The organism is Bacillus sp. N13C7, from assembly GCF_026790065.1.
Classification (GTDB): domain Bacteria; phylum Bacillota; class Bacilli; order Bacillales; family Bacillaceae; genus Bacillus.
This window is the reverse complement of the sequence record NZ_JALAMO010000013.1, coordinates 111,923-168,822: the sequence shown is the minus strand read 5'-3', so window position 1 is coordinate 168,822 and position 56,900 is coordinate 111,923. Positions and strand designations below refer to the sequence as shown.

Annotated in this window: 63 protein-coding genes (1 of these 63 cut by a window edge); 55 read left to right on the top strand and 8 right to left on the bottom strand. The window is 43.4% G+C overall.

Features of this window, described 5'->3' with window-relative positions; translation table 11 throughout:
• The first annotated feature begins 136 nt into the window (after positions 1–136).
• Genes MOB98_RS15385 through MOB98_RS15350 form a run of 8 tightly spaced genes read left to right on the top strand, consistent with a single transcriptional unit; the run spans position 137 to position 5,149 of the window.
• A complete protein-coding gene (locus tag MOB98_RS15385; RefSeq protein WP_003226126.1) occupies positions 137–655 on the top strand; it encodes a YqeG family HAD IIIA-type phosphatase in 519 nt (172 codons plus the stop codon).
• Between the two features lie 3 nt (positions 656–658).
• Complete coding sequence (gene yqeH, locus MOB98_RS15380) at positions 659–1,759, top strand: ribosome biogenesis GTPase YqeH (protein WP_268361227.1); 1,101 nt, start codon at positions 659–661, stop codon at positions 1,757–1,759.
• Between the two features lie 18 nt (positions 1,760–1,777).
• Positions 1,778–2,620, top strand: a complete 843-nt coding sequence (gene aroE, locus MOB98_RS15375; protein ID WP_268361225.1) for a shikimate dehydrogenase — start codon at positions 1,778–1,780, stop codon at positions 2,618–2,620.
• Complete coding sequence (gene yhbY / locus MOB98_RS15370; protein ID WP_268361223.1) at positions 2,614–2,904, top strand: ribosome assembly RNA-binding protein YhbY; 291 nt, start codon at positions 2,614–2,616, stop codon at positions 2,902–2,904. Before aroE ends, yhbY begins: the two co-directional genes overlap by 7 nt.
• Before the next feature lie 11 nt (positions 2,905–2,915).
• Positions 2,916–3,485 (top strand): nicotinate-nucleotide adenylyltransferase, encoded by a 570-nt coding sequence (locus tag MOB98_RS15365; protein WP_003226135.1) that lies wholly within the window; start codon positions 2,916–2,918, stop codon positions 3,483–3,485.
• Positions 3,475–4,035: a bis(5'-nucleosyl)-tetraphosphatase (symmetrical) YqeK gene (yqeK, locus tag MOB98_RS15360; protein WP_268361222.1), complete on the top strand. Its 561-nt coding sequence runs from the start codon at positions 3,475–3,477 to the stop codon at positions 4,033–4,035. The genes MOB98_RS15365 and yqeK overlap by 11 nt, the downstream gene beginning before the upstream one ends.
• A 17-nt stretch (positions 4,036–4,052) precedes the next feature.
• Positions 4,053–4,409: a ribosome silencing factor gene (rsfS, locus tag MOB98_RS15355; RefSeq protein WP_003237112.1), complete on the top strand. Its 357-nt coding sequence runs from the start codon at positions 4,053–4,055 to the stop codon at positions 4,407–4,409.
• Positions 4,406–5,149, top strand: coding sequence for a class I SAM-dependent methyltransferase (locus MOB98_RS15350; RefSeq protein WP_268361221.1), 744 nt, complete (start codon positions 4,406–4,408; stop codon positions 5,147–5,149). The genes rsfS and MOB98_RS15350 overlap by 4 nt, the downstream gene beginning before the upstream one ends.
• Before the next feature lie 65 nt (positions 5,150–5,214).
• Here the strand turns inward: MOB98_RS15350 and comER are convergent, their stop codons facing one another.
• Positions 5,215–6,036: a late competence protein ComER gene (comER, locus tag MOB98_RS15345; RefSeq protein ID WP_268361220.1), complete on the bottom strand. Its 822-nt coding sequence runs from the start codon at positions 6,034–6,036 to the stop codon at positions 5,215–5,217.
• Between the two features lie 82 nt (positions 6,037–6,118).
• Here comER and MOB98_RS15340 point away from each other — a divergent pair, with 82 nt between their 5' ends.
• From MOB98_RS15340 to MOB98_RS15330, 3 genes are all read left to right on the top strand, one after another.
• Positions 6,119–6,736 carry a helix-hairpin-helix domain-containing protein gene (locus MOB98_RS15340; protein WP_268361218.1) on the top strand — a complete coding sequence of 206 codons (618 nt, stop codon included), beginning with the start codon at positions 6,119–6,121 and terminating at the stop codon, positions 6,734–6,736.
• Between the two features lie 66 nt (positions 6,737–6,802).
• Entirely contained in the window at positions 6,803–7,372 is a 570-nt protein-coding gene (locus tag MOB98_RS15335; protein WP_268361217.1) for a ComE operon protein 2, read from the top strand.
• 3 nt (positions 7,373–7,375) lie between these two features.
• Positions 7,376–9,706 (top strand): DNA internalization-related competence protein ComEC/Rec2, encoded by a 2,331-nt coding sequence (locus tag MOB98_RS15330; RefSeq protein ID WP_268361215.1) that lies wholly within the window; start codon positions 7,376–7,378, stop codon positions 9,704–9,706.
• A gap of 39 nt (positions 9,707–9,745) precedes the next feature.
• On the opposite strand, the gene MOB98_RS15325 is transcribed toward MOB98_RS15330, so the two are convergent.
• On the bottom strand, positions 9,746–9,880 hold the full coding sequence (locus MOB98_RS15325) for a YqzM family protein (protein ID WP_003229983.1): 135 nt from the start codon (positions 9,878–9,880) through the stop codon (positions 9,746–9,748).
• A 40-nt stretch (positions 9,881–9,920) separates the two neighbouring features.
• Between MOB98_RS15325 and MOB98_RS15320 the strand changes: the two genes are divergently transcribed.
• On the top strand, positions 9,921–10,070 hold the full coding sequence (locus MOB98_RS15320) for a hypothetical protein (protein WP_003229985.1): 150 nt from the start codon (positions 9,921–9,923) through the stop codon (positions 10,068–10,070).
• A gap of 39 nt (positions 10,071–10,109) precedes the next feature.
• Positions 10,110–11,153, top strand: coding sequence for a DNA polymerase III subunit delta (gene holA / locus MOB98_RS15315; RefSeq protein WP_268361214.1), 1,044 nt, complete (start codon positions 10,110–10,112; stop codon positions 11,151–11,153).
• Between the two features lie 14 nt (positions 11,154–11,167).
• On the opposite strand, the gene rpsT is transcribed toward holA, so the two are convergent.
• Positions 11,168–11,434, bottom strand: a complete 267-nt coding sequence (rpsT, locus tag MOB98_RS15310) for a 30S ribosomal protein S20 (RefSeq protein ID WP_010330723.1) — start codon at positions 11,432–11,434, stop codon at positions 11,168–11,170.
• A gap of 203 nt (positions 11,435–11,637) precedes the next feature.
• Between rpsT and gpr the strand changes: the two genes are divergently transcribed.
• From gpr to mtaB, 12 genes are all read left to right on the top strand, one after another.
• Entirely contained in the window at positions 11,638–12,744 is a 1,107-nt protein-coding gene (gene gpr / locus MOB98_RS15305; RefSeq protein WP_268361213.1) for a GPR endopeptidase, read from the top strand.
• 62 nt (positions 12,745–12,806) lie between these two features.
• A complete protein-coding gene (gene spoIIP, locus MOB98_RS15300) occupies positions 12,807–14,012 on the top strand; it encodes a spore autolysin SpoIIP (protein WP_268361212.1) in 1,206 nt (401 codons plus the stop codon).
• Positions 14,013–14,028: 16 nt separating this feature from the next.
• Positions 14,029–14,367, top strand: coding sequence for a YqxA family protein (locus tag MOB98_RS15295; protein WP_268273889.1), 339 nt, complete (start codon positions 14,029–14,031; stop codon positions 14,365–14,367).
• 133 nt (positions 14,368–14,500) lie between these two features.
• The gene (lepA, locus tag MOB98_RS15290) at positions 14,501–16,339 is read left to right on the top strand and encodes a translation elongation factor 4 (RefSeq protein WP_003237100.1); all 1,839 of its coding nucleotides are present in this window, start codon (positions 14,501–14,503) and stop codon (positions 16,337–16,339) included.
• 52 nt (positions 16,340–16,391) lie between these two features.
• Positions 16,392–17,531, top strand: a complete 1,140-nt coding sequence (hemW, locus tag MOB98_RS15285) for a radical SAM family heme chaperone HemW (protein ID WP_268367179.1) — start codon at positions 16,392–16,394, stop codon at positions 17,529–17,531.
• Positions 17,532–17,611: 80 nt separating this feature from the next.
• Positions 17,612–18,643 (top strand): heat-inducible transcriptional repressor HrcA, encoded by a 1,032-nt coding sequence (hrcA, locus tag MOB98_RS15280; protein WP_268367180.1) that lies wholly within the window; start codon positions 17,612–17,614, stop codon positions 18,641–18,643.
• A 72-nt stretch (positions 18,644–18,715) separates the two neighbouring features.
• Positions 18,716–19,279: a nucleotide exchange factor GrpE gene (grpE, locus tag MOB98_RS15275; RefSeq protein ID WP_268359810.1), complete on the top strand. Its 564-nt coding sequence runs from the start codon at positions 18,716–18,718 to the stop codon at positions 19,277–19,279.
• Between the two features lie 23 nt (positions 19,280–19,302).
• Positions 19,303–21,138 (top strand): molecular chaperone DnaK, encoded by a 1,836-nt coding sequence (gene dnaK, locus MOB98_RS15270; protein WP_004398786.1) that lies wholly within the window; start codon positions 19,303–19,305, stop codon positions 21,136–21,138.
• Between the two features lie 199 nt (positions 21,139–21,337).
• The gene (gene dnaJ / locus MOB98_RS15265) at positions 21,338–22,465 is read left to right on the top strand and encodes a molecular chaperone DnaJ (protein WP_268359812.1); all 1,128 of its coding nucleotides are present in this window, start codon (positions 21,338–21,340) and stop codon (positions 22,463–22,465) included.
• 24 nt (positions 22,466–22,489) lie between these two features.
• Positions 22,490–23,425 carry a 50S ribosomal protein L11 methyltransferase gene (gene prmA / locus MOB98_RS15260; protein WP_268359814.1) on the top strand — a complete coding sequence of 312 codons (936 nt, stop codon included), beginning with the start codon at positions 22,490–22,492 and terminating at the stop codon, positions 23,423–23,425.
• Between the two features lie 22 nt (positions 23,426–23,447).
• The gene (locus tag MOB98_RS15255; protein ID WP_268359815.1) at positions 23,448–24,218 is read left to right on the top strand and encodes a 16S rRNA (uracil(1498)-N(3))-methyltransferase; all 771 of its coding nucleotides are present in this window, start codon (positions 23,448–23,450) and stop codon (positions 24,216–24,218) included.
• Positions 24,218–25,573 carry a tRNA (N(6)-L-threonylcarbamoyladenosine(37)-C(2))-methylthiotransferase MtaB gene (gene mtaB / locus MOB98_RS15250; RefSeq protein WP_268359816.1) on the top strand — a complete coding sequence of 452 codons (1,356 nt, stop codon included), beginning with the start codon at positions 24,218–24,220 and terminating at the stop codon, positions 25,571–25,573. The genes MOB98_RS15255 and mtaB overlap by 1 nt, the downstream gene beginning before the upstream one ends.
• A 35-nt stretch (positions 25,574–25,608) precedes the next feature.
• Here mtaB and MOB98_RS15245 read toward each other — a convergent pair whose 3' ends face one another.
• Entirely contained in the window at positions 25,609–26,532 is a 924-nt protein-coding gene (locus MOB98_RS15245; protein ID WP_268359817.1) for a Na/Pi symporter, read from the bottom strand.
• A gap of 172 nt (positions 26,533–26,704) precedes the next feature.
• Here MOB98_RS15245 and rpsU point away from each other — a divergent pair, with 172 nt between their 5' ends.
• The 25 genes from rpsU (at position 26,705) to MOB98_RS15120 (ending at position 49,742) form a co-directional block, all read left to right on the top strand.
• Positions 26,705–26,878 (top strand): 30S ribosomal protein S21, encoded by a 174-nt coding sequence (rpsU, locus tag MOB98_RS15240; protein ID WP_003152957.1) that lies wholly within the window; start codon positions 26,705–26,707, stop codon positions 26,876–26,878.
• A gap of 14 nt (positions 26,879–26,892) precedes the next feature.
• Entirely contained in the window at positions 26,893–27,339 is a 447-nt protein-coding gene (locus MOB98_RS15235) for a GatB/YqeY domain-containing protein (RefSeq protein WP_003226182.1), read from the top strand.
• Between the two features lie 131 nt (positions 27,340–27,470).
• Complete coding sequence (locus MOB98_RS15230; RefSeq protein WP_268359819.1) at positions 27,471–28,784, top strand: NfeD family protein; 1,314 nt, start codon at positions 27,471–27,473, stop codon at positions 28,782–28,784.
• A 21-nt stretch (positions 28,785–28,805) separates the two neighbouring features.
• Entirely contained in the window at positions 28,806–29,801 is a 996-nt protein-coding gene (gene floA, locus MOB98_RS15225; protein WP_003230026.1) for a flotillin-like protein FloA, read from the top strand.
• A 24-nt stretch (positions 29,802–29,825) separates the two neighbouring features.
• Positions 29,826–30,242: a hypothetical protein gene (locus MOB98_RS15220; RefSeq protein WP_268359821.1), complete on the top strand. Its 417-nt coding sequence runs from the start codon at positions 29,826–29,828 to the stop codon at positions 30,240–30,242.
• A gap of 56 nt (positions 30,243–30,298) precedes the next feature.
• On the top strand, positions 30,299–30,580 hold the full coding sequence (gene yqfC, locus MOB98_RS15215; protein WP_003237082.1) for a sporulation protein YqfC: 282 nt from the start codon (positions 30,299–30,301) through the stop codon (positions 30,578–30,580).
• An 18-nt stretch (positions 30,581–30,598) separates the two neighbouring features.
• The gene (gene yqfD / locus MOB98_RS15210; RefSeq protein ID WP_268359822.1) at positions 30,599–31,795 is read left to right on the top strand and encodes a sporulation protein YqfD; all 1,197 of its coding nucleotides are present in this window, start codon (positions 30,599–30,601) and stop codon (positions 31,793–31,795) included.
• The gene (locus tag MOB98_RS15205) at positions 31,792–32,751 is read left to right on the top strand and encodes a PhoH family protein (protein ID WP_268359823.1); all 960 of its coding nucleotides are present in this window, start codon (positions 31,792–31,794) and stop codon (positions 32,749–32,751) included. The genes yqfD and MOB98_RS15205 overlap by 4 nt, the downstream gene beginning before the upstream one ends.
• 78 nt (positions 32,752–32,829) lie before the next feature.
• The gene (gene pgpH / locus MOB98_RS15200) at positions 32,830–34,965 is read left to right on the top strand and encodes a cyclic-di-AMP phosphodiesterase PgpH (RefSeq protein WP_268359824.1); all 2,136 of its coding nucleotides are present in this window, start codon (positions 32,830–32,832) and stop codon (positions 34,963–34,965) included.
• On the top strand, positions 34,966–35,439 hold the full coding sequence (gene ybeY, locus MOB98_RS15195) for an rRNA maturation RNase YbeY (RefSeq protein WP_166850678.1): 474 nt from the start codon (positions 34,966–34,968) through the stop codon (positions 35,437–35,439).
• On the top strand, positions 35,420–35,791 hold the full coding sequence (locus MOB98_RS15190; protein ID WP_268359825.1) for a diacylglycerol kinase family protein: 372 nt from the start codon (positions 35,420–35,422) through the stop codon (positions 35,789–35,791). Before ybeY ends, MOB98_RS15190 begins: the two co-directional genes overlap by 20 nt.
• Before the next feature lie 118 nt (positions 35,792–35,909).
• The gene (locus MOB98_RS15185) at positions 35,910–36,320 is read left to right on the top strand and encodes a cytidine deaminase (RefSeq protein WP_003230049.1); all 411 of its coding nucleotides are present in this window, start codon (positions 35,910–35,912) and stop codon (positions 36,318–36,320) included.
• Entirely contained in the window at positions 36,301–37,206 is a 906-nt protein-coding gene (gene era, locus MOB98_RS15180; protein ID WP_268359826.1) for a GTPase Era, read from the top strand. The genes MOB98_RS15185 and era overlap by 20 nt, the downstream gene beginning before the upstream one ends.
• A 143-nt stretch (positions 37,207–37,349) precedes the next feature.
• Complete coding sequence (locus MOB98_RS15175) at positions 37,350–37,493, top strand: YqzL family protein (protein WP_003230053.1); 144 nt, start codon at positions 37,350–37,352, stop codon at positions 37,491–37,493.
• Between the two features lie 36 nt (positions 37,494–37,529).
• Entirely contained in the window at positions 37,530–38,297 is a 768-nt protein-coding gene (recO, locus tag MOB98_RS15170; RefSeq protein WP_268359827.1) for a DNA repair protein RecO, read from the top strand.
• A gap of 297 nt (positions 38,298–38,594) precedes the next feature.
• Positions 38,595–39,482, top strand: a complete 888-nt coding sequence (glyQ, locus tag MOB98_RS15165) for a glycine--tRNA ligase subunit alpha (protein ID WP_268359829.1) — start codon at positions 38,595–38,597, stop codon at positions 39,480–39,482.
• On the top strand, positions 39,475–41,514 hold the full coding sequence (gene glyS / locus MOB98_RS15160; protein WP_268359831.1) for a glycine--tRNA ligase subunit beta: 2,040 nt from the start codon (positions 39,475–39,477) through the stop codon (positions 41,512–41,514). Before glyQ ends, glyS begins: the two co-directional genes overlap by 8 nt.
• A gap of 132 nt (positions 41,515–41,646) precedes the next feature.
• Positions 41,647–42,285 carry a transcriptional regulator CcpN gene (gene ccpN, locus MOB98_RS15155; RefSeq protein ID WP_003237058.1) on the top strand — a complete coding sequence of 213 codons (639 nt, stop codon included), beginning with the start codon at positions 41,647–41,649 and terminating at the stop codon, positions 42,283–42,285.
• Between the two features lie 25 nt (positions 42,286–42,310).
• A complete protein-coding gene (locus MOB98_RS15150) occupies positions 42,311–43,123 on the top strand; it encodes a pyruvate, water dikinase regulatory protein (RefSeq protein ID WP_253136820.1) in 813 nt (270 codons plus the stop codon).
• A 253-nt stretch (positions 43,124–43,376) separates the two neighbouring features.
• Positions 43,377–43,871, top strand: coding sequence for a YaiI/YqxD family protein (locus MOB98_RS15145; RefSeq protein ID WP_253136821.1), 495 nt, complete (start codon positions 43,377–43,379; stop codon positions 43,869–43,871).
• Between the two features lie 33 nt (positions 43,872–43,904).
• Entirely contained in the window at positions 43,905–45,716 is a 1,812-nt protein-coding gene (gene dnaG, locus MOB98_RS15140; RefSeq protein ID WP_268367181.1) for a DNA primase, read from the top strand.
• A gap of 198 nt (positions 45,717–45,914) precedes the next feature.
• Complete coding sequence (rpoD, locus tag MOB98_RS15135; RefSeq protein WP_003226225.1) at positions 45,915–47,030, top strand: RNA polymerase sigma factor RpoD; 1,116 nt, start codon at positions 45,915–45,917, stop codon at positions 47,028–47,030.
• Positions 47,031–47,359: 329 nt separating this feature from the next.
• Positions 47,360–47,722, top strand: a complete 363-nt coding sequence (cccA, locus tag MOB98_RS15130) for a cytochrome c550 (protein WP_268360263.1) — start codon at positions 47,360–47,362, stop codon at positions 47,720–47,722.
• Between the two features lie 255 nt (positions 47,723–47,977).
• Positions 47,978–48,628 carry a tRNA (adenine(22)-N(1))-methyltransferase TrmK gene (gene trmK / locus MOB98_RS15125; protein WP_268360272.1) on the top strand — a complete coding sequence of 217 codons (651 nt, stop codon included), beginning with the start codon at positions 47,978–47,980 and terminating at the stop codon, positions 48,626–48,628.
• Positions 48,621–49,742, top strand: coding sequence for a Nif3-like dinuclear metal center hexameric protein (locus MOB98_RS15120; RefSeq protein WP_268360264.1), 1,122 nt, complete (start codon positions 48,621–48,623; stop codon positions 49,740–49,742). The genes trmK and MOB98_RS15120 overlap by 8 nt, the downstream gene beginning before the upstream one ends.
• 21 nt (positions 49,743–49,763) lie before the next feature.
• Here MOB98_RS15120 and MOB98_RS15115 read toward each other — a convergent pair whose 3' ends face one another.
• Positions 49,764–50,708, bottom strand: coding sequence for a 4-hydroxy-3-methylbut-2-enyl diphosphate reductase (locus MOB98_RS15115; protein WP_268360265.1), 945 nt, complete (start codon positions 50,706–50,708; stop codon positions 49,764–49,766).
• A 122-nt stretch (positions 50,709–50,830) separates the two neighbouring features.
• Complete coding sequence (vrrA, locus tag MOB98_RS15110) at positions 50,831–51,562, bottom strand: VrrA/YqfQ family protein (RefSeq protein ID WP_268360266.1); 732 nt, start codon at positions 51,560–51,562, stop codon at positions 50,831–50,833.
• 168 nt (positions 51,563–51,730) lie between these two features.
• Here vrrA and cshB point away from each other — a divergent pair, with 168 nt between their 5' ends.
• Positions 51,731–53,047: a DEAD-box ATP-dependent RNA helicase CshB gene (gene cshB / locus MOB98_RS15105; protein ID WP_268360267.1), complete on the top strand. Its 1,317-nt coding sequence runs from the start codon at positions 51,731–51,733 to the stop codon at positions 53,045–53,047.
• Between the two features lie 9 nt (positions 53,048–53,056).
• Positions 53,057–53,950, top strand: a complete 894-nt coding sequence (locus MOB98_RS15100) for a deoxyribonuclease IV (protein WP_268360268.1) — start codon at positions 53,057–53,059, stop codon at positions 53,948–53,950.
• A gap of 26 nt (positions 53,951–53,976) precedes the next feature.
• Here the strand turns inward: MOB98_RS15100 and MOB98_RS15095 are convergent, their stop codons facing one another.
• Complete coding sequence (locus MOB98_RS15095) at positions 53,977–54,231, bottom strand: DUF2624 domain-containing protein (RefSeq protein ID WP_268360269.1); 255 nt, start codon at positions 54,229–54,231, stop codon at positions 53,977–53,979.
• 115 nt (positions 54,232–54,346) lie between these two features.
• Here MOB98_RS15095 and MOB98_RS15090 point away from each other — a divergent pair, with 115 nt between their 5' ends.
• On the top strand, positions 54,347–55,228 hold the full coding sequence (locus tag MOB98_RS15090) for a YitT family protein (RefSeq protein WP_268360270.1): 882 nt from the start codon (positions 54,347–54,349) through the stop codon (positions 55,226–55,228).
• Between the two features lie 134 nt (positions 55,229–55,362).
• On the top strand, positions 55,363–55,800 hold the full coding sequence (gene zur / locus MOB98_RS15085; RefSeq protein ID WP_003237031.1) for a zinc uptake transcriptional repressor Zur: 438 nt from the start codon (positions 55,363–55,365) through the stop codon (positions 55,798–55,800).
• A 43-nt stretch (positions 55,801–55,843) separates the two neighbouring features.
• On the opposite strand, the gene MOB98_RS15080 is transcribed toward zur, so the two are convergent.
• On the bottom strand, positions 55,844–56,425 hold the full coding sequence (locus tag MOB98_RS15080; protein ID WP_268367269.1) for a hypothetical protein: 582 nt from the start codon (positions 56,423–56,425) through the stop codon (positions 55,844–55,846).
• A gap of 133 nt (positions 56,426–56,558) precedes the next feature.
• On the opposite strand from MOB98_RS15080, the gene MOB98_RS15075 reads away from it, so the two are divergent.
• On the top strand, positions 56,559–56,900 hold the 5' portion of the coding sequence (locus tag MOB98_RS15075) for a DUF308 domain-containing protein (RefSeq protein WP_268362470.1). Its footprint extends 48 nt past the window's final position; 342 of the gene's 390 nt are visible here — the first part of the coding sequence; the start codon lies at positions 56,559–56,561; the stop codon falls past the right edge of the window.

The window sequence follows — 56,900 nt, the reverse complement described above, 5'->3', positions numbered from 1 at the left end:
TGTGTGTAATTTTATCCACACCTGGTGAAGAAACCCAATTTTTGTCGAAATTTTTTTGCTCAGTTTTTCTTTAGGCGCAAGTTCGATTTTTTTCGACAATCATTTTAAAGAGAAAGAAAAGGGAAGGGTGCGGGTTTTGTTAAAAAAGTTTTTTTTACCTGACGAGTTTGTAAAAAATATTTTTCATATTACACCTGAGAAATTAAAGGAACGAAATGTAAAAGGGATTATTACTGACCTGGATAATACGCTTGTTGAGTGGGACAGACCGAACGCGACGCCGCGTTTGATCGAGTGGTTTGAAGAAATGAAGGAGCACGGCATTAAAGTGACGATTGTCTCTAATAATAATGAAAGAAGAGTAAAACTTTTCTCCGAACCGCTTGGAATCCCATTCATCTATAAAGCAAGAAAACCGATGGGCAAAGCTTTTAACAGGGCGGTGCGCAATATGGAGCTGAAAAAAGAGGACTGCGTTGTCATCGGAGACCAGCTGCTGACCGATGTGCTCGGGGGAAACCGAAACGGCTACCATACAATTTTGGTCGTGCCTGTTGCTTCCTCTGACGGATTCATTACGCGCTTTAACCGCCAGGTCGAACGCAGAATACTGAGTGCTCTCAAACGAAAAGGGCACATTCAGTGGGAGGAGTAAGAAATGGAAAAGGTTGTTTGTATCGGCTGCGGAGTTGCAATCCAAACCGAAGACAAAACAGGTCTGGGTTACGCGCCGCCAGCATCGCTTACGAAAGAAAATGTGATTTGCCAGCGCTGCTTCAGACTGAAAAACTATAATGAAATACAAGATGTTTCCTTAACGGATGATGATTTTTTAAACATTCTTCACGGAATTGGGGAAACGGATTCACTCGTTGTTAAAATTGTTGATATTTTTGATTTTAACGGCAGCTGGATCAATGGGCTGCAGCGCTTGGTGGGAGGAAACCCTATTTTATTGGTTGGCAATAAAGCAGATATTTTGCCTAAATCATTGAAAAGAGAGCGTCTGATCCAGTGGATGAAGCGTGAAGCGAAGGAGCTTGGCTTAAAGCCGGTTGACGTATTTTTGGTCAGTGCGGGACGCGGCCAGGGGATCAGAGAAGTGATTGATGCGATTGAGCATTATCGCAATGGCAAAGACGTCTATGTTGTCGGGTGTACCAATGTAGGGAAGTCAACTTTTATTAACCGGATTATTAAAGAAGTGTCAGGGGAAGAAGATATTATTACGACATCTCAATTTCCGGGCACAACCCTTGATGCAATTGAAATCCCGCTGGATGATGGCTCAGCGCTTTATGACACGCCGGGAATTATCAACCACCATCAAATGGCGCATTATGTCAATAAAAAGGATCTGAAAATACTATCTCCTAAAAAGGAGCTGAAGCCTCGCACATTTCAGCTTAATGATCAGCAAACATTGTATTTCGGCGGACTTGCAAGGTTCGATTATGTGTCCGGAGATAGATCTCCTTTTGTTTGCTATATGCCGAATGAGCTGATGATTCACAGAACAAAGCTGGAGAATGCAGACGCGCTTTATGAAAAGCATGCAGGGGAATTGCTCACACCTCCGGGAAAAGATGAAATAGATGAGTTTCCGGAATTGGTTGCCCATACGTTTACGATAAAAGACAAAAAGACAGATATCGTATTCTCCGGGTTAGGCTGGGTAACAGTGCATGACGCCGATAAAAAAATAACGGCTTACGCGCCAAAAGGCGTTCACGTATTTGTTCGGCGCTCATTAATTTAATGAAAAGGGGAGAGGAGTATGAAGAAGCTGTACGGAGTTATCGGTAATCCGATTGCCCATTCCATGTCACCTGATATTCATAACGCATCATTGATAGATCTCGGATTAGACGGACATTACCATGCCTTCAAAGTAGAAGAAGATGATCTGGAAGATGCGGTAAAAGGAATAAGAGCACTTGGCGTACAAGGAATTAATGTGACTGTCCCTCATAAGGTTTCCATTCTGGATTATCTGGATCATATTGATGAAAGTGCAAAAGTGCTCGGTGCCGTAAACACCGTCAGAAGAGAGGGAGACAAGCTTGTCGGATACAATACCGACGGGGAAGGCTTTGTGAAGTCATTATTGAAGGTATTGGACAAGCCTATCTCAGAACTGTCATTCTTAATGATCGGCGCGGGCGGTGCGGCAAGAGCCATTTTTACAACAATTGCCCGAGAGGTTCCAAAAAGGTTTGACATCTGTAACCGGACGTTGGAAAAAGCAAAGCAGCTTACAGAATCCACTCCCTCGTTTCACAATAAAGAAGTGTTGAGCATAAAAGAAGCAGAAGAGCGGCTTGAGCAGTATGATGTTATCATCCATACAACGTCTGTAGGCATGTACCCGAACGTGGACGAAGTGCCGCTTTCATTAAAGCATGCAGCAAGCAGTGCTGTCGTATGTGATATCGTGTATAATCCAATTCAGACGGCTCTTTTAAAAGAAGCAAAACAAAAAGGCCTGAAAACACTAGATGGAGTGGGCATGTTTGTTGAACAGGCAGCATTGTCTTTCCAATTGTGGACTGGACAAGAGCCTGATATTGAAAAAATGAGATCCATTGTAATAGGAAAATTAGGAGGAACAGAATGTTAACAGGTAAACAAAAACGTTTTTTACGTTCAAAAGCGCATCATCTAACGCCGATTTTTCAAGTAGGCAAGGGCGGAGTAAACGACAACATGATTAAACAAATTGCTGAGGCGCTTGAAGCGAGAGAGCTGATTAAAGTCAGTGTTCTTCAGAATTGCGAAGATGATAAAAATGATGTTGCGGAGGCTCTTGTAAAAGGAAGCCGCTCTCAATTGGTGCAGACAATCGGCAATACGATTGTGTTATATAAGGAATCAAGGGAAAATAAACAAATCGAGCTTCCTTAAAGGTGGTTGAAATGAAGAAAATCGGAATTTTCGGAGGCACGTTTGATCCTCCGCATAACGGTCACCTCTTAATGGCCAATGAGGTGCTGTATCAGGCGGGGCTTGATGAAATTTGGTTTATGCCCAATCAAATTCCGCCGCATAAACAGGACGAAGACTATACGGACAGCTTTCATCGTGTGGAAATGCTGAAGCTTGCGATACAGTCTAATCCGTCCTTTAAGCTGGAGCTGGCTGAAATGGAAAGAGAAGGGCCTTCATATACCTTTGATACTGTTTCTTTACTGAAGCAGCGTTATCCTAATGATCAGCTGTTCTTTATTATTGGTGCTGATATGATTGAATATTTGCCGAAATGGTATAAGCTGGACGAGCTGCTGAACCTCATTCAATTTATTGGAGTAAAGCGCCCCGGTTTTCATATTGAAACCCCTTATCCGCTTCTCTTTGCAGACGTTCCGGAGTTTGAGGTATCATCTACTATGATAAGGGAACGGTTCAAAAGCAAGAAGCCCACTGACTACTTAATCCCTGATAAAGTGAAGAAGTATGTAGAGGAGAATGGTTTATATGAATCGTGAGGAGGCACTTGCCTGCGTTAAGCAGCAATTGACCGAACACCGATATATCCACACAATTGGCGTGATGAACACGGCGATCGAACTAGCGGAGCGTTTTGGAGCCGACTCCAAAAAAGCAGAAACAGCGGCTATCTTTCATGATTACGCTAAATTCCGCCCGAAAGAAGAAATGAAACAAATTATTGCGCGCGAAAAAATGCCTTCGCATCTATTGGATCATAATCCGGAGCTGTGGCACGCTCCGGTCGGCGCATATTTAGTCCAAAGAGAAGCGGGGATCCAAGATGAAGACATTCTTGACGCCATCAGGTATCATACCTCTGGGCGCCCCGGCATGACACTCTTAGAAAAAGTCATTTACGTTGCTGATTATATTGAGCCTAACCGGGCCTTTCCCGGTGTCGATGAGGTACGTAAGCTTGCTGAGACAGATTTGAATCAAGCGCTGATTCAATCCATCAAAAATACAATGATATTTCTTATGAAAAAAAATCAACCGGTTTTTCCAGACACGTTTTTAACGTATAACTGGCTTGTGTCTGGCAACTGAACAGGAGGAGTTTGTGAATGAACCAAAAGTCCATTTTAAAGATTGCAGCTGCGGCTTGCGATGATAAACGGGCAGAGGATATTTTAGCACTGGATATGGAAGGCATTTCTCTAGTTGCTGATTATTTTCTGATCTGCCACGGGAATTCAGATAAACAGGTGCAGGCGATTGCTCGTGAAATAAAGGATCAGGCTGAAGAAAACGGCATTCAAGTCAAAAAGATGGAGGGCTTCGATGAAGCAAGATGGGTGCTCGTTGACCTTGGTGATGTGATTGTCCATGTCTTCCACAAGGATGAAAGAAGCTATTACAACCTCGAAAAGCTGTGGGGAGACGCTCCGCTCGCAGATCTTGAGCTTGGAATGAATCAATGATTTATCAAGGTTTTGCAAGCGTGTATGACGAGTTAATGTCACACGCACCTTACGATCAATGGACAAAGTGGATTGAAGCATCTCTCCCGGAAAAAGGCAGTATCCTTGATTTGGCATGCGGCACGGGAGAAATCTCAATCCGGCTTGCCGAGAAAGGCTTCGAGGTCACCGGCATCGATCTCAGTGAGGAAATGCTTTCTTATGCCCAGCAAAAGGTCTCTAGTAACCAGCCGATTCTTTTTCTTCAGCAGGATATGCGTGAGATTAGCGGCTTTGAGGGCCAGTTTGATGCTGTTGCAATATGCTGCGACTCATTAAATTATTTAAAAACGAAAAATGATGTCATCGAAACCTTTAAAAGTGTATTTAGGGTATTGAAGCCTGAAGGCATTTTGCTGTTTGATGTTCATTCATCATATAAAATTGCTGAGGTTTTTCCAGATAGCACATTTGCTGACCAGGACGAAGATATCAGCTATATTTGGCAGAGCTTTGCGGGAAGTGAAGGGCTATCTGTCATTCATGACATGTCGTTTTTTGTGTGGAACGGAGAAGCGTATGACCGTTTTGATGAGACGCACGAGCAAAGAACGTTCTCAGTGGGGGAATACGAAGAAATGCTGAAGAGCTGCGGCTTTCAGCTTCATCGCGTGACAGCTGATTTTACGGATTCAGAGCCATCAGCACAATCAGAACGCCTGTTTTTCAAGGCGCAGAAATCAAAAACCATCGTTTCCTAAGACGATGGTTTTTTAAAATGCTTTTTTGTGCTTTTGCAGGACAGAAAAAAGTATGACATACTCGCCTACACATGAAATTGCTTTTTCACTGCTGAAATATCCTCCTCGTACTTCAAATGGGTATTTTGAAATACCCGGTGAAACATATCCTGTACACCGCTTTCAAGCGCTTTAATGCCTTCTCCTGTCACACCGCCTTTAACGCAAACCTTTTCCTGTAATGCAGGCAGGGTATACAATTCGGTTTCTAACAGTTTTCCCATTCCGACCAGCATTTCCTTACACATCAGAATAGCGTCCTGTTTAGACACTGACGTTTCTGACACGGCCGCATCAATAAACCGCTGAATCAGATAGCTCATAAAAGCGGGACCGCAGCTTACGATATCTGATGCCACCCGCGTGATATCACTTTCAATTTGCAGCGGATGAGAGATGTGCTCCATCAGCTCATTGATTTTCGTTTTTGCCGTTTCTCCGCAGCTTGTGCCGAAAGTGACAAGAGAAACACCTGCAAGCGCCCTGTTCGTTATACTTGGAATCACTCGCGCCACTTGGCACGGCACATACTGTTCAAGCTGTTCAGTTTGTACTGGGCTTGTAATGGAAATGAGGATATGATCCTTTCTTAAATAAGGCACCGCTCTTGCTAATAAAGGATATATATCCAGCGGCTTAACACAAATAAAAATCATTTCGTTTTCAGAAACAAGCTTTTCCAGACTTTCTGTTACGTTTATGCTGTTGTAGCGTTTTTTTATGCGCAATGCTTTATCAATTGTGCGGTTTGTGATTGTTATATTTGAGGGATCGGCTGCTTTTGACTCGATAAATGATTCTATAAGGATCGTACCCATATTTCCTGTGCCGATAAAGCCTATCTTCACTGGTTTCCCCTCCTTTGAGCTATATCCTCTAAACCATATGTGTGATGACAATAAAATATGACGAAAGCGGGGAACATGCACGATGATTTGGTTGAATCAGCATAAAAAAGCGATTATTTTAGCAGCTACTGCAGCTGTTTTCGCAGCGTTTATTTTCATCCTTGCCAGCGAAAAAAACAAAGAGCCGGTGAAGCAGGCTGTTTCAACTGAGACAAAAAAACCGGAGGTAAAGCAGGAAGCAGTAAAAGATGAGTCAAACGAAACAATTGTGATTGACATCAAAGGTGCAGTCAAGCATCCAGGCGTTTATGAAATGCGAACAGGAGACAGAGTATCTCAGGCAATTGAGAAAGCGGGCGGGACCAGTGAACAAGCAGACGACATGCAAGTGAATTTGGCGGAGCTGCTGCAGGACGGGACAGTGGTGTATATCCCGAAAAAGGGAGAGGAGTCAGCGGTGTCCCAAGGAACCGGAGGCGCAGTCAAAAGTGATGGGGGGAAGGGATCTCTGGTAAATATCAATACAGCAACCTTAGAGGAATTACAAGGCATCTCAGGGGTCGGGCCATCAAAAGCTGAAGCCATTATTGCATACCGGGAAGAAAACGGGCGTTTCCAGACAATTGAAGATATCACTAAGGTTTCAGGAATAGGTGAAAAGTCATTTGAAAAAATAAAGTCTTCCATTACAGTAAAGTGATTTGACGGTCATGTGTAATGATAGGTAAACTAAAGGTCAGGCAACACAACATTTGGAGGGAACAAAGTGGAACGAATTTCATGGAATCAATACTTTATGGCTCAAAGCCATTTACTGGCGCTGCGCAGCACCTGCCCGAGATTGTCTGTCGGCGCTACTATAGTCAGAGACAAACGCATGATAGCGGGAGGCTATAACGGGTCAATCGCGGGCGGCGTGCATTGCGCAGACGAAGGATGCCTGATGATAGATGATCATTGTGCAAGAACAATTCACGCTGAAATGAATGCCCTTCTCCAATGCTCTAAGTTCGGAGTGCCGACTGATGGAGCGGAGATTTATGTGACGCATTACCCTTGCATTCAATGCTGTAAATCTATCATTCAAGCTGGTATCAAAACAGTTTACTATGCGGAGGATTACAAAACACATCCGTATGCGCAGGAATTATTTGAACAGGCGGGTGTAACTGTTGAACAGGTTGAACTCGATGAAATGATCGTTGATCTGAAAAACAGGGAAAAGCTTTCATTTGTAGCTGGGCTTTTAGAGAAGCTAGCAGATGCAGGTCTTGCAGAGGAAGATTTGAAAAAGATACATGAGCAGGCGAATAAACTTTTCACGAGCTATGTGTGATTCATGCGTCATTCGCGTTTGATATTGCCTTTGGCGGCAGCTTCTGCAACTGCTGGAATTACTGCCGCCGCTTATTTCCCCGTTGTTTTTCTCTTCTTCCTCTTTCTCCTCATCATATCCATTAAAACGAGACACGTTTTTCTCATTTATGTTTGTTTCTTCTCTTTTATATTGTTTTTTGCACTGTATGCAGTCACAGATTCCCAGAATGTCTCTTTATATCAGAAGGGCACCTATCAATTAAAGGCGGTGATTGACAGTATTCCTAAAATTGACGGTGATCGTATATCTATGATTACTAAGACGCCTGATGGCGAAAAATGGGCTGCTTCGTATCGCATTCAGTCTCCTGATGAAAAAGATCAGCTGTCATATATAGAACCCGGAATGGCATGTGAATTGACTGGCGCATTGGAAGAACCTAAACATGCTACCGTGCCCGGCACATTTGATTATAAAGAGTATCTGTACAGGCAGCATATTCACTGGAACTACTCTGTCACATCAATCCAAAACTGCAGCAAACCTTCACATTTCAAGTATAAGCTGCTCAGTTTGAGAAAATATATCGTATCATTCACAAACGGCCTGCTGCCTCCTGATTCGGCAGGAATTGTACAGGCACTTACAGTCGGTGACAGATTTTATGTGGAAGACGAAGTGCTTAATGCGTATCAAAAGCTTGGTGTCGTCCATCTCTTGGCGATTTCAGGACTCCACGTCGGCATTTTGACAGCCGCATTGTTTTATATCATGATCCGTCTTGGTATAACTAGAGAGAAGGCGTCAATCCTCTTGCTCTTTTTTCTGCCGCTCTATGTGATGTTGACAGGCGCTGCTCCTTCAGTGCTTCGCGCCGCTCTGATGTCTGGGATATACTTAGCTGGAAGTCTCGTCAAATGGCGGATACACTCTGCCGGTGCAATCTGTCTTTCATACATCGTACTCTTGCTCTTCAATCCTTACCATCTCTTTGAAGCCGGTTTTCAGCTGTCGTTCGCCGTCAGTTATTCTTTAATTCTTTCTTCTTCTATTTTTCAGCAGGTTAAAACCTCTCTGGGTCAGCTGACAATGGTATCACTCATCGCTCAGCTGGGCTCGCTTCCGATTCTCCTGTATCATTTTCATCAGTTTTCTATCATCAGCATACCGATGAATATGCTGATGGTTCCTTTTTATACGTTCTGTATTTTGCCGGGGGCTGTAGCGGGTGTTCTTCTATTAAGCCTTTCCGCTTCGGCAGGTCGATTTTTCTTCAGTTGGTTTGATTTCTTGATGAGCTGGACCAACAGGCTGATCACAACAATTGCAGATATTGATGTATTCACGGTTCTCATTGCACATCCTGCACCTGCTCTGCTTTTTCTATTCACGGCCACGATCATTCTATTGCTTATGTCGATTGAAAAGCGTTCCTTTTGGCAGCTGGCGGTAACTGGGGGTATGTACTGTGCGGTGCTCTGCCTTCTCTTGATGTATCCGCGTCTTAGTTCCGAAGGAGAAGTCGATATGATTGACATCGGCCAGGGTGACAGCATGTATGTTGGCGCCCCGCATCAGCAGGGCCATGTCTTAATTGATACTGGCGGCACCTTGTCTTACTCGTCTGAGTCTTGGCGGGAAAAGCAGCATCCGTTTTCTCTCGGGGAAAAAGTGCTGATTCCGTTTTTAACCGCCAAGGGGATCAAACAGCTTGATGCTTTAATTTTGACGCACGCTGACCAAGATCATATCGGAGAGGCGGAGACTCTGCTGAAGCATCAAAAAGTGAAGCACCTTGTCATTCCGAAAGGGTTCGTTTCTGAACCTAAAGACGAGAAAGTGCTGCAGACTGCCAGAAGAGAAGGAGTGGAAATTGAAGAGGTGGAGCGAGGCGATGTACTGCAAATCAAGGATTTGCAGTTTCATGTACTGTCGCCGGAAACGCCTGATCCGGCTAGCAAAAATAATTCTTCTCTCGTTCTGTGGATGAAAACGGGCGGGATGAGCTGGATCTTAACAGGTGATCTCGAGAAAGAAGGAGAACAAGAGGTGATGAACATGTTTCCGAATATAAAAGCAGACGTGTTAAAGGTGGGGCACCATGGGAGCAAAGGCTCTACAGGTGAGGAATTCATCAAACAGCTTCAGCCGAAAACGGCAATTATCTCAGCAGGGGAAAACAATCGGTACCATCACCCTCATCAAGAAGTTTTGCAAATATTACAGAAACATTCCATCCGCGTGCTGCGCACTGATCAAAACGGAACGATTCAGTATAGATATAAAAACAGAGATGGAACCTTTTCTGTCTATCCTCCATATGATACATCAGATATAACGGAGACGAACTAAAAAAGACTGCCGAGAAATCAGCAGCCCGGGCAGTCGCTGTTATGAACCAACCAGGTGAATAACCGTTGCCATGACAAACAAGAAGGCGAAAAATCCGAAGGACACAACAAAACCAACAGCTGAATCTACAGCATCATTTCGTTTGCTTTGAACGTTTTTTTCAAAATCATTCAACTTTATCCCTCCTGACTGATTTAAGTATAATGGAATTGTTTTGAAAAATCTAGAAGCGAAGGTAACGTTTTCTGTTCTGGTGATTATCGCCTTTTTACAAGCTGTCCCGGGGGCTTGCGAACAGGCGTTTAATATAAATGGGGAAGCAGCAGTCAGGCTTCCTCTTTACTATTTTGCAAACTCAATTTAGGATAGAAGGGGATGATGAAAGAGAGGAAGTCGTACAACAATGGTATTTGATGTGTGGAAAAGCCTGAAAAAAGGAGATGTCCATCCGGTTTATTGCTTATTCGGAAAAGAGACGTATCTGCTGCAAGAAACCGTCAGCAGGATCAGACAGACGGTCATTGATCAGGAGGCAAAGGATTTCAATCTATCCGTTTTTGATTTGGAAGAGGACCCGCTGGACCAAGCGATTGCTGATGCTGAAACGTTTCCGTTTATGGGGGAGCGGCGTCTTGTTATTGTGAAAAACCCATATTTTTTAACAGGTGAAAAGAAAAAAGAAAAAATTGAGCACAATGTCAGTGCACTTGAGTCATATATACAATCGCCTGCGCCTTACACGGTCTTTGTCCTGCTTGCCCCGTATGAAAAGCTGGATGAGCGGAAAAAACTGACGAAAGCGCTAAAGAAACATGCGTTTATGATGGAGGCAAAGGAATTAAACGCAAAAGAGACAACAGATTTTACTATGAACCTTGCAAAAACCGAGCAGAAAACAATCGGCACTGAAGCGGCGGAGCATTTGGTTCTGCTTGTGAATGGACATCTGTCATCGATTTTTCAAGAGATTCAAAAGCTCTGCACGTTTATTGGAGACCGTGAAGAAATTACGCTTGATGATGTGAAAATGCTTGTCGCGAGAAGCCTGGAACAAAATATTTTTGAGCTGATCAATAAAATCGTCAACCGCAAACGAACGGAAAGCCTTCAAATTTTTTATGATTTGCTCAAACAAAATGAAGAACCGATCAAAATCATGGCGCTTATTTCGAACCAGTTCCGGCTGATTCTGCAGACAAAATACTTCGCGGAACAAGGATACGGACAGAAGCAAATCGCTTCTAACTTAAAAGTTCACCCGTTTCGGGTCAAACTGGCGATGGATCAAGCAAGGCTTTTTTCAGAGGCGGAGCTTCGGTCAATTGTTGAACAGCTTGCCGTGATGGACTATGAGATGAAAACCGGGAAAAAGGACAAGCAGCTCCTGCTCGAACTGTTTCTTTTACAGCTGTTAAAGAGAAATGAAAAAAACGATCCCCAATATTGAGGATCGTTTTTATATTATGCAGAAAGTCCGTTCACTTTTTTAGCCAGTCTTGATTTGTATCGAGCACCGGTATTTTTGTGTACAAGACCTGTTTTCACTGCTTTATCAATACGTTTAGCTGCTTCAGTAAGAGCAGTTTTCGCTTTGTCAGCTTCGTTGTTTGCAACAGAAGCTTCAACTTGTTTGATTGCAGTACGCATAGCAGATTTGATTGTCGCGTTATGAGCGCGGCGTTCGTTGTTTGTTTTTGTACGTTTAATCGCTGATTTAATGTTTGGCATGTGTTTCACCTCCTAAGATACAACCTGTAGCACAGTGTCTTAAGGTTAAATCTTCTTCACAATAGAACAAATTGTATTCTATCAAACACAACTTTAGATTGCAATATAAATGTAAAGTATTTTTCATTGAAGGATCTCTTTTTAGCATGATTCATTCAGCAAATGGCAACAATAGAGGTACTGAATGTGAAGGAGGCTCCCTGATGAAAAAGAGTGAACTGGATGTTAATCAGTATTTGATACGTACCGATTTGGCAGTGGAAACGAAGGAAGCGATGGCCAATCAGCAGGCTGTGCCGGCAAAAGAAATTAAAGGCTTTATTGAAAAAGAACGGGATCGAGGCGGCATTAAAATCCGTACTGTTGATATTACAAAGGAAGGTGCGGAGCTTTCCGGAAAAAAAGAAGGGCGCTATTTAACGCTTGAGGCGCAAGGAATCAGAGAGAATGATTCGGAAATGCAGGAAAAGGTCTCTGCTGTTTTTGCGGAGGAATTCTCGGCTTTTCTTGAAAACCTTAAGATCTCAAAAGATGCGAGCTGTTTGATCGTCGGGCTCGGCAACTGGAACGTGACACCTGACGCGCTGGGACCGATGGCTGTAGAAAATCTTTTGGTCACAAGACACTTGTTTCAGCTGCAGCCGGAAAACGTGCAGGAGGGCTACAGGCCTGTCAGTGCATTTGCACCGGGGGTGATGGGGATTACGGGAATCGAAACTAGCGACATTATTAAAGGTGTGATTGAGCAATCGCAGCCCGATTTTGTCATTGCTATTGATGCATTGGCGGCGCGGGCAGTAGAAAGGGTCAACACAACCATTCAAATATCGGACACAGGCATTCACCCGGGGTCTGGTGTTGGAAATAAACGGAAAGATTTAAGCGAAGACACACTTGGCGTACCGGTGATCGCCATCGGTGTTCCGACGGTCGTTGACGCGGTGACGATTGCCAGCGACACGGTAGACTACATATTAAAACATTTTGGCAGGGAAATGAAAGATAACAGGCCGTCAAGATCGCTTGTTCCGGCGGGTATGACGTTTGGGAAAAAGAAAGTGCTCACTGAAGAAGATCTTCCAGACCAAAAGGAGCGCCAATCGTTCCTCGGCATTGTCGGAACCCTTGAAGAGGATGAAAAACGGCAGCTCATTCACGAGGTGCTGGCACCTTTAGGCCACAATTTAATGGTTACGCCGAAGGAAGTTGATTCATTTATCGACGATATGGCCAATGTGCTGGCGAACGGGTTAAACACAGCGCTTCATGAAAAAGTGTCACAAGAAAACAAAGGCTCCTACAATCACTAAACTGTTCTACTTCCTCTAGCTTGTTCATAGAGTAATTACTAGACAAGCGCTGGAGGGATTCAATGAGAAATAAACGCAGAAACAGACAAATTGTTGTTGCGGTAAATGGCGGGAAAGCGGTAAAAGCCATCTTTCTATTTATCGCAAGCCTTATCGTGATTTTTGTTCTATCCGGTGTGCTGACGTCTCTCCGGCCGGAACTGAGACCGTCGTCTGACTCTTTTTACGGGATTGCTGAAGAATTGCCGGGTGACGTGTTTGCACACTTGCTGCGGATGGAAAACCATTATTTCGCCTCTGACCTTTCCCAAACCGACAGCTCATTTCATCTATCGCGTCTTTCTTTAAAGCTGGCGACGAGCATTAACCTAGAAGATCCGCGAAGTTTTCTCGGCCGGGAGCTGCCGGGGTTTGCACAATTTGATACTGAGATACTGCTAGCTGGACAAGGCACGGATTATACGAATATGCCGGCGGAATCACCGCCCCCATCTAAGGTGATGGAGGAAGAAAGAGAAGCGAATTTGGCAGAGATTGAAAAACAGCAAACACAATCAGACAGTGCGCAAAAAGATCCGCCGAAACAAACAACAGGAGATAAAAAGGTTGTCTTTATCTATCACACGCACAACACGGAATCATATCTCCCTCTATTAAAAGGCGAGACCGATCCTGATATGGCGCGCCATTCTAAAGCCAATGTCACGCTGGTAGGAGATATGTTTGGAAAAGCACTTGAATCACAAGGCATCGGAGCCACAGTGAACAAAACCGATATACAGGCAAAACTGAACAAAAAAGGCTTAAACTATGCCAGATCCTATGATGAATCAAGGCCGGTCGTCAAAGACGCGCTCGCCTCAAACAAAAATCTGCAATATATCATTGACATCCACAGAGACTCGCGGCGTAAAAAAGACACGACCGCAACCATTAAAGGGAAAACTTATGCCAGGGTAGCCTTTGTCGTCGGCAAAAAAAGCAAAAACTTCGAAGAAAACTATAAAATTGCAAGCGAGCTTCATAAGCTGATGGAGAAAAAATATCCTGGACTCAGCACAGGTGTCTTTTCAAAAGGCTCGCCGGGCGATAATGGTGTTTACAATCAGGATTTAACCGACAGAGCGCTTTTGCTCGAATTTGGCGGAGTGGATAATAATCTTGAAGAGCTGCAGCGTGCGGCTGACGCAGCCGCGGACATCTTCAGCGAAATGTACTGGGATGCTGAAAAGGTCAACGCGGAAAGCGGCGAGACGAAAAAACAATAAGAAATAGGTGGTTGATTTGATTGCTTACTTTGGCAAATGCTTGCTGCTGGTCACGATCATGTTTTTAGGCGTGCTGTTTGGCATGCAGCAGGCGAATAACGGAATGCTAAGTATGAAAGGCTATCATGACCCTTCACTTAAGGGGGCGTTTACGCTCACCGATGGAAAAAATAATGAAAAAGAAGCCTCGATCTTAGGAGAAACAGTTACGGCGAAAGATTTAGAAGAAAAACAGAAAGAGCTGGAACAGGTGGAAACGTTCAATATGTTCTCAAAAGCCGGAAAAGCGCTTTCGGACACCGTAACCAATACGGCACAGTCGATGTATGAATGGATACGGAATCTGAATCAATAGGTGCGTGAAAGAGAAAAGCAGCCCAGGTATGACAGGGGACTTTTCTCTTTCTTGTTTTACATTGAATCTTTACATTCCTATTGTTATAATCTAAGCTAGTGTATTTTGCGTTTAATAGTAGGAGTGATAGATTGTGACAGATAAAGAAAAGCGTTTAGAGAGGCAGTCGAGAATACGGAATTTCTCTATCATTGCCCATATTGACCACGGAAAATCGACCTTAGCGGATCGTATTTTAGAAAAAACGTCGGCAATCACTCAACGAGAAATGAAAGAACAATTGCTCGATTCTATGGATCTTGAACGTGAACGGGGCATAACCATTAAGTTAAACTCTGTTCAGCTTAAATACAAAGCAAAAGACGGAGAAGAATATATTTTCCATCTGATTGATACGCCGGGACACGTCGACTTTACGTACGAAGTATCCCGAAGCCTAGCTGCCTGTGAAGGGGCGATTCTTGTCGTGGATGCAGCACAGGGAATTGAAGCGCAGACGCTCGCCAATGTCTACTTAGCGCTTGACAACGATCTTGAAATACTTCCGGTTATCAATAAAATTGATCTCCCAAGCGCCGAGCCTGAACGCGTGCGCCAAGAGGTAGAGGATGTCATCGGCCTTGATGCATCAGAAGCCGTGCTTGCTTCAGCGAAAGCCGGTATCGGGATTGAAGAAATTTTAGAACAGATCGTAGAAAAGGTGCCGGCTCCGACCGGGGATCCGGAGGCGCCTCTCAAAGCGCTGATCTTCGACTCGCTTTATGACGCCTATCGCGGTGTCGTAGCGTATATCAGAGTTGTTGAGGGAACGGTAAAGCCGGGACAAAAAATCAAAATGATGGCAACCGGCAAAGAATTCGAAGTAACAGAAGTCGGCGTGTTCACTCCGAAAGCGACTCCGACAAATGAACTGACGGTCGGTGATGTAGGCTTCCTGACTGCCTCTATCAAAAATGTCGGTGACACTCGTGTCGGTGATACAATTACCAGCGCTGCCAATCCTGCAGACGAAGCACTGCCGGGATACCGCAAGCTCAACCCGATGGTGTACTGCGGATTGTATCCAATTGATACAGCAAAATATAATGATTTAAGGGAAGCTCTAGAAAAACTAGAGCTGAATGATTCCGCGCTTCAATATGAAGCAGAAACTTCACAAGCGCTTGGATTTGGGTTCCGCTGCGGATTTTTAGGCATGCTCCACATGGAAATCATTCAGGAGCGCATTGAGCGTGAGTTCAACATCGACCTGATTACGACAGCGCCAAGCGTTATCTATGACGTGTATATGACAGACGGCGAAAAGGTCGTTGTCGACAACCCGTCCAACATGCCGGACCCTCAAAAGATCGAACGGATTGAGGAGCCGTACGTAAAAGCGACGATGATGGTGCCGAATGACTACGTAGGCGCTGTTATGGAGCTTTGCCAAGGCAAGCGCGGCAATTTCATTGATATGCAGTATTTAGACGCGAACCGTGTCAGCATTATTTATGACATGCCGTTAGCGGAAATCGTATATGAGTTTTTTGATCAGCTGAAATCAAGCACAAAAGGCTATGCGTCATTTGATTATGAACTAATTGGCTACAAACCGTCTAAGCTTGTGAAAATGGACATTATGCTGAACGGTGAAAAAATCGATGCGCTGTCCTTTATCGTGCACCGTGATTACGCATATGAACGCGGAAAAGTGATCGTTGAAAAACTGAAAGAGCTTATTCCGCGCCAGCAGTTCGAAGTTCCGGTACAAGCCGCAATCGGCCAGAAAATCGTGGCCCGCTCCACCATAAAAGCAATGCGTAAAAACGTATTGGCTAAATGTTACGGAGGGGACATCTCACGTAAACGGAAACTTCTTGAAAAACAAAAAGAAGGTAAACGCCGAATGAAGCAGGTCGGCTCAGTTGAAGTGCCGCAAGAAGCATTCATGGCAGTTCTGAAAATGGACGACAGTCCGAAAAAACAATAGAAGCCGCCGCAGTCCCGTACTGCGGCTTCTTTCTGTAAAGAAGGTGAATTCATTGAAATCAGCTTATATCCATATCCCATTTTGTGAGCACATTTGCCACTACTGCGATTTCAATAAATATTTTATTCAAAGCCAGCCTGTAGACGAGTATTTAAACGGGCTTGAACAGGAAATGATAAATACAATTGCAAAAACAGGACAGCCTGACCTCAAAACGATCTTTATCGGAGGAGGCACGCCGACTTCCCTGTCTGAGGAACAGCTTAAAAAGCTGATGGACATGATCATTCGAGTGCTGAAGCCCTCTAGCGCCTTAGCGGAATTTGCTGTTGAGGCGAATCCGGACGACTTGTCCGCAAATAAACTAAAGATATTAAAAGAAGCAGGCGTAAATCGCCTCAGCTTCGGTGTCCAAACGTTCGAAGACGATCTGTTGGAAAAAATCGGCCGAGTGCATAAACAAAAAGATGTATTTGCCTCTTTTGAAAGGGCGCGGGAAATCGGATTTGACAATATCAGTCTTGATTTAATGTTCGGGCTTCCGGGCCAAACCCTCAAGCATCTCGATCATTCTTTAAATACCGCTTTATCGCTGGGTGCCGAGCATTATTCCGTGTATTCACTCATTGTAGAACCGAAAACGGTATTTTATAATCTGATGCAAAAAGGCCGTCTCCATCTGCCGGCGCAGGAGCAGGAAGCCGAAATGTATGAAATGGTGATGAGCCGCATGGAAGCTCACGGCATTCATCAATATGAAATCAGCAACTTTGCCAAGGCAGGTATGGAATCAAAGCACAATCTGACGTATTGGAGCAACGAGGAATATTTCGGCTTTGGAGCAGGGGCACACGGATATATCAGCGGCACACGGACAGTAAATGCCGGACCTGTCAAACATTACATTGATCTGGTAGCTGAGAAAGGCTTTCCGTACAGAGATACACATGAGGTGACAATAGAAGAACAAATTGAGGAAGAAATGTTTTTAGGCTTGAGAAAAACAGCCGGTGTCAGCAAAAAACGATTTGCAGAAAAATACGGTCGTTCCTTGGATGAACTTTTTCCAAGCGTATTAACTGACCTCTCTGAAAAAGGGCTGATTCACAATGCAGAGCAAGCCGTTTGTTTGACTCATCAGGGGAAATTATTAGGCAATGAAGTTTTTGGCGCTTTTTTGGGTGAGTTATAATTGACATTTTTCTTGTGGTTTGATACTTTTGTTATAGAATTAGCACTCGCTTATTGAGAGTGCTAACAGAGGTGATGATGATGTTAACAAATCGTCAGCTGCTGATCCTTCAGGTCATAATCAACGATTTTATTAAATCGGCGCAGCCGGTAGGATCAAGAACTCTTTCGAAAAAAGATGAAATCACATTTAGCTCTGCAACAATAAGAAACGAGATGGCTGACTTGGAAGAATTGGGCTTCATTGAAAAAACCCATTCATCCTCAGGACGTGTTCCGTCAGAAAAAGGGTATCGGTACTATGTTGACCATTTGCTGTCACCCGTCAAACTGACAAAAAGCGACCTGGACCAAATCCACTCGATCTTCAAAGAGAAAATTTTCGAGCTGGAGAAGACAGTTCAAAAATCAGCGCAAATTTTGTCCGATCTGACGAATTACACATCTATCGTACTCGGGCCGAAGCTGAGTGAGAATTACCTTAAACAGATTCAAATCATACCGATTCAGCCTGACAAGGCGGTAGCGATTCTCGTTACCAATACGGGGCATGTGGAAAACAAAACGATTAACTTTCCAACCAAAATGGATCTGTCTGATATTGAAAAGCTGGTAAATATACTGAACGACCGTTTAAGCGGCGTTCCAATGGATGAACTGAATGAGCGCATATTTAAAGAAGTCGTCATGTATCTAAGACAGCACATTAAGAACTATGACAATATTCTTGACGCGCTTCGTTCAACCTTTCATTCCACAAGCCACGTTGAAAAATTGTTTTTCGGCGGAAAAATCAACATGCTGAACCAGCCGGAGTTCCATGATATTACTAGAGTCCGGTCGCTGCTCTCATTAATCGAGAAAGAACAGGATGTGTTAAAGCTCGTTCAATCCCCGCACACGGGAATTTCGATTAAAATCGGGAAAGAAAATGACTATGAAGAGATGGAAAACTGCAGTCTGATCACTGCTTCTTATTCTGTTGATCAGAAGCAGATCGGCTCAATCGCCATCATCGGTCCGACCCGCATGAATTATTCCAGGGTTGTCAGCCTGCTTCAGCATGTGACTTCAGACTTGTCAAAAGCATTAACAAGTTTGTATGATGAATAAGGGAATTTTGGCAAATTTTATCGAAGGGCGGCCACCCGCCCTTCTCCTTACACTTTGAGGGAGGTGAACACAGTGTCAGAAGAAAAACAAACCGTTGAACAAAACGAAACAGAAGAGCAAGAAGTCATTGAAGAACAAGCTGCCGCTGAAGAACAGCAGGAAGAAACAAATGAAAGTGAACTTCTTCAAAATCAAATTAACGAATTGCAAGGTTTGCTTGAGGAAAAAGAAAACAAACTTTTGCGTGTTCAAGCAGACTTTGAAAACTATAAACGACGCAGCCGTTTAGAGATGGAAGCGTCCCAAAAATACCGTTCTCAAAACATTGTAACTGATTTGCTGCCGGCTCTTGACAGCTTTGAAAGAGCGCTTCAGGTTGAAGCCGACAATGAACAGACGAAAAGTTTGCTCCAGGGAATGGAAATGGTCCACCGTCAGCTTGTAGAAGCCTTGAAAAAAGAAGGCGTGGAAGCCATCGAAGCTGTAGGACAGGAATTTGATCCTAATCTGCACCAAGCCGTTATGCAGGCTGAAGATGAAAACTACGGCTCCAACATTGTTGTTGAGGAAATGCAAAAAGGCTATAAGCTGAAGGATCGCGTCATTCGCCCTTCCATGGTTAAAGTGAATCAATAATTACATAGCAGGAGGTTATTCAAGTGAGTAAAGTTATCGGAATCGACTTAGGAACAACAAACTCATGTGTGGCAGTGCTTGAAGGCGGCGAGCCTAAAGTTATTGCTAACGCTGAAGGAAACCGCACAACACCATCAGTTGTTGCGTTCAAAAACGGCGAACGCCAAGTAGGGGAAGTGGCTAAACGCCAATCGATCACAAACCCTAACACAATTATGTCTATCAAACGCCATATGGGTACTGATTATAAGGTTGAAATTGAAGGAAAAGATTACACTCCTCAAGAAGTGTCTGCTATCATCCTTCAACATCTTAAATCATACGCAGAAAGCTATCTTGGCGAAACAGTATCAAAAGCTGTTATCACAGTTCCTGCATACTTTAACGATGCTGAGCGTCAAGCAACAAAAGACGCTGGTAAAATTGCAGGGCTTGAAGTAGAACGTATTATCAACGAGCCGACTGCAGCAGCGCTTGCATACGGACTTGATAAAACAGATGAAGATCAAACGATCCTAGTGTATGACCTTGGCGGCGGAACATTCGACGTCTCTATCCTTGAGCTTGGTGACGGTGTATTCGAAGTCCGTTCAACTGCCGGCGACAACCGTCTGGGCGGGGACGATTTTGACCAAGTCATCATTGATCACCTTGTGTCTGAATTCAAAAAAGAAAACGGCATTGATCTGTCAAAAGACAAAATGGCGCTTCAGCGTTTGAAAGACGCAGCTGAAAAAGCGAAAAAAGATCTTTCCGGCGTATCTTCTACGCAAATTTCTTTACCGTTTATCACAGCTGGAGAAGCAGGACCGCTTCACCTTGAACTTACATTAACTCGTGCTAAATTCGAAGAGCTTTCTTCTCATTTAGTAGAGCGCACAATGGGTCCTGTCCGTCAAGCGCTTCAGGATGCAGGGCTTTCTGCAAGCGAAATCGACAAAGTCATCCTTGTCGGCGGATCAACTCGTATCCCAGCCGTACAAGAAGCTATCAAAAAAGAAACTGGAAAAGAAGCGCATAAAGGCGTAAACCCAGATGAAGTTGTAGCGCTTGGTGCCGCAATTCAGGGCGGTGTTATCACTGGTGACGTAAAAGACGTTGTTCTTCTTGACGTTACACCGCTTTCTCTCGGTATCGAAACAATGGGCGGCGTGTTCACTAAACTGATCGACCGCAACACGACGATCCCGACAAGCAAATCTCAAGTGTTCTCAACTGCTGCTGATAACCAAACAGCTGTTGATATCCATGTTCTTCAAGGTGAGCGCCCAATGTCTGCCGACAACAAAACACTTGGCCGCTTCCAGCTTACTGATATCCCGCCAGCACCGCGCGGCGTGCCTCAAATCGAAGTTTCTTTCGATATTGACAAAAACGGTATCGTAAACGTAAGAGCAAAAGACTTAGGCACAGGAAAAGAACAAAACATTACAATCAAATCTTCTTCAGGTCTTTCAGACGAAGAGATCGAACGCATGGTAAAAGAAGCAGAAGAAAATGCTGACGCTGATGCGAAGAAAAAAGAAGAAATCGAAGTCCGCAATGAAGCAGATCAGCTTGTTTTCCAAACTGAGAAAACATTAAAAGATCTTGAAGGCAAAGTGGACGAAGAACAAGTGAAAAAAGCCAACGATGCCAAAGACGCTTTAAAAGCAGCGATTGAGAAAAACGAATTTGAAGAGATCAAAGCGAAAAAAGATGAACTTCAAACAATCGTCCAAGAGCTTTCTATGAAGCTTTATGAAGAAGCTGCTAAAGCACAGCAAGCTCAAGGCGGAGCAAACGCTGAAGGCAAAGCGGATGACAACGTTGTCGACGCTGAATACGAAGAAGTAAACGACGACCAAAACAAAAAATAAGTTCTTCTCCGAGTCAGTCCTGCTTCTGGGGCTGACCGAAAAGAACACATTTCATAATCTGATTCAATGATTAGAAAGTCAAAGTCAGGCATCTCTTGGCTTTGACTTTTTTTCTTGCCCGGGATAAAAGGAATTGAAAAATCATAATTCAAAATGATACAATCTAATTTATGTGAGAAATTCGGGAGAGTGAAGCGAGATGAGTAAGCGTGATTACTATGAAGTGCTGGGAGTAAGTAAGAGCGCTTCAAAGGATGAAATTAAAAAAGCTTATCGGAAGCTGTCAAAAAAGTATCATCCTGATATTAACAAAGAAGCCGGATCAGATGAAAAATTTAAAGAGGTAAAAGAAGCGTATGAAACGCTGTCAGATGACCAAAAGCGTGCCCATTACGACCAATTTGGGCATACTGATCCTAATCAGGGCTTCGGCGGCGGAGGTTTTGGCGGCGGCGATTTCGGCGGTTTTGGTTTCGACGATATTTTCTCAAGTATTTTCGGCGGAGGCACAAGACGAAGAGATCCAAACGCCCCGCGCCAAGGTGCCGATTTGCAGTATACGATGACCTTGTCATTTGAGGATGCCGCTTTCGGTAAAGAGACGACTATCGAAATTCCGCGTGAGGAAACGTGCGATACATGTAAAGGCTCAGGTGCGAAACCTGGAACAACCCCTGAAACATGCTCCCACTGCGGAGGCTCCGGCCAGTTAAACGTGGAGCAAAATACGCCGTTTGGAAAGGTTGTTAACAGACGGGTCTGCCACCATTGTGAAGGTACGGGCAAAATCATTAAAGACAAATGTGCGGATTGCGGCGGCAAAGGAAAAATCAAAAAGCGCAAAAAAATCAACGTGACAATTCCTGCCGGTGTGGATGACGGGCAGCAGCTTCGTCTCTCAGGACAGGGTGAACCAGGAATAAACGGCGGCCCTGCCGGGGATTTATTTGTCGTGTTCCACGTGCGTGCCCACGAGTTCTTCGAGCGTGACGGCGATGATATTTACTGTGAAATGCCTTTAACGTTTGCTCAGGCTGCTCTTGGTGATGAAGTGGAAGTTCCGACCCTGCACGGAAAAGTGAAATTGAAAATTCCGGCCGGTACACAAACAGGAACTAAATTCAGATTAAGAGGCAAAGGCGTTCAAAATGTCAGAGGCTATGGACAGGGTGACCAGCATATCGTCGTCCGCGTCGTTACGCCGACAAATCTGACAGATAAACAAAAAGAAATTATCCGCGAATTTGCCGAGGTCAGCGGAAACCTTCCTGACGAACAGGAAATGAGTTTCTTTGACAAGGTAAAACGCGCGTTTAAAGGCGATTAATTATTGGATGAGGAGTTGGTAGTTTTGAAATGGTCCGAATTAAGCATTCACACAACACATGAAGCGGTCGAACCTATCTCAAATATTTTGCATGAAGCTGGTGCAAGTGGGGTTGTGATAGAGGACCCGCTTGATTTAATTAAAGAACGTGAGAATGTGTACGGGGAAATCTACCAGCTCGACCCCAATGATTATCCAGATGAGGGTGTCATTGTCAAAGCATACCTGCCGGTTAACAGTTTTCTAGGCGAAACGGTAGAAGGCATTAAAGAAACGATTAATAATCTGCTTCTTTACGATATTGATTTGGGCAGAAATCACATCACGATTTCTGAAGTGAATGAAGAAGAGTGGGCGACTGCCTGGAAGAAGTATTATCACCCTGTGAAAATTTCTGAAAAGTTTACGATTGTGCCGACGTGGGAGGAATATACGCCGGTTCATACAGATGAACTGATTATTGAAATGGATCCGGGAATGGCATTTGGAACAGGCACACACCCGACAACCGTACTCTGCATTCAGGCGCTTGAACGCTTTGTGCAAAAGGGTGATAAGGTAATTGATGTTGGTACAGGTTCCGGAATTTTAAGTATTGCGGCTGCGATGCTAGAGGCAGAATCGGTTCATGCCTACGATCTTGATCCCGTAGCTGTAGAGAGTGCACGCCTCAATCTCAAGCTGAACAAAGTGAGCGATATTGCACAAGTGAAGCAAAACAATTTGTTAGACGGGATTGAAGGGGAACATGATGTAATTGTTGCCAACATTTTGGCTGAAGTCATTCTTCGCTTTACTTCACAAGCGTACAGCCTGTTAAAAGAAGGCGGTCACTTTATTACGTCAGGGATCATCGGCCATAAAAAGCAAGAAGTTAGAGAAGCACTGGAACAAGCTGGCTTTACCATTGTAGAAATCCTTTCAATGGAAGATTGGGTCAGCATTATTGCGAAAAAATAACAGTTAGTAGGTGTCACAGCGTATGCAACGATATTTTATCGAGCTCACGAAGCAGCAAATGAAGGAAGCGCCGGCTTTTTCGATTACAGGCGAAGATGTTCATCATATTGTGAACGTGATGAGAATGAATGAGGGAGACCAGATTATCTGCTGCTCTCAGGACGGCTACGAGGCAAAATGTGAGCTTCAATCTGTTTCCAAAGATAATGTGTCCTGTCTTGTGGTAGAATGGACGAATGAAAACAGAGAGCTTCCGATAAAGGTCTATATTGCGAGCGGCCTCCCGAAAGGAGATAAGCTTGAATGGATTATCCAAAAGGGGACTGAGCTCGGAGCTCACGCCTTTATTCCTTTCCAAGCCGCTCGGTCAGTTGTCAAGCTGGATGACAAAAAGGCAAAGAAAAAGCGGGAAAGATGGACGAAAATTGCGAAAGAAGCGGCTGAACAGTCGTATCGTAACGAAGTGCCGCAAGTCATGGATGTCCATTCTTTTCAGCAGCTTCTGCAAATGATGCAGGATTTCGATAAATGTGTCGTTGCATACGAAGAGTCATCAAAGCAAGGAGAAATAAGCGCATTCAGCGCGCTTGTAAGCAGCCTTCCGAAAGGATCATCCCTTTTGATCGTATTTGGTCCCGAAGGCGGTTTAACAGAAGCGGAGGTTGAACGGCTCACAGAGAAAGACGGTGTGCCGTGCGGCCTTGGACCGAGAATTTTAAGGACAGAAACCGCTCCGCTTTACGCGTTGAGTGCGATTTCTTATCAAACAGAGTTATTAAGAGGTGATCAATAATGGCAACTGTTGCTTTCCATACGCTTGGCTGTAAAGTCAACCATTATGAAACAGAAGCAATCTGGCAGCTTTTCAAAGAAGCGGGCTATGAAAGAAGAGACTTTGAACAAACAGCTGATGTATATGTCATTAATACATGTACGGTAACAAATACGGGAGATAAAAAAAGCCGCCAAGTGATCAGACGCGCCATTCGTCAAAATCCTGACGGTGTCATCTGTGTCACAGGCTGCTATGCGCAAACCTCGCCTGCTGAGATTATGGCGATCCCTGGTGTTGATATTGTAGTCGGAACGCAGGACCGGGAAAAAATGCTTGGCTATATCGACCAATATCGGGAAGAACGCCAGCCGATTAACGGTGTCAGCAACATCATGAAAGCAAGAGTGTATGAGGAGCTTGATGTACCTGCTTTCACGGACCGTACAAGAGCGTCATTGAAAATACAGGAAGGCTGCAATAATTTCTGCACATTCTGTATCATTCCGTGGGCGCGCGGCCTGCTCCGTTCCCGTGACCCTGAAGAGGTCATTAAACAGGCACAGCAGCTTGTCGATGCCGGATATAAAGAAATTGTTCTGACTGGCATTCATACTGGCGGATACGGCGAAGATATGAAAGATTACAACTTCGCTACACTTTTGAGAGAATTAGACACACGTGTTGAAGGCGTGAAACGGATCAGAATTTCCTCAATCGAGGCCAGCCAGATCACAGACGAAGTGATCGAGGTCTTAGACCGCTCAGATAAGATTGTGAATCATTTGCATATACCTATCCAATCGGGATCAAACACAGTGCTTAAACGGATGAGACGTAAATATACGATGGAATTTTTTGCAGACCGTTTAAACAAATTGAAAAAAGCACTGCCAGGCTTAGCTGTTACATCTGATGTCATTGTAGGGTTCCCTGGCGAAACAGAAGAAGAATTTATGGAAACCTATAACTTTATTAAAGAACATAAATTCTCCGAACTGCATGTTTTCCCTTACAGTAAACGCACAGGAACACCAGCAGCGCGAATGGAAGACCAAGTGGATGAAAACGTGAAAAATGAGCGTGTACACCGCCTGATTGCTCTTTCTGACCAGCTTGCGAAGGAATACGCTTCTCAGTATGAAAATGAAGTGCTTGAGATTATTCCTGAGGAAGCCTATAAAGAAACAGAAGAAGAGAACATGTTTGTCGGTTACACAGACAACTATATGAAGGTTGTTTTCAAAGGCACGGAAGATATGATCGGCAAAATCGTAAAAGTCAAAATCCTAAAAGCAGGCTATCCTTACAACGAAGGGCAATTTGTCCGTGTTGTTGAGGATGGAATAACTGAACATATGCGTTTATCTTCTTAATTTTTAAACCGGTGCATTTAATTGTGCCGGTTTTTTTATTTAGCTGGAATAAGAAAGTGAATCAAGCGGTAAAACAAGTTTGTAAGCGGAAGAAACAAAAGAGCTGTCACCACATTAAATAAAAGGCTGAAATGCGCGATCTTTTGTGCGGGATCAGGTGATAACTGTTCCACAAATCCTGTTGTTGCTGCCAGAAAAGGAAATACGAGAGCCACGCCTAGCACATTAAACACTACATGGGCATACGCAGTCTGTTTTGCTGCATATCCGCCGGATACAGCAGCCATAACGGCTGTAATGCATGTCCCGATATTTGATCCGAGTACAACGCTCATCGCCTGTGTCAGCCCGATAATGCCTTCGTTCATAAAGCTCATTAAAATGCCGATACAGACGGAGCTAGAGTGGATGATGGCGGTCAACACCATCCCGATGAGCAAAGCGGACCAGTTTGAATCGTTAACATGGTATAGAACGTCGGCTCCCATTTTCAGCTTTGTCAGCGGTCCTGCAAGGTGGCTGAATCCGCTGATGCAAAAAAAGATGATGCCCAGACCGAGAAAGCTTGTTCCCAGCTGTTTTAAAGGATACCTGCCGGTCAGAAAAAACAATAAACCTCCTATCAAAAGAATCCAAATCAAAACATCCATTTTGATAGCGATAAATTCAGTTGTAAAGGTAGACCCAACGTTTGTTCCGAGAATCATCGGTATCGTCCGCTTAAAAGAAAGCACACCCGCACTAACAAAGCCGATGACAATAACCATAAAGGCTGAACTGCTCTGAAGAATCCCAGTAAACACTATACTGACAAGAAAAGCTTTTAACGGGTGATCCGTAAATAAAAGCAAACGTTCTTCAATTTTTGTGTACGCCAATGAAATTAAGCCTTTTCGAAGCATGTTCATGCCTGCGAGAAAGAATAATATAAGAGCAGTAAAACTAATCAGAATCAACATCTTATTCACCAACCCCTTTCCATCATTATATAGACAGGCAGTCGCGCTCATGACGGAAAAGTGAACTCACTTAGTTGACCTGACTGATGGCTTATATTATAATGTCAAAGTACATGTTTATATGTGTAACTTAAAGGTAGTCGATTGGTGTATTCGGAGGGAGGGAAAGAGAATGTCAAAAACGGTCGTTAGAAAAAACGAATCGCTTGAAGATGCTCTTCGTCGCTTCAAACGCAGTGTATCAAAGACAGGTACTTTGCAAGAAGCAAGAAAGCGTGAATTTTATGAAAAACCTAGCGTAAAGCGCAAGAAAAAATCTGAAGCTGCTAGAAAACGCAAATTCTAAAAGAGGGTGGATTTATGAGTCTTCTTGAGCGTCTTAACCAGGATATGAAGCTATATATGAAAAACCGTGAGAAAGACAAACTAACTGTCGTTCGAATGGTTAAGGCTTCACTTCAAAATGAAGCAATTAAGCTTAAGAAAGACAGTTTGACCGAGGATGAGGAACTCACTGTCCTTTCTCGTGAACTTAAGCAACGTAAAGACTCCCTCCAGGAATTTTCAAACGCTAATCGTTTAGATTTAGTAGATAAAGTTCAAAAAGAGCTGGACATTTTAGAAGTTTATTTACCCGAGCAGCTGTCGGAAGAAGAACTGCTTACAATCGTAAATGAAACCATTGCTGAGGTCGGTGCGAGCTCAAAAGCGGACATGGGCAAAGTAATGGGTGCAATTATGCCTAAAGTAAAAGGTAAAGCTGACGGAAGCTTAATTAATAAGCTGGTCAGCAGCCAATTGTCTTAAATGGCGTGAAAAAGGACATCTTTCTAAGAGAGATGTCTTTTTTTTATATATAAAAAAATGAAACCTTAGATACATTTGTTACGTATGAAGAGAAGGCACTTATTATAAGAGGAAGGAGGGATACACCGCCCTTGCTTCAAATCAAAGGATTCCGTATTGCTCTGTTGGTCATATTTTTACTTTCATTAATAGGCGTACAGCTGAACGCGAAAGCAGAAAAACAAACGGTTTATGTGATCCCGGTTGAAAAAAATGTCGAACAGGGCCTCGCCTCGTTTTTGTCCCGTTCGTTACAGGATGCAAAAGAAGCGCATGCAGATCATATTATTCTTAATATCAATACGCCGGGTGGATTGGTCAAATCAGCAATTGATATCGCGGATTTAATAACCGAAAGTGAGATCCCGGTCACTGCATACGTAAACAAACGCGCGTTGTCAGCTGGTGCATATATTGCCCTGCAAGCTGATAACATATATATGGCGCCCGGCGGAAAAATGGGAGCGGCCGCGATTATTGACGGTAAAGGCAATGCCGCTGACCAAAAGGCTGAATCACTTTGGCTGGCAGAGCTGGAAGATGCCGCAGTGAAAAATAATCGCGATCCAAAATATGCGCTCGCGATGGCTGACCCGGATATAGATGCCAAGGAAGTCGGCGCGCCGAAGGGAGATCTGCTGACACTTAACGCTGATAAGGCGATTGATGTAGGCTATTCAGAAGGCACTGCTGACAATATATCCGCGCTCGTAAAGAAGCTTGGCTTCGATAAAGCGCATATCAGCTATGCAAAGGAAAGCTTTGTGGAAAAGACGGCAAGATGGCTGACGAATCCGGTCATTGTTCCTATTCTGCTGACAATCGCTTTTTTAGGTCTGACGGTGGAGCTTTTTTCTCCGGGTGTCGGCATCCCTGGGACGGTGGGATTCATCGCTTTGCTGCTGTTCTTTTACGGGCATCTTGCAGCGGGCCTTGCCGGGTATGAGACGGTTCTCCTCTTTATTGCAGGGGTGATTCTCATTCTGCTTGAGATTTTCCTTCCAGGAGGAATCATTGGATTGCTGGGCTTAGGAGCGATTGTTGCGAGCCTGTTTTTAGCCGCGGAGAGCTTCACTGTCATGGCGGTTTCTCTCTTGATCGCCTCAGCTGTTTCTATTACAGCTTTTATTTTACTGACAAGGGTGTTGGGAAAGCGTATGAAATTCTTTAAGAAATTGATTTTAAATGATTCTACAAATACGGAAAGCGGCTACGTATCAAATCAAACGCGCACGGACCTAATGGGCAAAGTGGGTGTAACCTTTACACCGCTGCGCCCTGCCGGTACCGTCATTATTGATGATGAGCGCCTTGACGTCGTTTCGGAAGGATCGTTTACAGAAAAAGATAAGAAAGTAAAAGTGATTAAAGTAGAAGGCTCACGCATTGTCGTGAGAGAAATTTAAATAGAAACGAGGAGAAGTTATATGGATCCGTCAACACTTATGATTCTGGCAATTGTCGCAGTCGCGATTATTGTTTTGGCTGTATTTTTTACGTTTGTGCCTGTGATGCTTTGGATTTCAGCTTTAGCAGCCGGAGTCAAAATCAGCATTTTCACACTAGTAGGGATGAGGCTTCGCCGAGTCATACCGAATCGGGTTGTTAACCCGCTGATTAAAGCGCATAAAGCGGGACTTAATGTTGGAACAAACCAGCTTGAAAGCCACTACCTGGCTGGGGGTAATGTTGACAGAGTCGTCAACGCGCTTATCGCCGCTCAGCGTGCTAACATTGAACTCACGTTCGAACGCTGTGCTGCGATTGATCTTGCCGGCCGGGACGTATTAGAAGCTGTTCAAATGAGCGTTAACCCTAAGGTAATTGAAACGCCGTTCATTGCCGGTGTAGCCATGGACGGGATTGAAGTGAAAGCAAAAGCGAGAATTACAGTAAGAGCGAATATCGAACGCCTCGTCGGGGGAGCAGGGGAAGAAACCATTGTAGCCCGTGTCGGCGAAGGGATTGTCTCTACAATCGGTTCATCAGATAATCATAAAAAAGTGCTTGAAAACCCTGATATGATTTCTCAGACAGTTCTTGGAAAAGGATTGGACTCAGGAACGGCGTTTGAGATTCTCTCGATTGATATTGCTGATGTTGACATCGGCAAAAACATCGGCGCGATTTTACAAACCGATCAGGCCGAGGCTGATAAAAACATCGCGCAGGCAAAAGCGGAAGAACGGCGTGCGATGGCTGTCGCTCAAGAACAGGAAATGCGCGCCCGCGTAGAAGAAATGCGCGCGAAAGTGGTAGAAGCCGAAGCGGAAGTGCCGCTAGCGATGGCAGAAGCTTTGCGTGAAGGGAATATTGGTGTCATGGATTACATGAATATCAAAAACATCGATGCTGATACAGAAATGCGTGATTCATTCGGCAAGCTGACGAAAGATCCGTCGGATGAAGATCGTAAATCATAATCTCTCTAAGAAGGGAGAACACTGATGGAAGATTTACTGACGAATCCGCTTATTATTGCAGCGATTATCGGAATTATTTCTGCGATTTTCGGCAAAAAGAGCAAAGAAGAAAAGCAAAATAGCCAAAAAAGAAAAAAACCTCAGCAGGCTCAAACCGCTTCTCTCCAAAAAAAACCGACAGAAGAAGCTCCTGTACCTATTCCTAACCGCATGGAGCAGGTAAGGCGGGAAGCGGAAGAAAGACGCAGAGAAACAGAAAGAAACCTGAAAGGGCTGGAACGTGATCTTACTGCCGTTAAACAAAAAGCAGTATACACAAAACAAAAAATGCTCCAGGTGAATAAAGACACCGTGGTGCAGGGGATCGTCTTAGGAGAGGTATTCGGGCCTCCAAGGGCGAGGAAACCTCACCATACGATGCGCTCGGCCCGTAAAAATTAAAGTGTTAGAACCTCCTTTCAAATCATACATATGAGATGAAAGGGGGTTCTTTTTGTATGGGGCAAAGAAAGAATCGTGTGAAAGCTTGGCTGACAAGAGCATTGGAAATTCCCCCGGACGTTATGATGGATCTGCCGCGGATTACAATGGTTGGCAGACTTCATATCTACATAGAAAACCACAGAGGCCTTTTGCTTTTCAGTGAGAATGAAGTGAGGCTGATGCTGAAGCAGGGCCAGTGCATCATATCAGGAAAAAATTTTGTCATCAAGGCGATTCTTCCGGAAGAAATTCTTTTGGAGGGTACGATTGATGTCGTTCGATATGTTGAGTCATAAAGCCGAGGGGGAAATGTTGTGAAAAATAAATGGCTGTCTTTTTTTTCGGGTAAGGTTCAGCTTGAATTGACGGGAAGAGGGGTTGAACGACTCCTTAATGAATGTACAAGACAGGGCATTCCGGTCTTTCACGTCAAAAAAAAGAAAGAAGCCGTATCGTTATATATACAGCTTCAGGATGTACATGCCTTTCGGCGGGTTAGAAGAAAATTCACCTGTAAAGCCCGATTTATCAATCGGAAAGGATTCCCTTTCCTGTTGCTGAAATCAAAGCTGAATGCAGGGTTTACGATCGGTTTTGCGATTTTTTTCATCCTTTTGTTTTTGCTTTCCAATATGGTGTGGAAAATTGATGTGACTGGCGCTAAGCCGGAAACGGAACATCAAATGATGCAGCATCTAAACGAAATCGGCGTCAAAAAAGGGCGTCTGCAATTTTTAATGATGTCTCCCGAAAAAATCCAAAAATCGCTAACTAACGGAATAGACAATATCACTTGGGTCGGAGTTGATCTGAAGGGAACGACCATTCACATGAAAGTCGTGGAGAAAAATGAGCCCGAAAAAGAAAAGTATGCTAGCCCGCGCGATATCGTCGCTAAAAAGAAAGCAACCATTACAAGAATGTTTGTTCAAAAAGGACAGCCCATGGCTGCTATTCATGATCATGTGGAAAAGGGGCAGCTGCTTGTTTCGGGACTGATCGGGAGCGAAGATCATCAGCAGGAAGTCGCCTCAAAAGCAGAAATTTACGGAGAAACCTGGTATAGATCTGAAGTGACGGTTCCGCTTGAAACATTATTTAACGTCTATACGGGCAAAGTAAGGACAAAGCACAAGCTTTCTTTTGGCTCTTTGGCCATCCCGATCTGGGGCATGACGTTTAAAGATGAGGAATTAAAGCACCCAAAAACAGAACAAGAAAAGCATTCGCTGAATTTTCTCGGATTTAAGCTGCCTGTATCCTATATCAAAGAGCAAACGAGAGAAAGTGAAGAAGCTTTGCGAAAATATACACAAGAAGAAGCAGTTCAAGAAGGCATTAAAATGGGTAAACAGGATGTAGAGGATAAAATAGGCGAAAACGGCGAGGTGAAAAGTGAAAAAGTTTTGCACCAGACTGTTGAGAATGGTAAAGTAAAGTTGATTATTCTCTACCAAGTTATAGAAGATATTGTTCAAACCACACCTATTGTCAGGGAGACTGAAGAATGACAGAACATTTACTTGCGATGGATCAAAAACTGAAAAGCCCGGACGAGGCGCTTTCTCTGTTCGGGAACCAAGATTCTTTTTTGAAATTGATGGAGAAAGATCTGAATGTAAATATCATTACGCGCGGCGAAACGATTTATATTTCAGGCGATGAAGAATCGTTTCAGATTGCAGACAGGCTGCTGGGATCGCTCCTCGCTCTGATTCGCAAGGGGATTGAGATCTCTGAACGTGATGTGATTTACGCCGTCAAAATGGCAAAGAAGAATGAACTTGAATACTTTGAAAGCATGTATGAAGAAGAAATCACAAAAAACGCAAAAGGCAAATCAATTCGTGTAAAAACGATGGGACAGCGGGAATACGTGGCCGCCATGAAGCGGAATGACCTTGTATTCGGCATCGGCCCGGCGGGTACCGGGAAAACGTACCTGGCTGTCGTAAAAGCAGTTCATGCTTTAAAAAACGGACATATCAAAAAAATCATTTTAACTAGACCTGCCGTGGAAGCCGGTGAAAGTCTCGGCTTTCTGCCAGGTGACCTCAAAGAGAAAGTAGATCCTTATTTGCGCCCGCTGTACGACGCTCTTCATGATGTGCTCGGAGCAGATCATACAGAACGTCTGATGGAAAGAGGCATCATTGAAATTGCTCCGCTTGCATATATGAGGGGACGAACGCTTGATGATGCTTATGTTATACTTGATGAAGCACAGAATACCACGCCTGCTCAAATGAAAATGTTTTTGACGAGACTGGGTTTTGGCTCTAAAATGATCATTACAGGTGACGTTAGTCAAATTGATCTGCCGAAAGGCGTCAAATCGGGACTTGCAGTAGCGAAGGAGATGCTAAAAGGAATTGACGGCATTTCTATGATTGAGCTAGACCAGACAGACGTGGTCAGACATCCGCTTGTTGCGAAAATTATTGAAGCATACGATAAGCAAAATTAATGCTGAATGACCCGATCGCGCGTTATCGGGTCATTTTTATGATTGCTTATAGGCTTGATGTTTCAAGAGGAGGTTCTTGTGTTGAAAAAGAAGGGGAAGGCCAAAAGCAGCTCAAAAAAATGGAGCAGTTTTAAAAATGCCCGCTCCATGCATGTACTGCTGTATCTTCTGCTGGCTGTCATTATGTTTGCTTTGCTCTTTGTACATGTTAAGCCGGAAACACTTGATTTAGACCTGTTTTCAGTCAGCGACAAGACCATTTATGCTCCGGCAACCGTGGAAGATCAAAAAGCCACAGAGGAAAAAAAGCAAGCCGCTGAGGACGCGGTTGAAGATCAATATACGTTGAAAAAAGAATATACAGACAATCGGATTGACCTTGTGTCATCTATATTCGACAGTATCAGTGAAGTGAAAAAATCAGCAGAAGAAGACAGCAAATCACCCTCGGAAAAATCAATGGTGAAGTCTGTGAAGAACAAACTGACGTCAGATGTGAATGATTCCATTTCAGAGGATTCCATCAAGACATTGCTGAAAGCAGACAGTGAAGATTTTTCTTTTGTCAGAGATACAGTCATTACGGCAGTGAATACGGTCATGAGCAGTGAAATTCCATCGGATAAACTATCTGAAGCAAAGGATAACGTAGAAAAAGAGCTAAAGAGCAACTCTATCCCGTCTAAATACCTGGGCGCTGCAACAGAAATCGGGCGGTTCGCTATTATTCCGAATTACGTCTTCGATCCAAAAGCGACAGAGGCAAAACGGCAGGAAGCGTCAGACAATGTCCAGCAGGTTCAGATCAAACAGGGACAGGTGCTTGTGGAGGAAAATGATCTCATTGATCGGGAAGTGTACAGAAAACTTGAGCTGACAGGGTTATTAAATAACTCAAATCTCTTTAAACCGATCAGCGGCCTATTGATAATGATCGGACTTTTCATTGCAACACTTGTATATTATTTTGAAAAACAGAAACAAAACCTGAAGTTTAAAAACCAATCCATCCTGCTATTCTCCATTATCACAACGCTTTTGCTTGTTATCATGGAGGTTGTCAGTTTATTTCAGAAGATGGAATATCATAATATCGGCTATCTTGTTCCTATAGCGGCCGGCGCGATCTTAATCAAACTGCTGATGAATGAACGTATCGCCATTTTGGGAAGTATCATTCTTGCGATTTGTGGAAGTATGATGTTTAATCAGGGTGTAACAGGAACATTCAATTATGTCATCGGTATTTATTATTTGATCAGCGGGATTTCAGGTGTATTATTTTTAGGAAAACACAATGCCAGATCAAAGATTTTGCAGACCGGGCTTTTCGTAGCGTTTATCAATATGGTTGTCGTTCTTTCTTTATTATTGATCCAAAACACTGCACTGTCGGGTCTTGAAATCGGAACATTAATGCTGATGGGGGTTGTGTCAGGATTTGCTTCGTCTGTACTGATCATCGGCTTGATGCCGTTTTTTGAGACAGGCTTCGGCATTTTATCCACAATGAGGCTGCTTGAGCTGTCTAATCCCAACCATCCGCTGCTGCGCAAAATATTAACAGAAACACCAGGTACATATCACCACAGTGTAATGGTCGCCAATTTGTCAGAGGCTGCCTGTGAGGCCGTTGGGGCTAATGGCTTGCTTGCAAGAGTCGGCGCATATTACCATGATCTCGGAAAAACAAAGCGGCCGCAATATTTTATTGAAAACCAAATGAATATTGACAATCCGCATGACAAGCTGTCTCCCCAGCTGAGTAAAAATATCATCATCTCGCATACCACTGACGGTGCGAATATGCTGAGAAGCTATAAATTTCCGAAAGAGCTTGTCGACATTGCTGAGCAGCATCATGGAACCTCGCTTTTAAAGTTCTTTTATTATAAAGCCAAGGAAAAAGGCGACCAGATTACAGAAGAAGAGTTCCGTTATCCGGGACCGAAGCCGCAGTCAAAGGAAGCCGCAATTATATCAGTGGCAGACAGTGTTGAAGCGGCCGTCAGATCCATGCATAATCCGAACCCTGAACGAATCGAAAAGCTTGTCCGGGGTATTATATCCGATAAGCTGCAGGACGGACAGTTCAGCGAATGCGATTTGACTTTTAAAGAGCTGGATATAATCGCAAAAACGCTCTGTGCAACATTAAAAGGAATTTTCCACTCCCGGATCGAATATCCGGAGGCTACTAAGAAGGTGAAATAGATGAGTTTACTGATTGATATCGTTGATGAAACGGGAAGCGTCTCAGAAGAGATGCTCAAAGAAGTAGAAAATCTGCTTCAATTTGCTGCTGAGCGTGAAGGCGTTCAAGACCAGGCTGAAGTTTCTGTCACGATTGTTACCAATGAAGACATACAGCAAATTAATAAAGAGTACCGCGGAAAGGATACGCCGACAGATGTGATCTCATTTGCTCTTGAAGAAGAGGGAGAAGGCGAAGTCGAAATTGTAGGTGCGGAAATGCCGCCGGTATTAGGCGATATTATTATCAGTGCGGATCGCACAAGGGAGCAGGCTGAAGAATATAATCATTCTTTTAAGAGAGAGCTCGGGTTTCTTGCTGTGCACGGATTTCTGCATCTTTTAGGATATGACCATATGACGAAAGAGGAAGAAGAGGAGATGTTTACTAAGCAAAAGGACTTGCTGGACGCCTATGGACTCAAGAGATCATAGAAATGAGCTGCAGCGATTCTTTAAAAGCTTCGTGCATGCGGGCCGGGGCATCTGGGAAACAGCGCGGACGGAGCGGAATTTTCAATTTCATGTCGCAGCCGCCTGCGCTGTTCTTATTTGCGGCTTCCTTGTAGAGCTCAGTCCGATGGAGTGGGTGATTATACTTCTTTTAATCGGCGGAATGTTTTCGCTTGAGCTTATCAATACAGCCATTGAACATACGGTTGATTTAATAACAGACAAACATCACCCTCTCGCTAAAGCGGCTAAGGACGCTGCCGCCGGGGCTGTTTGCGTTTTTGCGGTGATTTCGTGTATCATTGGTTTACTCATTTTTTTGCCAAAGCTGTAATGGCTGAAAATTCTTACATTTATTTTACATTTTTAGAAATGGGCGTGAAAAAAAGCGCGCGATTATGTAAAATATAAAGTGATAGCGGTACCATAATAGGTAAGAGAGGAATGTACACATGAACAGACAAGAATTAATAACAGAAGCTTTAAAAGCGCGCGATATGGCATATGCCCCGTATTCCAAGTTCCAAGTAGGAGCCGCTCTTCTTACCAAGGATGGAAAAGTGTACAGAGGCTGCAACATCGAGAACGCAGCATACAGCATGTGCAATTGCGCTGAGCGTACCGCATTATTTAAAGCTGTATCTGAAGGGGATACAGAGTTTCAGATGCTAGCCGTTGCGGCTGACACCCCTGGACCGGTATCTCCGTGCGGAGCCTGCCGCCAGGTGATTTCTGAGCTCTGCACTAAGGATGTTATAGTTGTACTGACTAATTTACAAGGACAAATAAAAGAAATGACTGTGGAAGAATTATTGCCAGGCGCATTTTCATCGGAGGATTTACATGACGAACGAAAGCTTTAAATCAGGATTTGTATCTATTATTGGAAGACCAAACGTAGGAAAGTCTACCTTTTTGAACAGAGTCATCGGACAAAAAATCGCGATCATGAGCGATAAGCCCCAAACGACGAGAAACAAGGTGCAAGGAGTTCTGACGACAGGCACATCACAAACGATTTTTATTGACACACCAGGAATTCATAAACCTAAGCATAAGCTTGGGGACTTTATGATGAAAGTGGCGCAAAATACATTAAAAGAAGTCGATTTGATCTTGTTTATGATCAACGCCGAGGAAGGCTATGGGAAGGGCGACGAATTTATCATTGAAAAATTGCAGAAGTTGTCTACGCCTGTATTTTTAATCGTAAACAAAATTGACAAAATTCATCCCGATCAATTGCTTCTCTTAATTGACGAATACCGCGGACGTTATCCCTTTAAGGAAATTGTTCCGATTTCTGCTCTGGAAGGAAATAATATCGACACATTGCTCACTCAGATTGAAGCGTATTTGCCGGAAGGGCCTCAATTCTATCCGAGTGATCAGGTAACCGACCACCCGGAGCGCTTTATCATTTCTGAACTAATCAGGGAAAAGGTGCTGCATCTCACGAGAGAAGAAATCCCGCACAGCATTGCGGTAGCCATCGAATCCATTAAAGGGCAGGACAACGGTTCTGTGCACGTAGCGGCAACAATTGTGGTCGAACGGGATTCCCAAAAAGGCATTGTGATCGGAAAAAAAGGAAGCCTGCTGAAAGAGGTTGGAAAAAGAGCAAGAGCGGATATTGAAGCACTGTTAGGCTCCCGTGTCTACCTTGAATTGTGGGTGAAAGTGCAGAAAGACTGGCGTAATAAAATGTCCCAGCTTCGCGATTTTGGCTTTAAAGAGGATGAATATTGATCTCTTTCTGTGTGATGATCTCACAGGAACAGGGATACATTAGCAAATTTTGTTTAACATGAAATGGAGGACATCTGGTCAAGATAAAGGTAAGAATTTGGAGTTTAGGTAAGCTAGTTTAACTACAGAAAGGTGGGTTTCTTGTGTTGAATTTTACCTGGAACGTATTTTCACAAACAGGAAATGTTGATACGTATCTTCTTTTTAAAGAACTGGAAAAAGAGAACATGGAAAGACCCGAAGAACTAGAAGACGAGCTAGCCCGATTTGATTATCCAATTTTATAAACCTCTTGGCCGCTCCTGCTTTAGGAAGGTGCGGAAATGCTGACAAAATGTGAAGGAATCGTTCTTCGCACAAATGATTACGGAGAGACGAATAAAATCGTTACATTACTGACAAGAGAACACGGAAAAATAGGTGTTATGGCAAGAGGCGCCAAAAAACCGAACAGCCGTTTATCAGCAGTCAGCCAGCCTTTTTTGTATGGTTCATTCTTAATGCAAAAAACAACGGGCCTCGGAACGCTTCAGCAGGGTGAAATGATCCTCAGCATGAGAGGCATCAGAGAAGATTTGTTTTTAACAGCATATGCTGCTTATATTGCTGAGCTAGTCGACAGAGGCACAGAAGAAAAAAAGCCAAATCCATATTTGTTTGAATTTATTTTAGAATCATTTAAACAGTTGAATGAAGGAACAGACCCGGACGTTATCACCTTCATCGTTCAACTGAAGATGCTCGGTGTTATGGGGCTGTATCCTGAGCTGAATCACTGTGTGCATTGTAAAAGCCAGGATGGGACCTTTCATTTTTCTGTTCGCGATAACGGTTTTATTTGCCATCGCTGTTTTGAAAAAGATCCATACAGGATTCCAATCAAACCGCAAACGGCAAGACTGTTAAGACTGTTTTATTACTTCGATCTGTCGAGGCTGGGAAACGTTTCCTTGAAACAGGAAACAAAGGCTGAATTGAAGCAAGTGATTGATTTATATTATGAAGAATATTCAGGCTTATATTTAAAATCAAAGCGTTTTTTAGACCAAATGGAAAGCATGAAACATCTTATGGGTGAAAACAAAAGTTGACATCTGGTCCATCTTTTTATATGATCATTTATTATAAAATATGTTGCAGTGAGAGAAAGAAGTACTTGCGTTTACCTCATGAAAGCGACCTTAGGGCGGTGTAAGCTAAGGATGAGCACGCAACGAAAGGCATTCTTGAGCAATTGTAAAAAAAGAGGCTGGGATTTTGATCTCAGCAACTAGGGTGGAACCGCGGGAGAACTCTCGTCCCTATGTTTGCGGCAGGCAAGCATAGAGACGGGAGTTTTTTGGTTGCTGCCGCAGTCATCTTATGAAAGAAAAGTGGAGGTGCTTGAAATGAACATTCAAGACATGATTCTAACATTGCAAAAGCATTGGTCCGGCCAGGGCTGTGTGCTTATGCAGGCTTACGATGTAGAAAAAGGAGCCGGCACGATGAGCCCGTATACATTTTTGCGCAGTATCGGGCCTGAGCCATGGAAAGTGGCTTACGTTGAGCCTTCCAGACGTCCTGCCGACGGACGATACGGGGAGAACCCGAACAGACTGTATCAGCATCATCAGTTTCAGGTCATTATCAAACCATCTCCGGATAACATTCAAGAGTTGTATTTAGATTCGTTGCGCGCGCTGGGAATTGATCCGCTTGAGCATGATATCCGCTTTGTTGAAGACAACTGGGAGAATCCATCTTTAGGCTGTGCAGGCCTTGGCTGGGAAGTATGGCTTGACGGAATGGAGATTACACAATTTACGTATTTCCAGCAGGTCGGAGGACTTGAATGTAAACCGGTTTCAGTAGAAATTACGTACGGAATCGAGCGCCTGGCGTCTTATATCCAGGATAAAGAAAATGTTTTCGACTTGGAATGGACCTCAGGGTTTACAGTGAAGGATTTATTTATGATGGCAGAGTACGAGCATTCCGTCTATACGTTTGAAACGTCAGATGTCGATATGCTGTTCCAATTGTTCAGCACGTATGAAAAAGAAGCGATCAAGCAAATGGACAACGGACTTGTTCATCCTGCATATGACTATGTGCTGAAATGCTCGCACACCTTTAACCTTCTTGACGCCAAAGGTGCGATCTCTGTTACCGAGCGGACAGGCTATATCGCAAGAGTGCGGAATTTAGCGAGAAAAGTAGCAAAAACCTATTATGAGGAACGAGAAAAACTAGGGTTCCCAATGCTTAAAGGGGAGGGTTCTTCTCATGAGTAAACAGGATTTACTTTTAGAGATCGGATTAGAGGAAATGCCGGCGCGCTTTTTGAATGAAAGCATGGTTCAGCTTGGCGAGAAGCTGACAGGCTGGCTTAAAGAAAAAAATATCACTCACGGTGAAGTGAAGCTTTTCAATACACCGAGACGTCTTGCTGTCCTCGTGAAAGATGTAGCAGAAAAGCAGGATGATATAAAAGAAGAGGCGAAAGGGCCAGCGAAAAAAATTGCCCTTGATGCAGACGGCAATTGGACAAAAGCGGCAATCGGCTTCTCAAAAGGCCAGGGTGCAGACGTAAATGACCTGTACATCAAAGAAGTAAAAGGCACAGAATATGTATTCGTACAAAAATTTCAAGCCGGCCAAGAAACGAAATCGCTTCTGCCGGAACTGAGCGGCTTAGTTACGAGCCTGCATTTTCCGAAAAACATGCGCTGGGGAAATGAAGATTTGCGTTATATCCGTCCAATCAAATGGATTGTCGCTTTATTTGGACAGGATGTCATACCATTTTCAATCACAAACGTTGAGTCTGGACGGACAACACAGGGACACCGTTTCCTCGGACATGAAGTGTCAATTGAATCACCTTCAGCTTATGAAGAGCAGCTGAAAGAACAGCATGTCATTGCTGATCCTAACGTCCGAAAACAAATGATTCAAACTCAGCTGGAAACGATGGCTGCAGAAAACAATTGGAGCATTCCAGTGGACGAAGACCTTCTTGAAGAGGTAAACCATTTAGTAGAATACCCGACAGCTCTTTACGGTTCATTTGAATCTGAGTTTCTGTCCATTCCTGAGGAAGTGCTTGTCACGACAATGAAAGAGCACCAGCGCTACTTCCCTGTCAAAGACAAGAACGGTGATTTGCTGCCGCACTTTATCACAGTCCGAAACGGCAACAGCCACGCGATCGAAAATGTGGCCCGAGGCAATGAAAAAGTGCTGCGCGCGCGTTTGTCTGATGCTTCATTCTTCTATAAGGAAGATCAGAAACTAAACATTGATGCAAACGTGAAGAAGCTGGAAAACATCGTTTTCCATGAAGAGCTTGGCTCTCTTGCTGATAAGGTTCGAAGAGTCACTTCAATCGCAGAGAAGCTTGCGGTTCGTCTTCAAGCTGATGAAGATACATTAAAACATGTGAAGCGGGCTGCTGAAATTTCTAAATTCGACCTTGTTACGCATATGATTTATGAATTCCCTGAGCTTCAAGGAATTATGGGTGAAAAGTATGCGAGAATGCTTGGTGAAGACGAAGCTGTGGCTGCAGCAGTCAACGAACACTATATGCCTAGATCAGCAGGCGGAAAAACGCCATCTACTTTCACCGGAGCTGTTGTAGCAATGGCGGATAAGCTTGATACCATTGCTTCATTCTTCTCTATCGGTGTTATTCCAACCGGTTCTCAGGATCCTTACGGGCTGCGCCGCCAAGCAAGCGGTATAGTTGCGATTCTGCTTGACCGCAACTGGGGGATCTCGTTTGAAGAACTGCTTACTTTCGTACAAACGGATAAAGAAAATGAACTCTTAGATTTCTTCACTCAGCGCCTGAAATATGTATTGAATGCTGAACAGATCAGGCATGATGTTATTGACGCCGTGCTGGAAAGCTCTGAGCTTGAGCCATATTCGGCGCTGCATAAAGCGCAAGTGCTGGAACAAAAGCTTGGTGCACCAGGCTTTAAGGAAACAGCCGAAGCGTTAGGCCGAGTGATCTCTATCAGCAAAAAAGGAGTCCGCGGAGACATTCAGCCTGAGCTGTTTGAAAATGAATACGAAGCAAACCTGTTTGAGGCTTACAAAAAAGTAAAGCAAAACTTGCAGGAAAGCTTCAGCAAAAAAGATTACGAGGCGGCGCTTGCTTCACTTGCTGCCTTAAAAGAACCGATCGATACGTACTTCGATCATACAATGGTAATAGCGGATAACGAGACTTTAAAGGCAAACCGATTAGCGCAAATGGTAAGCTTGGCGGATGAAATCAAGTCCTTTGCGAATATGAATGCCCTTATTGTAAAATAAAGAAAGAAAAGGCGGTTGCTGTGTAATCGGTAATCGTCTTTTCCCCATTTGTAAGTTTTTTTGTTTGATTAAAGATATTTACGATATAATATGGATTATTATTTCTTTACATAGTTATGAAGTGAAAAGGTGGTGAGTACAATCGAACTAAATAAACGGCAAGAGCATATTTTGCAGATTGTAAAAGAAAACGGGCCGATTACAGGGGAGCACATTGCAGAAAAGCTGAACCTAACCAGGGCAACATTGCGTCCGGATTTAGCCATACTCACCATGTCAGGATTCCTCGAGGCGCGCCCGAGAGTCGGTTATTTCTATACTGGAAAAACCGGAACACAGCTTTTGGCAGACAAACTCAAGAAGCTTCAGGTGAAAGACTTTCAATCTATCCCCGTCGTGATTCACGAAAACGTTTCTGTGTACGATGCGATTTGCACCATGTTTTTAGAAGATGTAGGTACTCTGTTTGTGGTGGACCGCGATGCTGTCTTAGTCGGGGTGCTTTCACGAAAAGACTTGCTGAGAGCGAGTATTGGCCAGCAGGAGCTTACATCGGTCCCTGTTCACATCATTATGACAAGGATGCCGAACATTACGGTGTGCAGACGCGAGGATTATGTGATGGACATTGCAAAGCACTTGATAGAAAAACAAATTGATGCACTGCCTGTCATCAAAGATACCGATAAAGGCTTTGAAGTGATCGGCAGAGTGACAAAAACGAACATGACAAAAATACTTGTCAGTTTATCCGAAAATGAAATCCTATAAGATCGTAAACTAACGGGGGGATAATATGAATAACCGCATCATCTATGTCGTATCGGATTCCGTCGGTGAAACGGCTGAATTGGTTGTGAAAGCAGCGCTCAGCCAATTCAACGGTTCAGCGGACGATACACATGTAAGAAGAATTCCTTATGTTGAAGATATAGGCACTATCAATGAAGTGATTTCACTTGCAAAGGCAGACGGAGGCATTATCTGTTTTACACTCGTGGTGCCCGAAATCAGAGAATATTTGATTGCCGAAGCGGAAAAAGCAAATGTTCTATATTATGATATTATCGGCCCGTTAATTGATAAAATGGAGACAGCATACGGTTTAACGGCAAAATACGAACCGGGGCGGGTGCGCCAGCTTGATGAAGACTATTTCAAAAAAGTGGAGGCCATCGAGTTTGCAGTTAAATACGATGATGGACGTGATCCAAGAGGGATTTTAAAAGCTGATATTGTTTTGATTGGCGTATCAAGAACGTCCAAAACACCGCTGTCTCAATATCTCGCCCACAAGCGCCTGAAGGTTGCCAATGTTCCGATTGTTCCGGAGGTTGACCCGCCGGAAGAACTCTTTAACGTTGATCCGAAAAAATGCATCGGCTTAAAGATTAGCCCGGATAAACTGAATCATATCAGAAAAGAACGGTTAAAATCGCTCGGGCTTAATGACAAAGCGATCTATGCAAATATCAACAGAATTAAAGAGGAACTGGAATACTTCGAAAAGATTGTTGATCGGATTGGGTGCCAGGTTGTTGATGTTTCAAATAAAGCGGTTGAAGAAACAGCGAATATTATCCATCATCTCAAAACAAAAAACAAGTAACTCAGGACGCTCTATCCTGGGTTTTTGGCTATGCCAAAAGGGAATAATGAAAAACAATAGCATCTTTGTGAAGTTTGTATTATAATAAAAAATTGTGATAAAATGATTAATTTTAGGTTTAAGGTTCGTGTGATACGAATAAACTATTATGGGTAAGATGTCAAGAATTTCTCCCGTAAATTTTTCGACAAATTCATATACATCCGCAATGATAAAGGATGTGCGATTTTGCTTGCTTTTATGCAGGAGTTTAATGGAGGGATGGAGAATTACTCTTCTTAATGAACAAGAAAAGACGATTTTTGTCGATGCTGATGCTTGTCCGGTAAAAGATGAAATTTTACAGACAGCATCCGATTATGAAGTTCAAGTTCTTTTTGTCGCTTCATTTGAACATTATCAGCTTTCCAGAAGCAAAGAAGAAAAATGGAAGTATGTTGATCCTCATAAAGAAGCTGCTGATTTATATATCGCAAATCATGTAAAACCGGGAGATATTGTAGTGACGCAGGACATCGGATTAGCATCCCTGCTGCTGAACAGAAATGTCTCCGTCATGTCGGAAAGAGGGCGTCTTTACAAAGAAGGCACCATTGATTTTGCTCTTGAGAGCCGTCATTTTTCCGGCAAACAAAGGAGAAAAGGCATATACGCCAAAGGGCCTAAAAAATTGAATAAAGAAGATCGAGAACGATTTATTACCCTGCTGCAAAAAATCCTGTCGAATGATGAAGGGATTTTGCACTAAAGCATCGAATAATGTACGACGGAGTGTTATAAGATGGGAAATCGGATACCAGATGAAATTGTGGATCAGGTGCAAAAGTCGGCAGATATTGTAGAAGTCATAGGTGATTATGTTCAATTAAAGAAGCAAGGCCGAAACTACTTTGGACTCTGTCCTTTTCATGGAGAAAGCACACCTTCGTTTTCCGTATCGCCCGATAAACAGATTTTTCATTGCTTTGGCTGCGGAGCGGGCGGCAATGTTTTCTCTTTTTTAAGGCAAATGGAAGGCTATTCGTTTGCCGAGTCGGTTTCTCACCTTGCTGACAAATACCAAATTGATTTTCCAGATGATATAGCAGTCCATTCCGGAGCCCGGCCAGAATCTTCTGGAGAACAAAAAATGGCTGAGGCTCATGAGCTCCTGAAGAAATTTTACCATCATTTGTTAATAAATACAAAAGAAGGTCAAGAGGCATTGGATTACCTGCTTTCCAGGGGTTTTACGAAAGAGCTGATTGATGAATTTCAGATCGGCTATGCTCTTGATTCTTGGGACTTCATTACGAAATTTCTCGTCAAGAGGGGCTTTAGTGAGGCGCAAATGGAAAAAGCGGGTCTCCTGATCAGGCGTGAAGACGGAAGCGGGTATTTTGACCGTTTCAGAAACCGCGTCATGTTTCCGATCCATGATCATCACGGGGCCGTCGTTGCTTTCTCAGGCAGGGCTCTGGGCAGCCAGCAGCCTAAGTATATGAACAGTCCTGAAACACCGCTCTTTCATAAAAGCAAACTGCTTTACAACTTTTATAAGGCTCGCCTTCATATCAGAAAGCAGGAAAGAGCAGTCTTATTTGAAGGCTTTGCCGATGTCATATCGGCCGTAAACTCGGGTGTTAAAGAGAGCATAGCCACGATGGGAACGTCTCTGACAGATGACCATGTCAAGATCCTGAGAAGAAATGTCGAGGAGATCATTCTTTGTTATGACTCTGATAAAGCCGGTTATGAAGCCACTTTAAAAGCTTCTGAGCTTCTGCAAAATAAAGGCTGCAAAGTCAGAGTTGCAATGATTCCTGACGGGTTAGACCCTGACGACTACATCAAAAAGTTCGGCGGGGAAAAATTCAAAAACGATATTATCGACGCCAGTGTCACCGTGATGGCGTTCAAAATGCAATATTTCCGAAAAGGAAAGAACCTGTCCGATGAAGGCGATCGCTTAGCTTACATTAAAGACGTACTGAAAGAAATCAGCACGCTTTCAGGGTCTCTTGAGCAGGAAGTCTATGTAAAACAGCTTGCTTCAGAGTTTTCACTTTCACAGGAATCTTTAGCCGAACAGCTGACTGTTTTCAGCAAGCAAAACAAACCTGCTGACAACGGCGGTGAAACGAAAACAAGGCGAGCGCATCTGACGACAAAAGCAAGGCAAAAACGTCTGCGTCCGGCGTATGAAAATGCAGAAAGGCTGTTGCTTGCCCACATGCTTCGAGATCGTGGCGTCATCAAAAAAGTAATTGACCGGGTAGGCTTTCAATTTAATATTGATGAGCACCGCGCATTGGCTGCGTATCTTTATGCTTTTTACGAAGAGGGAGCTGAGCTGACGCCTCAGCATCTGATGGCCAGGGTGACGGATGATCATATAAGCCAGCTCTTGTCAGATATTTTAATGCTGCAGATCAATCAGGAGTTAAGTGAAGCTGAGTTATCAGATTATGTAAAAAAAGTGTTGAATCAAAGAAATTGGTCAATGATAAAAGAAAAAGAGGCGGAAAGAGCCGAAGCCGAAAGGCAAAAGGATTTTTTAAGAGCCGCTTCTTTGGCTCAAGAAATCGTTACATTGAACCGATCTTTAAAATAACTGGGAACATGGTGAGAAGCATTTATTGGCAATGATTCCTTGCGGAGGAGCAAATAGATCGCTTGACCTCATCATGAATTGTCATTTCATTATTCGCACATTGTTAAAGGCAGTTCACATAGAAAACGCCTGAATGGACCGAATAAGAATCATACCGCTTATAGAATTCGTTGCAAGCTTTGGAAGGAGGGATCCATAATGGCTGATAAACAAACCCACGAAACAGAATTAACATTCGACCAAGTAAAAGAGCAATTAACAGAGTCAGGTAAAAAACGTGGCGTTTTGACATATGAAGAAATTGCTGAGCGTATGTCCAGCTTTGAAATTGAATCAGACCAAATGGATGAGTATTATGAATTTTTAGGTGAACAAGGTGTTGAATTAATTAGTGAGAATGAAGAAACAGAAGATCCTAATATTCAGCAGCTTGCCAAAGCCGAAGAAGAATTTGACCTTAATGACCTAAGTGTACCGCCTGGTGTCAAAATTAATGACCCAGTTCGTATGTATCTAAAGGAAATCGGCCGGGTTAACCTTCTTTCTGCAAAAGAAGAAATCGCCTATGCTCAAAAGATTGAAGAAGGTGACGAAGAATCTAAACGCAGATTGGCTGAAGCGAACCTGCGGCTTGTTGTCAGTATCGCAAAACGGTATGTCGGACGCGGAATGCTGTTCCTTGACCTGATTCAGGAAGGCAACATGGGCCTGATGAAAGCCGTTGAAAAATTTGACTACCGCAAAGGTTATAAATTCAGTACGTATGCAACGTGGTGGATCAGACAGGCGATTACTCGCGCCATTGCCGATCAGGCAAGAACGATCCGGATTCCCGTTCATATGGTTGAAACCATTAATAAATTAATCCGTGTGCAGCGTCAATTACTGCAAGATTTAGGCAGAGAGCCTACACCTGAAGAAATTGCGGAAGATATGGATTTAACACCTGAAAAAGTACGCGAAATTTTAAAGATCGCACAAGAGCCGGTATCGCTGGAAACACCAATTGGTGAAGAGGATGACTCACACCTTGGTGATTTCATTGAAGACCAAGAAGCAACTTCACCATCAGACCACGCCGCATATGAGCTATTGAAAGAGCAGCTGGAAGATGTGCTTGATACGTTAACTGATCGTGAAGAAAATGTATTGCGTCTTCGATTCGGTCTTGATGACGGCCGTACAAGAACATTAGAAGAGGTCGGCAAGGTATTTGGAGTAACGAGAGAGCGTATTCGACAAATCGAAGCTAAAGCGTTGCGGAAACTAAGACATCCTAGCAGAAGTAAACGTTTGAAAGATTTCCTCGAATAAGATGGAACGGGTCTTGCAGATCCGTTCTTCTTTTTTATTAAAAAGATATATGGATAATATGCCTTTATTTTACTGAAAAATGATGTCATTTGCAAATGAACATTGCAGAGAAAAATTTCAAAAATGGATTCCATATTTACTATTGTAAGCGTATACAATACATTATACAATAGAACAAAAAGGATATTAGAGAAATAGGCAGGATTCTATTCAATTTTGTATAATGTGTGAATAAAAAACTTTTGCATAGCAATCCATTTACTTTTTGTAAAAATAAGTTAGAATTAGAAGTGTTTACATAGGGGAAGGATCAAAAAGGGGGAAGGGAAATGAAATGGAATCCGCTTATTCCATTTTTACTGATCGCTGTTTTAGGTATTGGTCTGACTTTCTTTTTATCAGTAAAGGGGCTTGACGACTCTCAAGAGATTGCAAGCGGCGGAGAAAGCAAATCTGCCGAAAAAGATGATGCAAACGCTTCACCGGAGGAGATTTACAAGGCAAACTGCATCGCGTGCCACGGTGAAAATTATGAAGGTGTTTCGGGTCCGAGCTTAAAAGGTGTAGGGGATAAGAAGGATGTCGCTGAAATTAAAACAAAGATTGAAAAAGGCGGTAATGGAATGCCTTCCGGTCTTGTTCCGGCTGATAAGCTGGATGATATGGCAGAGTGGGTGTCAAAAATTAAATAAAAGATCTATCTTTCTCCTTATGCGTTCTCAGGCGGCCGAGATGTTCTCGACAGCCTTTTATTTTTGTCTGCCTCGTGTAGAGCCGCTTTATAAGAAATAAACTGAAATTCATTCACTCAGCTTGGATTCCGGGCTGTTTTTTTATATGATAGATAGGGAAAAAATGATTGAGAAAAGTTGTGATGACAAGTGAACGAATTAAAATTATCAAAACGATTGCAAACAGTAGCGGAGTACATACCGAATGGAGCGGTGATGGCCGATATCGGGTCCGACCACGCTTACCTTCCTTGTTATGCGGTACTGAATCATAAAGCCAGCGGAGCCATTGCCGGAGAAATAACAGACGGCCCGTTTTTGTCTGCCAAGCGGCAGGTTGAAAAATTAGCCTTAAACTCGCGCATATCTGTAAGGCAGGGAGATGGCCTGGAAGTCATTAAAAAAGGTGAAGCCGATGCAATTACGATTGCGGGAATGGGCGGATCCTTGATCGCTCAGATTTTAGAAGCGGGTAAAGACAAATTAACAGGGAAGGAACGGCTTATTTTACAGCCTAATATTCATGCTATTCATATTAGAGAGTGGCTATATAAAGAAGGGTATGCGCTGATAGATGAGGTGATCCTTGAAGAGGACGGAAAGTGCTATGAGGTGCTTGTCGCCGAAGAGGGAGACAGAGATGCAGCGTATGCCGCCATTTCTTTATCAGCCGGAATGCTTGTCGGCCCTTTCCTGGCAAAAGAAAAGAATGCTGTATTCTTGAAAAAGTGGACACAAGAGCTTCGGCACACACAAAGCATTTATGAACAGATCAGCCGTGCGGCAAGTACAGAACAAAATCAACAAAAATTAAAGGAGCTCGCCGACCGAATGGAGCTGCTGAAGGAGGTTATCGATCATGGCTAAAACAGTCAATGGGCAGCAGATCATCCAGCTGTTTGAACAATTTTCCCCGAAAGCCTATGCCGTCGAAGGCGATAAAATAGGCCTGCAAATCGGCACCTTAAATAAACCGATTAAAAATGTGATGGTAACACTTGATGTGTTGGAGAGTGTTATCGATGAAGCAATTGAAAAAGAGGTAGATTTGATTATTGCACACCATCCTCCTATTTTCAGGCCGTTAAAGCATATCTCAACGGATCAGCCTGCCGGAAGGTTAATTGAAAAGTGTTTGAAGCACGATATCGCTGTTTATGCAGCTCATACAAACTTAGACGTTGCGGACGGCGGCGTGAATGATTTGCTCGCTGAAGCATTAGAGCTGAGTGAGACGGAAGTGCTGGCGCCTACTTATACTGATCCTCTGAAAAAACTGGCCGTATACGTGCCGAAGGAATATGAAGAACAGGTCAGAGCGGCACTCGGAAATGCGGGAGCCGGCCATATTGGCGAATACAGCCATTGTGCGTTTTCATCTGAAGGAATCGGCAGCTTTAAGCCATTGGACGGCGCAAAGCCTTTTATCGGTGAAGTAGGGGAGCTTGAGCTTGTTCATGAAGTACGGCTTGAGACTGTGTTTCCTAAAAGCATCGAAAAAGCTGTTATCAATGCGATGATAAAAAGCCACCCCTATGAAGAAGTCGCTTACGACATCTATCCTGTCGAGCAGGCTCCTGCCGAAAAAGGGCTTGGCCGTGTCGGAACACTTCAAACGGAGATGACGCTTAAGGAATTTGCTTTGTTTGTGAAAGACAAGCTTGAAGTAAATGGCGTCAGAATGGTAGGTGAGGCTGACAGCATAGTGAAGAAAGTAGCTGTTCTTGGCGGAGACGGAAACAAGTATATTCATCATGCGAAACGAAAGGGTGCTGATGTTTATGTTACAGGAGATTTATACTTCCATGTGGCCCATGATGCAATGATGCTTGGCCTGAATGTTGTCGACCCGGGCCATTATGCGGAAAAAATCATGAAAAAAGGCGTCACGGGAAAACTGACGGCATTGTGCAAAGAGAAAAAGCTGGACGTGAATATCTTTATTTCTGAGACAGATACAAATCCATTTACATTTCTATAAAAAAACTGAGGCTTTAAAGCCTCAGTTTTTTGCTTTTACTTTCGGTAGTATTTTTTTGAGCGGAACATTGTGTTCAGTTGTCCAAGTTGATGGATCTTCATGATCATATTGCTCCAAAAAGCGAATGACTTCTTTTGTGATCGGCGTTGGTGTTGAAGCCCCGGCAGTAACGGCAACGGTATGAACACCTTTCAGCCACTCGAGTTTTAATTCGCTTAGGTCGCCGATTCGATATGCTTTTGTGCCAGCTATTTCCTCAGACACTTGCGCGAGCCGATTGGAATTGTTGCTTTTCGGGTCACCGACAACGATCGTTAAGTCTGCTTTTTTCGCCTGTTCTGATACAGCTTCCTGCCGCACTTGAGTAGCGAGGCAAATCTCCTGGTGATATTCGACATGAGGATATTTCTCTTTTACAAGCTCCATGATGTCGTGAACATCCCATTGAGACATCGTTGTTTGATTCGTCACAATCAATTTCTCTGCTTGGATATCAAGGTTTTTCACATCTTCTTCTGTTTCAACTAAGTGAACGATCTCAGGGGCTACGCCAACGGCTCCTTCTGGCTCCGGATGCCCTTTTTTGCCGATATAGATCACGTGATATCCTTTTTCTTTCATCTCAAGAATTAAATTATGAGTTTTTGTTACATCCGGACATGTAGCATCAATTGCGACTAATCCTTTTTCTTCAGCGATTCTTCTGACTTCGGGAGAAACACCGTGCGCAGTGAAAATGACAGTACCTTTTTCAACCTGCTTCAAGATGTCCAGACGGTTAGCGCCGTCCAAGGTAAAGATTCCTTCCTCCTCAAATGCATCAGTGACGTGTTTATTATGAACAATCATCCCGAGTATATAGATAGGTCTTGGTAAGCTTTTATCCAGTGACGCGTTCTTGGCAATAACCATAGCATCTACAACGCCATAGCAATAGCCGCGCGGTGAAATTTTAATTACGTTCATTTTTGCTTGTCCTCCAATACTGAAGTGAGTAAAGGCAATATAAAAAGCCGTAATCAAACGGCTCTATTCTTGCATTCTTCTGATCTCATTATAGCCAATCTCACTTCAGATATCAAAGAATGTTAAATATATAATCTTGGTTTTGATCTGCCTGATGTTCTTTTCGAAGCAGGAGAGACAGCTTCATTTTTCTTTGGGGCAGATGGTTTTGATTTTTGTTTTTTACTGTCAGATGTTTTTGATTTCTTGGCTGGAGAAGAACTTTTTGATTTTGAATTTTTGTTTGGATCTGAGGTTTTTGCTTCAGTCTCGGTCTCTGTTTCAGAGGTTTCTTTTAAATCTGTTTGTTTTTCGTTTTCATTTTCATCATTGCTCTCTGTATCATCACTTTTACTTAATTGGCTGTACAGCTTCATCATTGCCGGCAGATTGCGGACTAACGGACCGTACTGCTGGATCATTGGGGTGACTTGCTGCGCCATGCCGAGAACTTTTTGCACATTCCCAAGCATACTGGATAAAGAGGCAGGATTCGCGATACTTTGAATACCTTGCAGACCTGACCCTCCGCTCGCTGCTGCACCTGCTCCTGGAACGCCGGCGCTTCCAGCGCCTCCTCCGCCCGGTAAGAATTTTGACAGCATTCCTTTTAAGCCTCCGCCCGCACCATTTCTTGCTCCGGCATTTGCTGCTTGAGGAAGAAACTGTCCGGATTGCTGAAAGCCTTGCTGCTGCGGCCCAAATGCAGGTCTTTGCATAGCAGGCGGTCTTCTGCCCATCATTTGCTGGTTTGGCATGGGGCGGGGCGGTCCGGGCTGCGGATAATTTCTCATCGGCTGCTGCGGTGAAAACATACTTGTACCTCCTTTCAGCTCTCTCTGCTATTAGAATATGCATGGGCTGCGGTATTTGCTTTACATAACTGAATAAAACAAACGCCTTCCAAACGTGGTGTTTTTAAGCAAAATCGGGTATAATGTGATGATGGACACATAATGTGCCGCTTTAAGGAGCTGGGAAAAATGAAAGAAACAAAATTTGAACTTTATGAATTGAAACCGTTTATTATAGATGCAGTACACCGCCTTGGTTTTTACGAACCGACTGATATCCAGAAAAGGCTGATTCCTGCAGTATTAAAAAAAGAAAGCGTCATCGGCCAGTCTCAGACGGGAACCGGAAAGACTCACGCTTATTTACTGCCTTTGATAAACAAAATCGATCCTGCTAAGGATGTCGTACAGGTTGTGATTACGGCCCCGACGAGAGAGCTTGCCAACCAGATTCACCAGGAAGCGCTTAAAATCACACAGGGTGAAGAAGGCGGCCAGATTCGCTCGAAATGTTTTATCGGAGGCACGGATAAACAAAAATCGATTGATAAACTGAAAACACAGCCGCATCTTGTTGTCGGTACACCCGGACGTATTGCTGATTTAATCAAAGAACAGGCGTTAAGTGTTCATAAAGCAGAATCTCTCGTCATTGATGAAGCGGATTTAATGCTGGATATGGGATTCTTGGCTGATGTAGATTACATTGGTTCCCGCATGCCTGAGGATCTGCAAATGCTTGTGTTCTCAGCGACGATTCCGGAAAAGCTGAAACCATTTTTGAAAAAATACATGGAAAACCCGAAATACGCCCATGTAGAGCCAAAACAGGTGACTGCTGCGAAAATCGAGCATATCCTTATTCCTTCGAAACATCGTGACAAGGAAAAGCTCCTTTTTGACATCATGTCTCATCTGAATCCATACTTGGGCATTGTGTTTGCCAATACGAAAAACACTGCTGACCATATCGCTCAATATTTAACTGGAAAAGGTCTGAAAATCGGGCTGCTGCACGGCGGATTAACGCCTCGTGAGCGGAAGAAAGTCATGAAGCAAATCAATGATTTGGAATTTACTTATGTCATTGCAACTGACCTTGCTGCAAGAGGCATTGATATCAAAGGTGTCAGCCATGTTATCAACTATGAGCTGCCAGATGACCTTGATTTCTATGTTCACCGTGTGGGCAGAACGGCTCGCGCCGGTTCATCAGGACAAGCGATGACCATTTATGAGCTTTCTGATGAGGATGCATTAGCCAGACTTGAGAAAATGGGCATCGAATTTGATTACTTAGAGCTTGAAAAGGGCGAATGGAAAAAAGGCGATGACCGCCAGCGCCGCAAAAAGCGTAAAAAAACGCCGAACGAAGCGGATGAAATTGCGCATCGTCTAGTGAAAAAGCCGAAGAAGGTTAAGCCTGGATATAAAAAGAAAATGAGCTACGAGATGGAGAAAATCAAGAAAAAACAGAGAAGAAACCAGTCTAAAAAAAGAAAGTAGGGGAATTTGTTGTTGAGAATAGGTTCACACGTCTCTATGAGCGGCAAACATATGCTTTTGGCCGCAAGCCAGGAAGCAGTTTCTTATGGGGCGAACACGTTTATGATCTATACAGGCGCACCGCAAAATACGCGCCGAAAGAAAATTGAAGACTTGAATATAGAAGCTGGCCGGGCACACATGCAGGAAAACGGCATTGACGAGATTATCGTACACGCCCCTTATATAATTAATATTGGCAACACGACCAATCCGTCCACTTTTGAGCTTGGTGTCGATTTCCTTCGTTCTGAAATTGAACGGACAGCTGCTATCGGAGCAAAGCAAATTGTCCTTCACCCGGGTGCTCATGTAGGAGCGGGAGCTGAAGCAGGCATCAAAAAAATTATTGAGGGCTTAAATGAAGTAATCGATCCGAATCAAAATGTCCAAATTGCATTAGAAACAATGGCAGGAAAAGGATCTGAATGCGGCAGAAGCTTTGAGGAGCTCGCGCAGATTATCGATGGCGTTACCCACAATGAGCATCTGTCAGTATGCTTTGACACTTGCCATACACATGATGCAGGATATCAGATTGCAGAAGACTTTGACGGAGTGCTGAATGAGTTTGATAAAATCATCGGCATTGATCGTATTAAAGTGCTTCATATTAACGACAGCAAAAATGTCAAAGGCGCGAGAAAAGACCGCCATGAAAACATCGGCTTTGGTGAAATCGGATTTGATGCTTTGCAATATGTTGTTCACCATGAGCAGTTAAAAGACATTCCAAAAATCCTCGAAACGCCGTATGTCGGTGAAGATAAAAAGAATAAAAAACCGCCATACCGTTTTGAGATTGAAATGCTGAAAGAAAAACAATTTGATGACACATTGCTCGAAAAGATTTTACAGCAATAAAAAATGGGGGAGCCATCCCCCATTTTTTAGCTTGTGAATTGTTTGAATAGTTCATTAACAGTTTGAGCTGTTTCTTTCGATGTAATTGCCTCTACTTGTTTCAGCAGCCGCATTCGTTCACTCTCATTAAAGATGTTCACATTTTTTCCATATAACAGGTTTGCCACTTCAACGGCCTGCTGTCTTGTTAGGCTGATTCCATATTGTTTTGAGTACTTCAGCAAATCGTCAGCGGTAGCCTGATTAAGGCGCTGCAATATAATTCTTTGAAATAAAATCATCGACCATTCCACCTCCAGACTTAATGTATGGGCAAATCAGTAAAATGTGTCAGCGTTTAATGGTAAAATAGATTTATAATGTATTTAAAATAGTTATTGCAGGAAAGGAGATTTTATGACCCCAACAAAACAACATAAGAAAGAAACATTTTCCCATTTTATTTTCAGGGTCCTGATGATTCTGGTAGGCGCTGCATCTGCGGCTGTAAGTATTGAATTATTTTTAATCCCCAATGATTTTATTGATGGCGGGATTATTGGTGTATCACTGATTCTAGACCACCTCTTTATGTCAAACCCCTTTCTGAATTTCGCTTTATTCGTTGTTATCTTAAATATCCCTTTTATGATCTTCGGATATAAATATATCGGTAAGACCTTCCTTATCTCTACTATGATTGGAATTGTCGGGCTTGCCGTTATTGAATCCTCGCTTCACCATGTAGAAGCCATTACCACTCAGCCTATCTTGGCCACTGTGTTCGGAGGTCTTTTACTCGGCTTTGGCGTCGGGCTTGTTATTCGAAACGGAGGTTCAATGGATGGCACCGAAATTCTCGGTATTCTGTTGACAAAAAAACTTCCGTTTTCAGTAGGTGAGTTTGTTATGCTCATCAATGTATTCATTTTCATTTGGGCTGTTTTTGTGTTCGGTCCTGAGCAAGCGATGTACTCTTTCATGACTTATTATATTGCGATGAAAACCATTGATGCTGTGATCCAGGGGCTTGATGAAACAAAAGCTGTCATTATTGTGTCTGACCAGTATGATGAGATTTCCGACGCGATTTTGCACCGCCTCGGTCGCGGAACAACCAAGCTGAAGGGGAAAGGCGGATATACGGACGAAGAAAAGGACGTGATTTACGCGGTGGTCACAAGGCTGGAAGTGACTAAGCTAAAATCGATCGTGTTTGAAGTCGATCAAAATGCATTCATAACAATTATGAATACTCATGAAACAAGAGGCGGGAAATTCAAAAACGCAATCCACTAGGCTTTCATTTACTTTTATTCATTTTATGGGTATAATTTTATCTGGTAAAGAGAATGGCTTGCTGGTCAACAGCTGCCATTTTCTTTTTCATACATGTGATACGTTCTTAAGCAAAGCGAAAAGGGGGACCCTTCATGAACGTACAAGAAGCGTTGAACCTACTGAAAGAAAACGGATATAAATATACAAATAAACGGGAAGATATGCTGCAGTTATTTGCTGATTCAGACAGGTATCTTACTGCTAAAAACGTACTGTCTGCATTAAATGATGATTATCCCGGTTTAAGCTTTGACACAATCTACAGAAACCTTTCTTTATATGAAGAACTTGGTATTTTGGAAACAACTGAGCTGTCCGGTGAAAAGCTCTTCCGGTTTAAGTGTTCCTTTACTCATCATCACCATCACTTTATTTGTCTTGCCTGCGGCAAAACAAAAGAGATTGAATCATGTCCGATGGACAAACTTTGTGATGATTTGGATGGCTATCAAATCAGCGGGCATAAATTCGAGATTTACGGGACATGCCCTGATTGTACGGCGGAAAACCAGGAAAACACTACTGCATAATTGCGCATATGAAAAAAAAGGAGCTCGATTTAGGCTCCTTTTTTTAGTTATTGACACGCATGAATTGATGTTTGTTTTGATTAATCCATTGAACGGCTTCAAGCCAGTTATTGACTCTAATGATATTTGAATCAATCGGAAGCTGGTTATAAGGGGAATTGAATAAAATTACTGGTATACCTGCTTCTTTGGCAATCATCATTGCGTTCCCATGATGATCCTCAAAAAACAAATCAATGTTATGATTTTTGACTGCATCAACTTTATGATGACCGCCAACAAGTTCGATGTGGTCGTAATGAATGTTTTGTTTGTCAAACCATTCATAGGTAATATCAGTTAAATGAGTCCGTCTCGCTGTAATATAAATAAGCTTGTGCTCCTCTTTGAGGAGGTCAAGTGACTGTTTTGCGTGCTGCGCAAGCAATGCTTCCTTATATATGATTGCTTCATTTTGATTCATCCAATCCCAAAATTCTTCCTGTGTAATGTGTAACAGCTTTGTCAAATCATAATCCGTCATATCGTTTAATGAAATGGATAGATTAAACGAGCGGTTCAAATAAGGGACGAATGTATCCTGAGCCGTGATTGTGCCGTCAATATCTATTCCTAAGCGTAACATGCCCACACTCCTTCAGTTTCATCCCTTCAAGTGTAACATAAACAATTAACATTAACAGAAAAGTTTAGCAAACATGAATCAGCCAAAATAGATCAAACTATAAAAGCTCCTTTAATAAAAACAGAAGGGGGAATTGAAGGTGGCAAACGATTACGAAAAACGTGACAACAACAGTTACTATGTAGATCATGGTTCTGAAGGAACAAATATTACCCGTGACAATGATGGTTTTTTTGAGGAAACGGCTGCTGAAATCGCGGAACCTTACCGTGCTGCTGACCGCACCAATGACCGAGATAATGATCGCAGTGGCGGCAATGTCAATGAAGGACGGGGAATAGGCTACATTGCTTTAGCCTTGTCCATTATCTCATTGTTTGTACTGCCTGTTTTATTGGGAGCTGCCGGTATTATTGTCGGCTATATCGCAAGAAGAAGAGGCGCCCAGGGGCTTGGAGCTTGGGCGATGGGTATC

What these genes read in the sequence shown, in the direction of transcription:
- yqeH (WP_268361227.1), top strand. Translation starts at nt 659, where the DNA reads ATGGAAAAGGTTGTTTGTATCGGCTGCGGAGTTGCAATCCAAACCGAA.
- aroE (WP_268361225.1), top strand. Translation starts at nt 1,778, where the DNA reads ATGAAGAAGCTGTACGGAGTTATCGGTAATCCGATTGCCCATTCCATG.
- yhbY (WP_268361223.1), top strand. Translation starts at nt 2,614, where the DNA reads ATGTTAACAGGTAAACAAAAACGTTTTTTACGTTCAAAAGCGCATCAT.
- MOB98_RS15365 (WP_003226135.1), top strand. Translation starts at nt 2,916, where the DNA reads ATGAAGAAAATCGGAATTTTCGGAGGCACGTTTGATCCTCCGCATAAC.
- yqeK (WP_268361222.1), top strand. Translation starts at nt 3,475, where the DNA reads ATGAATCGTGAGGAGGCACTTGCCTGCGTTAAGCAGCAATTGACCGAA.
- rsfS (WP_003237112.1), top strand. Translation starts at nt 4,053, where the DNA reads ATGAACCAAAAGTCCATTTTAAAGATTGCAGCTGCGGCTTGCGATGAT.
- MOB98_RS15350 (WP_268361221.1), top strand. Translation starts at nt 4,406, where the DNA reads ATGATTTATCAAGGTTTTGCAAGCGTGTATGACGAGTTAATGTCACAC.
- MOB98_RS15340 (WP_268361218.1), top strand. Translation starts at nt 6,119, where the DNA reads ATGATTTGGTTGAATCAGCATAAAAAAGCGATTATTTTAGCAGCTACT.
- MOB98_RS15330 (WP_268361215.1), top strand. Translation starts at nt 7,376, where the DNA reads ATGCGTCATTCGCGTTTGATATTGCCTTTGGCGGCAGCTTCTGCAACT.
- holA (WP_268361214.1), top strand. Translation starts at nt 10,110, where the DNA reads ATGGTATTTGATGTGTGGAAAAGCCTGAAAAAAGGAGATGTCCATCCG.
- rpsT (WP_010330723.1), bottom strand. Translation starts at nt 11,434, where the DNA reads ATGCCAAACATTAAATCAGCGATTAAACGTACAAAAACAAACAACGAA.
- gpr (WP_268361213.1), top strand. Translation starts at nt 11,638, where the DNA reads ATGAAAAAGAGTGAACTGGATGTTAATCAGTATTTGATACGTACCGAT.
- spoIIP (WP_268361212.1), top strand. Translation starts at nt 12,807, where the DNA reads ATGAGAAATAAACGCAGAAACAGACAAATTGTTGTTGCGGTAAATGGC.
- hrcA (WP_268367180.1), top strand. Translation starts at nt 17,612, where the DNA reads ATGTTAACAAATCGTCAGCTGCTGATCCTTCAGGTCATAATCAACGAT.
- dnaJ (WP_268359812.1), top strand. Translation starts at nt 21,338, where the DNA reads ATGAGTAAGCGTGATTACTATGAAGTGCTGGGAGTAAGTAAGAGCGCT.
- MOB98_RS15255 (WP_268359815.1), top strand. Translation starts at nt 23,448, where the DNA reads ATGCAACGATATTTTATCGAGCTCACGAAGCAGCAAATGAAGGAAGCG.
- mtaB (WP_268359816.1), top strand. Translation starts at nt 24,218, where the DNA reads ATGGCAACTGTTGCTTTCCATACGCTTGGCTGTAAAGTCAACCATTAT.
- MOB98_RS15245 (WP_268359817.1), bottom strand. Translation starts at nt 26,532, where the DNA reads ATGTTGATTCTGATTAGTTTTACTGCTCTTATATTATTCTTTCTCGCA.
- rpsU (WP_003152957.1), top strand. Translation starts at nt 26,705, where the DNA reads ATGTCAAAAACGGTCGTTAGAAAAAACGAATCGCTTGAAGATGCTCTT.
- MOB98_RS15235 (WP_003226182.1), top strand. Translation starts at nt 26,893, where the DNA reads ATGAGTCTTCTTGAGCGTCTTAACCAGGATATGAAGCTATATATGAAA.
- floA (WP_003230026.1), top strand. Translation starts at nt 28,806, where the DNA reads ATGGATCCGTCAACACTTATGATTCTGGCAATTGTCGCAGTCGCGATT.
- MOB98_RS15220 (WP_268359821.1), top strand. Translation starts at nt 29,826, where the DNA reads ATGGAAGATTTACTGACGAATCCGCTTATTATTGCAGCGATTATCGGA.
- yqfC (WP_003237082.1), top strand. Translation starts at nt 30,299, where the DNA reads ATGGGGCAAAGAAAGAATCGTGTGAAAGCTTGGCTGACAAGAGCATTG.
- MOB98_RS15205 (WP_268359823.1), top strand. Translation starts at nt 31,792, where the DNA reads ATGACAGAACATTTACTTGCGATGGATCAAAAACTGAAAAGCCCGGAC.
- ybeY (WP_166850678.1), top strand. Translation starts at nt 34,966, where the DNA reads ATGAGTTTACTGATTGATATCGTTGATGAAACGGGAAGCGTCTCAGAA.
- MOB98_RS15190 (WP_268359825.1), top strand. Translation starts at nt 35,420, where the DNA reads ATGGACTCAAGAGATCATAGAAATGAGCTGCAGCGATTCTTTAAAAGC.
- MOB98_RS15185 (WP_003230049.1), top strand. Translation starts at nt 35,910, where the DNA reads ATGAACAGACAAGAATTAATAACAGAAGCTTTAAAAGCGCGCGATATG.
- era (WP_268359826.1), top strand. Translation starts at nt 36,301, where the DNA reads ATGACGAACGAAAGCTTTAAATCAGGATTTGTATCTATTATTGGAAGA.
- recO (WP_268359827.1), top strand. Translation starts at nt 37,530, where the DNA reads ATGCTGACAAAATGTGAAGGAATCGTTCTTCGCACAAATGATTACGGA.
- glyQ (WP_268359829.1), top strand. Translation starts at nt 38,595, where the DNA reads ATGAACATTCAAGACATGATTCTAACATTGCAAAAGCATTGGTCCGGC.
- glyS (WP_268359831.1), top strand. Translation starts at nt 39,475, where the DNA reads ATGAGTAAACAGGATTTACTTTTAGAGATCGGATTAGAGGAAATGCCG.
- MOB98_RS15150 (WP_253136820.1), top strand. Translation starts at nt 42,311, where the DNA reads ATGAATAACCGCATCATCTATGTCGTATCGGATTCCGTCGGTGAAACG.
- MOB98_RS15145 (WP_253136821.1), top strand. Translation starts at nt 43,377, where the DNA reads ATGGAGGGATGGAGAATTACTCTTCTTAATGAACAAGAAAAGACGATT.
- dnaG (WP_268367181.1), top strand. Translation starts at nt 43,905, where the DNA reads ATGGGAAATCGGATACCAGATGAAATTGTGGATCAGGTGCAAAAGTCG.
- rpoD (WP_003226225.1), top strand. Translation starts at nt 45,915, where the DNA reads ATGGCTGATAAACAAACCCACGAAACAGAATTAACATTCGACCAAGTA.
- cccA (WP_268360263.1), top strand. Translation starts at nt 47,360, where the DNA reads ATGAAATGGAATCCGCTTATTCCATTTTTACTGATCGCTGTTTTAGGT.
- trmK (WP_268360272.1), top strand. Translation starts at nt 47,978, where the DNA reads ATGGCCGATATCGGGTCCGACCACGCTTACCTTCCTTGTTATGCGGTA.
- MOB98_RS15120 (WP_268360264.1), top strand. Translation starts at nt 48,621, where the DNA reads ATGGCTAAAACAGTCAATGGGCAGCAGATCATCCAGCTGTTTGAACAA.
- MOB98_RS15115 (WP_268360265.1), bottom strand. Translation starts at nt 50,708, where the DNA reads ATGAACGTAATTAAAATTTCACCGCGCGGCTATTGCTATGGCGTTGTA.
- vrrA (WP_268360266.1), bottom strand. Translation starts at nt 51,562, where the DNA reads ATGTTTTCACCGCAGCAGCCGATGAGAAATTATCCGCAGCCCGGACCG.
- cshB (WP_268360267.1), top strand. Translation starts at nt 51,731, where the DNA reads ATGAAAGAAACAAAATTTGAACTTTATGAATTGAAACCGTTTATTATA.
- MOB98_RS15095 (WP_268360269.1), bottom strand. Translation starts at nt 54,231, where the DNA reads ATGATTTTATTTCAAAGAATTATATTGCAGCGCCTTAATCAGGCTACC.
- MOB98_RS15090 (WP_268360270.1), top strand. Translation starts at nt 54,347, where the DNA reads ATGACCCCAACAAAACAACATAAGAAAGAAACATTTTCCCATTTTATT.
- zur (WP_003237031.1), top strand. Translation starts at nt 55,363, where the DNA reads ATGAACGTACAAGAAGCGTTGAACCTACTGAAAGAAAACGGATATAAA.
- MOB98_RS15080 (WP_268367269.1), bottom strand. Translation starts at nt 56,425, where the DNA reads ATGTTACGCTTAGGAATAGATATTGACGGCACAATCACGGCTCAGGAT.